The sequence below is a fragment of the Streptomyces sp. NPDC022910 genome (assembly GCF_055561075.1).
Genome location: NZ_JBVHHL010000021.1, coordinates 1 through 54740, shown reverse-complemented (window position 1 = coordinate 54740; position 54740 = coordinate 1). Strand labels below are relative to the sequence as shown.

The 54740-nt window shown below is 71.1% G+C and carries 56 protein-coding genes, 1 tRNA gene and 2 pseudogenes (1 of these 59 running past the window's edge); 31 read left to right on the top strand and 28 right to left on the bottom strand.

Annotated features, from left to right (window positions below; translation table 11 throughout):
* From ACZ3TS_RS21120 to ACZ3TS_RS21105, 4 genes and pseudogenes are all read left to right on the top strand, one after another.
* Positions 1–18, top strand: partial view of a nucleoside phosphorylase gene (locus ACZ3TS_RS21120; protein WP_467619988.1) — the end only. 744 nt of this gene lie to the left of the window's left edge; the window shows 18 of its 762 coding nt (coding positions 745–762); its start codon lies off the left edge, out of view; it ends in the stop codon at positions 16–18.
* A pseudogene (locus ACZ3TS_RS21115) lies at positions 15–787 on the top strand (amidohydrolase family protein); the annotation flags it as partial. The gene ACZ3TS_RS21120 and the pseudogene ACZ3TS_RS21115, both read left to right, overlap by 4 nt.
* 157 nt (positions 788–944) lie before the next feature.
* Positions 945–1616 carry a FadR/GntR family transcriptional regulator gene (locus tag ACZ3TS_RS21110; protein ID WP_467619986.1) on the top strand — a complete coding sequence of 224 codons (672 nt, stop codon included), beginning with the start codon at positions 945–947 and terminating at the stop codon, positions 1614–1616.
* A 180-nt stretch (positions 1617–1796) separates the two neighbouring features.
* A complete protein-coding gene (locus ACZ3TS_RS21105) occupies positions 1797–2768 on the top strand; it encodes a PAC2 family protein (protein WP_467619984.1) in 972 nt (323 codons plus the stop codon).
* A 301-nt stretch (positions 2769–3069) separates the two neighbouring features.
* Here the strand turns inward: ACZ3TS_RS21105 and mshC are convergent, their stop codons facing one another.
* The 5 genes from mshC to ACZ3TS_RS21080 form a co-directional block, all read right to left on the bottom strand.
* Entirely contained in the window at positions 3070–4299 is a 1230-nt protein-coding gene (mshC, locus tag ACZ3TS_RS21100; RefSeq protein WP_467619982.1) for a cysteine--1-D-myo-inosityl 2-amino-2-deoxy-alpha-D-glucopyranoside ligase, read from the bottom strand.
* A 120-nt stretch (positions 4300–4419) separates the two neighbouring features.
* The gene (locus tag ACZ3TS_RS21095) at positions 4420–5238 is read right to left on the bottom strand and encodes an SCO1664 family protein (protein WP_467619980.1); all 819 of its coding nucleotides are present in this window, start codon (positions 5236–5238) and stop codon (positions 4420–4422) included.
* Positions 5202–5792: a DUF3090 domain-containing protein gene (locus ACZ3TS_RS21090; RefSeq protein ID WP_467619978.1), complete on the bottom strand. Its 591-nt coding sequence runs from the start codon at positions 5790–5792 to the stop codon at positions 5202–5204. Before ACZ3TS_RS21090 ends, ACZ3TS_RS21095 begins: the two co-directional genes overlap by 37 nt.
* 109 nt (positions 5793–5901) lie before the next feature.
* Positions 5902–6588 (bottom strand): histidine phosphatase family protein, encoded by a 687-nt coding sequence (locus ACZ3TS_RS21085; RefSeq protein WP_467619976.1) that lies wholly within the window; start codon positions 6586–6588, stop codon positions 5902–5904.
* 23 nt (positions 6589–6611) lie between these two features.
* Complete coding sequence (locus tag ACZ3TS_RS21080) at positions 6612–6737, bottom strand: hypothetical protein (RefSeq protein WP_467619975.1); 126 nt, start codon at positions 6735–6737, stop codon at positions 6612–6614.
* 24 nt (positions 6738–6761) lie between these two features.
* On the opposite strand from ACZ3TS_RS21080, the gene corA reads away from it, so the two are divergent.
* On the top strand, positions 6762–7760 hold the full coding sequence (corA, locus tag ACZ3TS_RS21075; protein ID WP_467619973.1) for a magnesium/cobalt transporter CorA: 999 nt from the start codon (positions 6762–6764) through the stop codon (positions 7758–7760).
* Positions 7761–7803: 43 nt separating this feature from the next.
* Here corA and ACZ3TS_RS21070 read toward each other — a convergent pair whose 3' ends face one another.
* Together ACZ3TS_RS21070 and ACZ3TS_RS21065 are read right to left on the bottom strand one after the other, a co-directional pair.
* Entirely contained in the window at positions 7804–8592 is a 789-nt protein-coding gene (locus ACZ3TS_RS21070; protein WP_467619971.1) for a ferritin-like domain-containing protein, read from the bottom strand.
* A 217-nt stretch (positions 8593–8809) separates the two neighbouring features.
* Positions 8810–9865, bottom strand: a complete 1056-nt coding sequence (locus tag ACZ3TS_RS21065; RefSeq protein ID WP_467619970.1) for an LLM class F420-dependent oxidoreductase — start codon at positions 9863–9865, stop codon at positions 8810–8812.
* A 157-nt stretch (positions 9866–10022) separates the two neighbouring features.
* Between ACZ3TS_RS21065 and ACZ3TS_RS21060 the strand changes: the two genes are divergently transcribed.
* Positions 10023–11006, top strand: a complete 984-nt coding sequence (locus ACZ3TS_RS21060) for an aldo/keto reductase (protein ID WP_467619968.1) — start codon at positions 10023–10025, stop codon at positions 11004–11006.
* Positions 10991–13186 (top strand): helix-hairpin-helix domain-containing protein, encoded by a 2196-nt coding sequence (locus tag ACZ3TS_RS21055; protein ID WP_467620097.1) that lies wholly within the window; start codon positions 10991–10993, stop codon positions 13184–13186. The genes ACZ3TS_RS21060 and ACZ3TS_RS21055 overlap by 16 nt, the downstream gene beginning before the upstream one ends.
* Before the next feature lie 149 nt (positions 13187–13335).
* Here ACZ3TS_RS21055 and ACZ3TS_RS21050 read toward each other — a convergent pair whose 3' ends face one another.
* Positions 13336–14028, bottom strand: a complete 693-nt coding sequence (locus tag ACZ3TS_RS21050) for a hypothetical protein (protein ID WP_467619965.1) — start codon at positions 14026–14028, stop codon at positions 13336–13338.
* A gap of 47 nt (positions 14029–14075) precedes the next feature.
* On the opposite strand from ACZ3TS_RS21050, the gene ACZ3TS_RS21045 reads away from it, so the two are divergent.
* Positions 14076–14264, top strand: a complete 189-nt coding sequence (locus ACZ3TS_RS21045; RefSeq protein WP_005485166.1) for a DUF5703 family protein — start codon at positions 14076–14078, stop codon at positions 14262–14264.
* A gap of 133 nt (positions 14265–14397) precedes the next feature.
* Here ACZ3TS_RS21045 and ACZ3TS_RS21040 read toward each other — a convergent pair whose 3' ends face one another.
* From ACZ3TS_RS21040 to ACZ3TS_RS21030, 3 genes are all read right to left on the bottom strand, one after another.
* Positions 14398–15198, bottom strand: coding sequence for a chaplin (locus ACZ3TS_RS21040; protein ID WP_467619963.1), 801 nt, complete (start codon positions 15196–15198; stop codon positions 14398–14400).
* A gap of 157 nt (positions 15199–15355) precedes the next feature.
* Complete coding sequence (gene chpH, locus ACZ3TS_RS21035) at positions 15356–15589, bottom strand: chaplin ChpH (RefSeq protein ID WP_329508865.1); 234 nt, start codon at positions 15587–15589, stop codon at positions 15356–15358.
* A gap of 188 nt (positions 15590–15777) precedes the next feature.
* On the bottom strand, positions 15778–17103 hold the full coding sequence (locus tag ACZ3TS_RS21030) for a M20/M25/M40 family metallo-hydrolase (RefSeq protein WP_467619960.1): 1326 nt from the start codon (positions 17101–17103) through the stop codon (positions 15778–15780).
* 186 nt (positions 17104–17289) lie between these two features.
* Between ACZ3TS_RS21030 and ACZ3TS_RS21025 the strand changes: the two genes are divergently transcribed.
* The 3 genes from ACZ3TS_RS21025 (at position 17290) to ACZ3TS_RS21015 (ending at position 19495) form a co-directional block, all read left to right on the top strand.
* Positions 17290–17374: transfer RNA gene (locus tag ACZ3TS_RS21025), tRNA-Leu, on the top strand.
* Positions 17375–17457: 83 nt separating this feature from the next.
* The gene (gene polX, locus ACZ3TS_RS21020) at positions 17458–19185 is read left to right on the top strand and encodes a DNA polymerase/3'-5' exonuclease PolX (RefSeq protein ID WP_467619958.1); all 1728 of its coding nucleotides are present in this window, start codon (positions 17458–17460) and stop codon (positions 19183–19185) included.
* A gap of 136 nt (positions 19186–19321) precedes the next feature.
* A complete protein-coding gene (locus ACZ3TS_RS21015; RefSeq protein WP_467619956.1) occupies positions 19322–19495 on the top strand; it encodes a hypothetical protein in 174 nt (57 codons plus the stop codon).
* 12 nt (positions 19496–19507) lie between these two features.
* Here ACZ3TS_RS21015 and ACZ3TS_RS21010 read toward each other — a convergent pair whose 3' ends face one another.
* The 3 genes from ACZ3TS_RS21010 to ACZ3TS_RS21000 are packed head-to-tail and all read right to left on the bottom strand — an operon-like array spanning position 19508 to position 22327.
* On the bottom strand, positions 19508–20638 hold the full coding sequence (locus ACZ3TS_RS21010) for a CapA family protein (RefSeq protein ID WP_467619954.1): 1131 nt from the start codon (positions 20636–20638) through the stop codon (positions 19508–19510).
* A 60-nt stretch (positions 20639–20698) separates the two neighbouring features.
* Positions 20699–22003, bottom strand: a complete 1305-nt coding sequence (locus ACZ3TS_RS21005; RefSeq protein ID WP_467619951.1) for a phosphoribosyltransferase family protein — start codon at positions 22001–22003, stop codon at positions 20699–20701.
* Positions 22004–22015: 12 nt separating this feature from the next.
* The gene (locus tag ACZ3TS_RS21000; RefSeq protein WP_467619949.1) at positions 22016–22327 is read right to left on the bottom strand and encodes a dsRBD fold-containing protein; all 312 of its coding nucleotides are present in this window, start codon (positions 22325–22327) and stop codon (positions 22016–22018) included.
* Between the two features lie 123 nt (positions 22328–22450).
* Here ACZ3TS_RS21000 and ACZ3TS_RS20995 point away from each other — a divergent pair, with 123 nt between their 5' ends.
* Complete coding sequence (locus ACZ3TS_RS20995) at positions 22451–22834, top strand: YchJ family protein (RefSeq protein ID WP_467620095.1); 384 nt, start codon at positions 22451–22453, stop codon at positions 22832–22834.
* Between the two features lie 40 nt (positions 22835–22874).
* Here ACZ3TS_RS20995 and ACZ3TS_RS20990 read toward each other — a convergent pair whose 3' ends face one another.
* Entirely contained in the window at positions 22875–23576 is a 702-nt protein-coding gene (locus ACZ3TS_RS20990) for a FadR/GntR family transcriptional regulator (RefSeq protein ID WP_467619946.1), read from the bottom strand.
* Between the two features lie 127 nt (positions 23577–23703).
* Between ACZ3TS_RS20990 and ACZ3TS_RS20985 the strand changes: the two genes are divergently transcribed.
* From ACZ3TS_RS20985 to ACZ3TS_RS20965, 5 genes are all read left to right on the top strand, one after another.
* On the top strand, positions 23704–24228 hold the full coding sequence (locus ACZ3TS_RS20985; protein ID WP_467619944.1) for a gluconokinase: 525 nt from the start codon (positions 23704–23706) through the stop codon (positions 24226–24228).
* A 121-nt stretch (positions 24229–24349) separates the two neighbouring features.
* On the top strand, positions 24350–25747 hold the full coding sequence (locus ACZ3TS_RS20980) for a GntP family permease (protein ID WP_467619943.1): 1398 nt from the start codon (positions 24350–24352) through the stop codon (positions 25745–25747).
* A gap of 10 nt (positions 25748–25757) precedes the next feature.
* Positions 25758–26519, top strand: a complete 762-nt coding sequence (locus ACZ3TS_RS20975) for an SDR family oxidoreductase (RefSeq protein WP_467619941.1) — start codon at positions 25758–25760, stop codon at positions 26517–26519.
* A 14-nt stretch (positions 26520–26533) separates the two neighbouring features.
* Positions 26534–27559, top strand: coding sequence for an L-idonate 5-dehydrogenase (locus tag ACZ3TS_RS20970; RefSeq protein ID WP_467619940.1), 1026 nt, complete (start codon positions 26534–26536; stop codon positions 27557–27559).
* Positions 27560–27643: 84 nt separating this feature from the next.
* A complete protein-coding gene (locus ACZ3TS_RS20965) occupies positions 27644–27838 on the top strand; it encodes an imine reductase family protein (RefSeq protein ID WP_467619937.1) in 195 nt (64 codons plus the stop codon).
* Here the strand turns inward: ACZ3TS_RS20965 and ACZ3TS_RS20960 are convergent.
* The 5 genes from ACZ3TS_RS20960 to ACZ3TS_RS20940 all read right to left on the bottom strand — a co-directional run bounded on the left by ACZ3TS_RS20960 (position 27792) and on the right by ACZ3TS_RS20940 (position 34143).
* Positions 27792–28415 (bottom strand): cytochrome b/b6 domain-containing protein, encoded by a 624-nt coding sequence (locus ACZ3TS_RS20960; protein ID WP_467619935.1) that lies wholly within the window; start codon positions 28413–28415, stop codon positions 27792–27794. The two genes, ACZ3TS_RS20965 and ACZ3TS_RS20960, sit on opposite strands and share 47 nt — an antisense overlap.
* Positions 28399–29172, bottom strand: coding sequence for a molybdopterin-dependent oxidoreductase (locus ACZ3TS_RS20955; protein WP_467619933.1), 774 nt, complete (start codon positions 29170–29172; stop codon positions 28399–28401). The genes ACZ3TS_RS20960 and ACZ3TS_RS20955 overlap by 17 nt, the downstream gene beginning before the upstream one ends.
* Positions 29173–29286: 114 nt before the next feature.
* Positions 29287–30837, bottom strand: a complete 1551-nt coding sequence (locus tag ACZ3TS_RS20950) for an APC family permease (protein ID WP_467619931.1) — start codon at positions 30835–30837, stop codon at positions 29287–29289.
* Positions 30838–30914: 77 nt separating this feature from the next.
* Positions 30915–31868: a hypothetical protein gene (locus ACZ3TS_RS20945; RefSeq protein ID WP_467619930.1), complete on the bottom strand. Its 954-nt coding sequence runs from the start codon at positions 31866–31868 to the stop codon at positions 30915–30917.
* A 619-nt stretch (positions 31869–32487) separates the two neighbouring features.
* Positions 32488–34143, bottom strand: a complete 1656-nt coding sequence (locus tag ACZ3TS_RS20940; RefSeq protein ID WP_467619927.1) for an FAD-binding dehydrogenase — start codon at positions 34141–34143, stop codon at positions 32488–32490.
* A 238-nt stretch (positions 34144–34381) separates the two neighbouring features.
* Here ACZ3TS_RS20940 and ACZ3TS_RS20935 point away from each other — a divergent pair, with 238 nt between their 5' ends.
* From ACZ3TS_RS20935 to ACZ3TS_RS20905, 7 genes are all read left to right on the top strand, one after another.
* Positions 34382–35275, top strand: a complete 894-nt coding sequence (locus ACZ3TS_RS20935) for a DMT family transporter (protein ID WP_467619925.1) — start codon at positions 34382–34384, stop codon at positions 35273–35275.
* Positions 35276–35348: 73 nt separating this feature from the next.
* Positions 35349–35867 carry an NUDIX hydrolase gene (locus ACZ3TS_RS20930; RefSeq protein WP_467619922.1) on the top strand — a complete coding sequence of 173 codons (519 nt, stop codon included), beginning with the start codon at positions 35349–35351 and terminating at the stop codon, positions 35865–35867.
* A 68-nt stretch (positions 35868–35935) separates the two neighbouring features.
* Positions 35936–36328, top strand: coding sequence for a YidH family protein (locus tag ACZ3TS_RS20925; protein WP_467619921.1), 393 nt, complete (start codon positions 35936–35938; stop codon positions 36326–36328).
* Positions 36325–36648 (top strand): DUF202 domain-containing protein, encoded by a 324-nt coding sequence (locus ACZ3TS_RS20920; protein WP_467619919.1) that lies wholly within the window; start codon positions 36325–36327, stop codon positions 36646–36648. The genes ACZ3TS_RS20925 and ACZ3TS_RS20920 overlap by 4 nt, the downstream gene beginning before the upstream one ends.
* A 107-nt stretch (positions 36649–36755) precedes the next feature.
* Positions 36756–37055: a hypothetical protein gene (locus tag ACZ3TS_RS20915; RefSeq protein ID WP_467619916.1), complete on the top strand. Its 300-nt coding sequence runs from the start codon at positions 36756–36758 to the stop codon at positions 37053–37055.
* 202 nt (positions 37056–37257) lie between these two features.
* A complete protein-coding gene (locus ACZ3TS_RS20910) occupies positions 37258–38280 on the top strand; it encodes a phosphotransferase family protein (protein ID WP_467619914.1) in 1023 nt (340 codons plus the stop codon).
* A gap of 6 nt (positions 38281–38286) precedes the next feature.
* Positions 38287–39501, top strand: coding sequence for an acyl-CoA dehydrogenase family protein (locus ACZ3TS_RS20905; protein ID WP_467619912.1), 1215 nt, complete (start codon positions 38287–38289; stop codon positions 39499–39501).
* A 58-nt stretch (positions 39502–39559) separates the two neighbouring features.
* Here the strand turns inward: ACZ3TS_RS20905 and ACZ3TS_RS20900 are convergent, their stop codons facing one another.
* From ACZ3TS_RS20900 to ACZ3TS_RS20890, 3 genes are read right to left on the bottom strand one after another with little or no spacing between them, the layout of a single operon-like run.
* The gene (locus ACZ3TS_RS20900; protein WP_451660532.1) at positions 39560–40153 is read right to left on the bottom strand and encodes a TetR/AcrR family transcriptional regulator; all 594 of its coding nucleotides are present in this window, start codon (positions 40151–40153) and stop codon (positions 39560–39562) included.
* A 38-nt stretch (positions 40154–40191) separates the two neighbouring features.
* Entirely contained in the window at positions 40192–41838 is a 1647-nt protein-coding gene (locus tag ACZ3TS_RS20895; RefSeq protein ID WP_467619910.1) for a class I adenylate-forming enzyme family protein, read from the bottom strand.
* On the bottom strand, positions 41835–42599 hold the full coding sequence (locus ACZ3TS_RS20890) for an SDR family oxidoreductase (RefSeq protein WP_467619907.1): 765 nt from the start codon (positions 42597–42599) through the stop codon (positions 41835–41837). The genes ACZ3TS_RS20895 and ACZ3TS_RS20890 overlap by 4 nt, the downstream gene beginning before the upstream one ends.
* A 198-nt stretch (positions 42600–42797) precedes the next feature.
* Between ACZ3TS_RS20890 and ACZ3TS_RS20885 the strand changes: the two genes are divergently transcribed.
* On the top strand, positions 42798–44069 hold the full coding sequence (locus ACZ3TS_RS20885) for an exo-beta-N-acetylmuramidase NamZ family protein (RefSeq protein ID WP_467619905.1): 1272 nt from the start codon (positions 42798–42800) through the stop codon (positions 44067–44069).
* An 80-nt stretch (positions 44070–44149) separates the two neighbouring features.
* Positions 44150–45529 carry a serine-threonine protein kinase gene (locus ACZ3TS_RS20880; protein WP_467619903.1) on the top strand — a complete coding sequence of 460 codons (1380 nt, stop codon included), beginning with the start codon at positions 44150–44152 and terminating at the stop codon, positions 45527–45529.
* Positions 45530–45532: 3 nt separating this feature from the next.
* Here the strand turns inward: ACZ3TS_RS20880 and ACZ3TS_RS20875 are convergent, their stop codons facing one another.
* Complete coding sequence (locus ACZ3TS_RS20875; RefSeq protein WP_467619902.1) at positions 45533–48316, bottom strand: penicillin acylase family protein; 2784 nt, start codon at positions 48314–48316, stop codon at positions 45533–45535.
* A gap of 263 nt (positions 48317–48579) precedes the next feature.
* Between ACZ3TS_RS20875 and ACZ3TS_RS20870 the strand changes: the two genes are divergently transcribed.
* Positions 48580–49182 (top strand): hypothetical protein, encoded by a 603-nt coding sequence (locus ACZ3TS_RS20870; RefSeq protein ID WP_467619900.1) that lies wholly within the window; start codon positions 48580–48582, stop codon positions 49180–49182.
* A gap of 203 nt (positions 49183–49385) precedes the next feature.
* Here ACZ3TS_RS20870 and soxR read toward each other — a convergent pair whose 3' ends face one another.
* Positions 49386–49889 carry a redox-sensitive transcriptional activator SoxR gene (gene soxR, locus ACZ3TS_RS20865; RefSeq protein ID WP_467619898.1) on the bottom strand — a complete coding sequence of 168 codons (504 nt, stop codon included), beginning with the start codon at positions 49887–49889 and terminating at the stop codon, positions 49386–49388.
* Between the two features lie 117 nt (positions 49890–50006).
* Between soxR and ACZ3TS_RS20860 the strand changes: the two genes are divergently transcribed.
* Entirely contained in the window at positions 50007–50468 is a 462-nt protein-coding gene (locus ACZ3TS_RS20860) for a MaoC family dehydratase (protein ID WP_467619895.1), read from the top strand.
* A gap of 11 nt (positions 50469–50479) precedes the next feature.
* On the opposite strand, the gene ACZ3TS_RS20855 is transcribed toward ACZ3TS_RS20860, so the two are convergent.
* The 3 genes from ACZ3TS_RS20855 to ACZ3TS_RS20845 form a co-directional block, all read right to left on the bottom strand.
* Complete coding sequence (locus ACZ3TS_RS20855) at positions 50480–51106, bottom strand: TetR/AcrR family transcriptional regulator (protein WP_467619893.1); 627 nt, start codon at positions 51104–51106, stop codon at positions 50480–50482.
* A 91-nt stretch (positions 51107–51197) separates the two neighbouring features.
* A complete protein-coding gene (locus tag ACZ3TS_RS20850; protein ID WP_467619892.1) occupies positions 51198–51443 on the bottom strand; it encodes a YiaA/YiaB family inner membrane protein in 246 nt (81 codons plus the stop codon).
* Positions 51444–51502: 59 nt separating this feature from the next.
* A complete protein-coding gene (locus ACZ3TS_RS20845) occupies positions 51503–52654 on the bottom strand; it encodes an acyl-CoA dehydrogenase family protein (protein ID WP_467619889.1) in 1152 nt (383 codons plus the stop codon).
* 96 nt (positions 52655–52750) lie between these two features.
* On the opposite strand from ACZ3TS_RS20845, the gene ACZ3TS_RS20840 reads away from it, so the two are divergent.
* The 3 genes and pseudogenes from ACZ3TS_RS20840 (at position 52751) to ACZ3TS_RS20830 (ending at position 54603) form a co-directional block, all read left to right on the top strand.
* Complete coding sequence (locus ACZ3TS_RS20840; protein WP_467619887.1) at positions 52751–53392, top strand: TetR/AcrR family transcriptional regulator; 642 nt, start codon at positions 52751–52753, stop codon at positions 53390–53392.
* Positions 53393–53437: 45 nt separating this feature from the next.
* Positions 53438–53626, top strand: a pseudogene (locus tag ACZ3TS_RS20835) (winged helix-turn-helix domain-containing protein); the annotation flags it as partial.
* A gap of 47 nt (positions 53627–53673) precedes the next feature.
* A complete protein-coding gene (locus tag ACZ3TS_RS20830; RefSeq protein ID WP_467620093.1) occupies positions 53674–54603 on the top strand; it encodes a DMT family transporter in 930 nt (309 codons plus the stop codon).
* Positions 54604–54740 lie beyond the last annotated feature (137 nt).

The window sequence follows — 54740 nt, the reverse complement described above, 5'->3', positions numbered from 1 at the left end:
GAGGAGTTCCCGGCATGAGCGAGCGCATCGATCTGCTGATGCACGGCGGCGACGTCCTGACGGTCGACGATGCCGGAACCGTCGTGCGCGACGGGGCCGTCGCCGTCAGCGGGGGCAGCATCGTCGCCGTGGGCGGGGCCGAGGAGCTGCGGGCGCGGTACACGGCCGAGGAGGACATCGACGCGGCGCGCTGTCTCGTCCTGCCGGGTCTTCTCAACACCCATACGCACTTGGCGATGACGTTCCTGCGCGGCCGCGCCGACGACGTCTCGCTCCAGGGTTTCCTGGAACCCCCGACGGCAGGGCGTACGAGGAGCGCCTGGAGTGGGCGCGCCGGGACCTGACCGCGCGCACGCCTTCCGCGCCCGGCGTGCGGCGGGTGCTGTTCGCGCACTCGGTCTACACGCTCGGCCCCGGCCGGCTCACCGAGATCGGCGCGCTGGCGCGGGAGTTCGGGGCGCTGCTGCACATCCACGCCGGGGAGAACGCGACCGAGGTCGCCACCGTCGAGGAGCGCTACGGCAAGCGTCCGGTGGAGCTGCTCGACTCGCTGGGCCTGCTCGGCCCCGACCTGCTGCTCGCGCACGCCGTCGAACTGACCGACCCGGGGATCGCGGCGCTGGCCCGTACGGGCACCTCGGTGGCGCACTGTCCGGTGTCCAACCTGAAGCTGGGCTGCGGGATCGCTCCCGTGCCGCGGCTGCTGAGCGCGGGGGTGACCGTCGGCCTCGGCACGGACGGCGCGGTCAGCTCCAACACGCTCGACGAGGCGGCCGCGCTGGCGGAGCCGGAGGCGCTGGTCTGAGCCGGCCCGGAGGTGTCGTGGAGCCGGTGTGTGGCGACGGTTTCCCGAGGTGACCTAGGGATTCCCCTCCCCGTTCAGCCCACTGAACCCCCATAATGACCTGAGACATCGGATGTCTGAGCGAACAGGGAGGCCCGCCATGGCAGTCACCGATGAGGCGATCGAGAAGATCAAGGGAATGATCGTCTCCGGCGCGCTGCGGCCCGGCGACCGCCTGCCCAAGGAGAGCGAGCTCGCCGCCGACCTCGGACTGTCCCGCAACTCCCTGCGCGAGGCCGTGCGCGCCCTGTCGCTGATCCGGATCCTCGATGTGCGGCAGGGCGACGGCACGTATGTGACGAGCCTCGATCCCCAGCTCCTGCTGGAGGCACTGAGCTTCGTCGTCGACTTCCACCGCGACGACACCGTGCTGGAGTTCCTCGCGGTGCGCCGCATCCTGGAGCCGGCCGCCACGGCCATGGCGGCCGCGCGCATCAGCGAGCAGCAACTGGACGCACTCACGGCCCAGTTGGACAAGCTGGGGCCTGAACCTTCGGTGGACGAGCTGGTCGCCAGCGACCTGGAGTTCCACCGGGGCATCGTGCAGAGCTCCGGCAACTCGGTGCTCTGTTCGCTGCTCGACGGCCTGTCCGGACCCACCACCCGGGCCCGGATCTGGCGCGGCCTGACGCAGGAGGACGCGGTCAGCCGCACCCTGCACGAGCACCGCGCGATCCTCGGTGCGCTGCGGGACCGTGACGCGGAAGCGGCCCGTTCCTGGGCAACCGTGCACATCGCCTCCGTCGAGCAGTGGCTGCGCTCGACGCTTTGACCCCTCGGAGGTATGGACCACCTGAGGGGGCGGGTGGCCCGGGGTGGCGATCATGGGTGTCCGACGGCCTCGGACGGGGCAGTCATCCGTTCACTCCCCCGTGCAAGGGGGCTGCGGGCGCCCCCGCCGAACGCCGTAAGGTTGGGACGTACGCGAGGGCACGTCGGAAGGAGGCACTGGGTGATCGAGCTCGAGGGGGTTCCCGAGCTGATCGACCCGGTCATGGTGGCCGCGTTCGAGGGCTGGAACGATGCCGGCGACGCCGCCTCCACCGCGGTCGCGCATCTGGACAAGGAGTGGAAGGGCGAGGTGTTCGCGGCGCTGGACGCCGAGGACTACTACGACTTCCAGGTGAACCGCCCCACCGTGTTCATGGAGGCCGGCGTCCGTAAGATCACCTGGCCCACGACCCGGCTCTCGGTGGTCCGCGTCGGCGGCGAGAAGCCCCGCGACCTGGTACTGGTCCGCGGAATCGAACCGTCGATGCGCTGGCGCTCGTTCTGCAACGAGCTGCTGGGCTTCGCCCACGAGCTGGGAGTGGAGCTGGTGGTGATCCTCGGAGCCCTGCTCGGAGACACCCCGCACACGCGTCCGGTCCCGATCAGCGGAACCACGTCCGACGCGGACCTGGCCCGCCGGATGGACCTGGAGGAGACCAAGTACGAGGGGCCCACGGGCATCGTGGGCGTTCTGCAGGAGGCGTGCACGCACGCGGGCGTCCCGGCGGTCTCCCTGTGGGCGGCAGTACCGCACTATGTGTCGCAGCCGCCGAACCCGAAGGCCACGCTGGCCCTGCTCAACCGCCTGGAGGACCTGCTCGACCTGCGCATTCCGCTCGGTGAACTGCCGGAGGACGCGCGCGCCTGGCAGCTCGGGGTGGACCAGCTGGCCGCCGAGGACAGCGAGGTCGCCGAGTACGTCCAGACGCTCGAGGAGGCGCGGGACACCGCCGAGCTGCCCGAGGCGTCGGGCGAGGCGATCGCCCGCGAGTTCGAGCGGTATCTGCGCCGACGGGACGGCAACCCGCCCGGCGGGCACGCCACGGCGGACGGCGACACCGGCCCGTTCCGGCGGGACAACCCCGGCGGTCGTACGCGGCCTCCGAAGCCGCCGCGGCCGGGCGGCGAGGACGAGGACTCGTCGGAGGACTGACAGGGCGGTGCGCACCGGCGCACCGCGCTCGCTCGATGCGCATCACCCGTCCACGGGCTTCCCACGCGTCGACGGCTGTCACGGCGTACGTCATGTCGGGTGTCGCGGTCGTCGTGAACCGCGCGTTGGGCAGGTACAGCCGGTCGCGGTGGGCGGCCCCGTGGTCGGGACGACGAGGGTCGGGTCGGTGACACGGCGCCGGAAGACGCCGCTTCGCCCGTCGGGCGCGAGCGCGGACCGGCGGCGAGCGGCGCCGGGCGTCCCCGCCCGGCGCCGCTCTCCTGTGGTTCGGAAGGCAGGCTCAGAGAGCCACGCCGAGCAGCGCGTCCACAGCACGCGAGACCACGCCGGGCGCCCCCGTGTCCGTGCCGCCGCTCTGCTGCTGGAGCTCCACCCAGCGGTCGACCGCTGCGAGCGCGGACGGTGCGTCCAGGTCGTGCGCGAGGGCCTCGCGGATCTCCTCGACGAGCGCCTCCGCGGGCGGGCCGTCGGGCCGGGAGACGGCGGAGCGCCAGCGCTCGAGCCGCGCCTCGGCGTCCCGCAGGACCTGGTCGGTCCACTCCCAGTCGGACCGGTAGTGGTGGGCGAGCAACGCGAGCCGGATCGCGGCCGGGTCGACGCCGTCGCGCCGGAGCCGGGACACGAAGACCAGGTTGCCCTTGGACTTCGACATCTTCTCGCCGTCCAGCGCCACCATGCCGGCGTGGACGTAGGCCTTGGCCATCGGGTACTCGCCGGTCAGCACCTGCGCGTGCGAGGCACCCATCTCGTGGTGCGGGAAGGCGAGGTCGGAGCCGCCGCCCTGCACGTCGAAGCCCATGCCCAGGTGGTCGAGGGCGATGGCGACACACTCGATGTGCCAGCCGGGCCGGCCGCGGCCCAGTGAGCCGCCGTCCCAGCTGGGCTCGCCCTCACGTGCGGCCATCCAGAGCATCGGGTCGAGCGGGTTCTTCTTGCCCGGGCGGTCCGGGTCGCCGCCGCGTTCCGCGGACAGCAGGCGCATGGCGGCGGCGTCCAGGTTGGACACCTTTCCGAAGTTCGGGTCGGACTCCACCGAGAAGTAGGTGTCGCCCTCGAGTTCGTACGCCGCTCCGGCGTCCCTGAGGCGCTCGACGAGCGGCACGATACCGGGTATCGCCTCCACGGCGCCTATGTAGTGCTTCGGGGGGAGCATCCGCAGGGCGGTCATGTCCTCGCGGAAGAGCGCCGTCTCCTTCTCGGCGAGGGCGACCCAGTCGATGTCGTCGCGCCGCGCCCGCTCGAGAAGCGGATCGTCGACGTCGGTCACGTTCTGGACGTAGTGCACCTGCCGCTTGTTGTCGAGCCACACGCGCTGAACGAGGTCGAACGCGTTGTAGGTCGCCGCGTGACCCATGTGGGTCGCGTCGTACGGGGTGATGCCGCAGACGTAGATACGGGCGACGGGACCGGGTTCGAGGGTGACGAGGCCGCCGGTCGCGGTGTCGTGGATCCTCAGGTCGCGGCCCTGACCAGGCAGGGCGGGGACCTCGGAAGCGGGCCAGGCATGCATGTCATGAGCCTAACCGGCCGGAAGTTCCGCATACGAACCGGACCGGTCCGGATGGCCGGGAAGGCGTTGTTGTGCGTTGCCTCCCGGTGTGCATGCCGGTGCGCCGGCACCGGCCGCGTCTCACACCGGCGGCCACGGAATGGCCGGCCACTCCCCGGTGGGCTCCGGGTGCCTGCCCGACTCCAGCAGGGCCTCCACCCGTACCCGCGTGGCCCGCACCTCGGCCGCGGTCAGCAGCTCGGCCAGCCGCAGGGCAAGGGCCGAGTCCTCCTGCAGGAGCTCCTTCAGCCCCTTGAGCACCTCGACCGCCTCCCCCGTCAGTGGCTCCCCGGCCCACCCCCACAGCAGCGTGCGCAGCTTGTTCTCGCTGTTGAAGGTGACCCCGTGGTCGATGCCGTACAGGCGGCCCTCGCCGGCGGGCAGCAGATGGCCGCCCTTGCGGTCGGCGTTGTTGATGACCGCGTCGAGCACGGCCAGACGCCGCAGCCGCTCGTCGTCGGCATGCACGAGCAGGGCCGTCTTCCCCTCACCGACGTCGGCGAGGCCGATGGCCTTCCAGCCGTCCTCCGGTTCCTCGCCGTCCACCAGGGCGAGCAGCTCGGCCTCGGGCTGCGCCTCGATCCACAACTGGCACATGCCCTGGCCGTACGGGCCGTCGCGCAGCACCGTGGGCGGCACGAGGCCCCAGCCGGTCGCCTCGGACACCTCGTAGGCGGCGACCTCACGCTGTGCCAGTGTGCCGTCGGGGAAGTCCCACAGGGGCCGCTCGCCGGCGACGGGCTTGTAGATGCAGGCGGCCTCCTGGCCGTCGGAGGAGACCGTGCAGTACAGCGCCGCGTTGGACGCGTCGCGGATGCGTCCGACCACGGCCAGCTCGCCCTCGGCGAGCAGTTCGGCCGTGGTCACGCTCCGCGGCGGTATCCGTTCTGGCGCGGACATACGTGTCCTTCCGGGTCGAGCGGGAGGCTGCACAGCGGGCAGGGCGGCCGGCCTGCGTTGACGACGTCGAGGGCGCGCTTGGCGAAGGCCCTGGCCTGCGCGCCGGTGAGCCGGACCCGCAGCATCGGCGGACCGTTCTCCTCGTCCTGCAAGAGCCGCTCCTCGGCCTCGGCGAGGTCCTCCTCGGAATCGGCATCCAACTCGACGAGGGCCTGAGCCTCGACGATCATGCGCTGCTCCTCGCCGTCCCAGGCCAGAGCCATGGTGCCGACGCGGAACTCCTCCTCGACGGGGGTCTCGAGAGGAGCCGTGTCGCTGATCTCCGTGGGGGCCATGGCGGGGACGGCCGCGCTGCCGCCACTGCGGCGCACGACCTCGTCGAGAAGCTCGTCCATGCGCTCGGCGAGCGCCGCGACCTGGGTCTTCTCGAGGGCCACGCTGGTCACCCGGGGTCCGGCCGAGGCCTGCAGGAAGAAGGTACGGCGCCCGGGCAGCCCGACCGTGCCGGCCACGAAGCGGTCCGGGGGGTCGTAGAGATACACCTGACGGGACACGTCCTGTCTCCATTGGATCGGGATCGGGACAGGCTGACCGCGCCGTCCCGCTTCCTTTGCTGACAACTACTGCGCTGGTGCGATCGCTTCACCCTACTGCGGCCGACGATCACGGTGCGCCCGCACCGCCCCCGACCGTGGCGTCCGAACCGGAGGGTTCCTCACGTGGCACGAGGGAGGTGAAATCGCCGGTGTCCCCGAGACGAACGAGAAATGGCCTCAGGCGTGTGTAACGGATCGCGGTGATGGAACACGGTTCGACGGAGATCCGCTGGAAGAGGTCGAGATGAAGTCCGAGTGCGTCCGCGACAAGCGACTTGATGATGTCACCGTGCGAGCACATGAGGTACACGGCGTCGGCCCCGTGGTCGCGCTCCACTCGCTCGTTCCACTCCCGTACCGCCTCCGCGGCCCGGCTCTGCATGGCGCGCATCGACTCGCCGCCGGGGAACGCGGCCGCCGAGGGATGCGCCTGCACGACCTCCATCAGCGGCTCGTCCTTCAGCTCGGCGAGCTTGCGGCCGGACCAGTCGCCGTAGTGGCACTCGCCGATCCGCTCGTCGGTGTGCGCGCGCAGTGCGGGACGGGCGTCGAGCAACGGCTGGACGGTCTCCTGACAGCGTTGCAGGGGGCTCGTGACGACCTCGGCGATCGGCAGGTCGGCGAGCCTTCCGGGAAGGGCCGCGGCCTGTTCGGCGCCGCGCTCGTCGAGGGCGACGCCGGGCGTCCAGCCGGCGAGGAGTCCCGAGGTGTTGGCGGTGGAGCGTCCGTGCCGGACGAGGATCAACGTGGGCATGACGCCCAGCCTAAAGGGAGGCCTCACCAGCCGGGCCCGCCGTGCGGGCGGCGTCCGGCGGGGGTGACGGAGGAGCGCCGCAGGGTCACCGCACCGGCGGCGGGGCTCGGGAGGCGGGCGAGCGAGCGGTGCTCGGCATGCGGCGGCACCCAGCGGACGGGAGACTACGCTCCGTGATCATCGACTGCGCCATCTACCGCGCCGGACAGCGGACCGAGGGCCCCCAGGATCTCTCCGACTCCCTGGACGAGGCGCGAGCCTCATCGGACGCCTTCTTGTGGATCGGTCTGCACGAACCGACGGAGAACGAGTTCGACCTGGTCACCAAGGAGTTCGGGCTCCATTCGCTGGCCGTCGAGGACGCGCTGAAGGCGCACCAGCGGCCCAAGCTGGAGGTGTACGACGACTCGCTGTTCATAGTGCTGAAGCCCGTGTCGTACGAACCGCACAGCGACACCGTCTCCACCGGCGAGCTGATGATCTTCCTCGGTGACTCCTTCGTGGTCACCGTGCGCCATGGTGAGCACATGCCGCTCGGGGTCGTCCGGCGTCATCTGGAGGAGCAGCCGCAGATGCTGCGGCACGGGCCGACGGGGGTGCTGTACTCGATCGCGGACTCGATCGTCGACCACTACCTGGACGTCGCGACCGAGCTGCAGACCGACCTGGAGGAGCTGGAGGCCGAGGTCTTCTCGCCCTCGGGCGGCGGATCGCGGCACACGGCCTCGCGGATCTACACGTTCAAGCGGCAGATCCTGGAGTTCCGGCGGGCGACGGTCCCCCTGGCGCCGCCGCTGTCCCGGCTGGCGGGACAGGGGGCCTACGGAGCGACGGTGCCGTTCGTCCAGGAGAAGTCACGGCCCTTCTTCCGTGACGTCTACGACCACTTGATGCGGGTGAACGAGTCGGTGGAGGCCCTGGACCGGCTGGTCTCCGACGTCCTCTCCGCGCATCTGGCGCAGATGAGCGTCCGGCAGAACGACGACATGCGGAAGATCTCGGCGTGGGCGGCGATGGCCGCGGTCCCGACCATGATCGCGGGGATCTACGGGATGAACTTCGCCCATATGCCGGAGCTGCACTGGATCTGGTCGTACCCGGCGGTGATCCTGGTGATGGCGGCCCTCGAGGTCCTGCTGTACCGGCTGTTCAAGCGGCGGGGCTGGATGTGACGGAATTCCGCCGCCCGTGGCCCACCGGCAGGGGGCGGGTGGCTCAGGCCGCCCCGGGAGCCGGGGTGGCGGGCCCGCCGAGCGCGTTGCGCCGCTCCGGCATGCTCAGGGTCACCATCCGCCGCCAGCCCGCCAGCCGCTCGTAGGCGTACACCGCGCGGATACCGGCCGCGAGGACTGCCGACTTGGCCCTCGACCAGCCGAGGATGCGCCCCATGTGGGTCATGACCGCGAGGCTGACGTCCCGGTGGATGCGTATCTCGGCGAGCGCGCACTCGCGCAGCGTGCGCTGGATGAACCGGCCGTGTCCGGCGGCCGCGAAGCGCAGCAGTTCCTCGTGGGAGTACGCCAGGTGGTTGTCCTCGTCACTGGAGATCACGCGGACGGCCCTGCCGACGTCCGGATGGTCCGCGAAGTACGTGCGCAGCAGCGCCATCTGCTCGGCGGCGCGCTGTTCGGTGACCCTGCTGTGCGCCAGGTAGGTGACGACGTCCTGCACCGTGAGCGGCTGGTCGGCCTTGAGCTTCGTGTGCGCGAGACCGATGCCGTGCCGCTCCAGAAGCATCGTGTAGTCGGTCTCCGGGGGCACCGGAACGGGTTCCAGACCGCGCTTCTTCATCAGCGCGTTGAAGATCCGCCCGTGCTTGTCCTCGTCCGCACCATGGCGGGTGATCTTGGGGGCGAGCCCCCGCTCGCTCGCCGGGACGAGTGCGGCGATCCGCCCGTTCTCCCAGCCCCCCTGCGACTCCCCACTGGCCGCGATGGAGCAGAACAGCCGGAAGGAGTCGTCGTTGTCGAGGATCTCCTGGAACAGACTCTTGGCCGAAAGCATGATGGGCACCTCTCTGCCGGACTCCGCAAAGAAAAAGTCAAATGCGGCCGCGGAGGTGCTGCAACATCTGTGCGGGGAGGCTGCGCCGAACGGAGGACCACCCGGCTCGTACCCGGCGCCGTAACCGCACGGGTCCCGGCGCGTTGTTCCCGATGACGGCCGTGGCGGGGAAGACCCCCCGAGCCCCCACCACGGCCGTGGAGACCATCCGCTCCGGTCAGGCGAGTCCGGCCCGCTCCAGGGCCTCGGACCCGGCCCGGAGCGAGGCGAGGCGCTCATCCAGGGTGAAGCCCGCGGGCGCCAGCGTGAGCGTGGTGACGCCGGCCGCGGCGTAGGCCTTCATGCGGTCGGCGATGCGGTCGACGGAGCCCAGCAGGGTGGTCCGGTCGATCAGCTCGTGCGGGACGGCGGCCGCGGCGCCCTGCTTGTCGCCGGACAGGTACGTGTCCTGGATCTCGGTGGCCGCCTTCTCGTACCCCATGCGCCGGGCGAGCTGGTTGTAGAAGTTCTGCTTGCGGCTGCCCATGCCGCCGACGTAGAGGGCGGTGTAGGGGCGGAAGGCGTCGGCGAGCGCGGCCACGTCCTTGTCGTCGCCGACCGCGAGCGGGAGCGTGGGGCAGACGTCGAAGCCGTCGAGCGTCTTGCCCGCCTTCTCGCGCCCGGCGCGCAGGTACTTGATCGCGGTGTCCTCGAGGTGCTCGGCCGAGGGGAAGATGAGCAGGGCCCCGTCGGCGATCTCGCCGGTCTGTTCCAGGTTCTTGGGGCCGATCGCGGCGATGTAGAGCGGGATGTGCTCGCGCTGGGGGTGCACGGTCAGCTTGATCGGCTTGCCGGGGCCGCCGGGCAGCGGGAGGGTCCAGTGCTCACCCTCGTACGACAGCCGCTCGCGCGTCATCGCCTTGCGTACGATCTCCACGTACTCCCGGGTGCGGGCCAGCGGCTTGTCGAACTTGACGCCGTACCAACCCTCGGAGACCTGCGGCCCGGAGACGCCGAGACCGAGGCGGAAACGCCCGCCGGAGAGCGAGTCCAGGGTGGCGGCGGTCATCGCGGTCATCGCGGGCTGGCGGGCCGGGATCTGGAAGATGGCCGAGCCGACGTCGATGCGTTCGGTCCGGGCGGCGACCCAGGTGAGTACGGTGGCCGCGTCGGAGCCGTACGCCTCGGCGGCCCAGCACACCGCGTATCCGAGCCGGTCGGCCTCCTGGGCCACGGCGAGGTTGTCCGCGTCCATTCCGGCGCCCCAGTAGCCGAGGTTGATCCCGAGCTGCATGGCCGATTCCCCTTACCGATCAGTAACGTCCCTTGTGGGCAGACCTTAGCGCGGGGTGCGTCCGGATGGGAGGGCGGTCGTCACCCCCCGGCGGTGCGGGAAATCGGTTATCCACAGGTCCCCCACGAGGCAAGTTGAGGCCGTAATCTCGGCGTTCATGGAGCAGAGGCATCTCGGCCGTACCGGCCTTCGTGTGTCCCGGATCGGACTCGGCACCCTGACGTGGGGGCGCGACACGGACGAGCACGACGCCGCGGACCAGTTGAAGGTCTTCTGGGAGGCGGGCGGAACCCTCGTCGACACGGCGGATGTGTACGGGGACGGGGAGGCCGAGTATCTGCTCGGACAGCTCATGGACGGGCTCGTGCCACGCCGCGACCTGGTCATCTCCACGAAGGCGGGCAGCGTACCCGACCCCGACCGCCGCTTCGACGGCTCGCGGGGCCATCTGCTCGCCGCGCTGGACGCCTCGCTCGCCCGCCTCGGCACGGACTACGTCGACCTGTGGCACATCCACGCCTTCGACCCCCACACCCCGCTGGAGGAGACCCTGCAGACACTCGACCTGGCGGTCACCAGCGGCCGGGCGCGGTACGCGGGCGTGTCCAACTTCTGCGGCTGGCAGCTCGCGAAGGCGGCGACATGGCAGCTCGCCGCGCCGGGCATACGGACCCGCATCGCCAGTACGCAGATGGAGTACTCGCTGCTGCAGCGCGGCGTGGAGCGCGAGGTGCTGCCGGCGGCACTGGACCTCGGGGTCGGACTGCTGCCCTCCTCCCCGCTGGGCCGGGGCGTGCTGACCGGCAAGTACCGGCAGGCGACGCCGGCCGACTCACGCGGGGGCTCGGAGCACATGGCCCCGTTCGTCGCGCCCTACCTGGACGACACCGCCAGCAGCATCGTCGACGCGGTGCAGACGGCCGCCGACGGGCTCTCCGCGACGCCGCTCCAGGTGGCGCTGGCATGGGTCCGCGACCGGCCGGGCGTGGCCGCCCCGATCGTCGGCGCCCGCAACGCACAGCAGCTCACGGCGGCGTTGTCAGTGGAGGCGCTTAGTCTTCCTGACGAGATCTGCCGGGCGCTGGACGACGTGTCGGCCCCGGTGCACCGCTATCCCGATCACGACTGGAGCACGCTGTGACCACGGACCCGGAGAGCACGGAGACGGCCCCCCGGCCGGAAGACGGGGCCCGGGCCGGCGCGGACGGTGCCGCGGAATCGGCAACGCCCGGCGGCGAGGGCTCGGCGGCCTCGCCCTCCGGCGCCGAGGGCGACACCGCCGCCCCTCAGGTGTCCGAGGCCGAGGCCGAGCTGGCCGCCCAGCGGATCGAGCGGGAGCGGATCGAGCGGCGCAAGGCCGAGAAGAAGGAACCGGTCGAGGCCGGCGGAAAGCTCAGCGGGAAGGCCGCCGACCTGCTCGCGGCCGTGCGGGCCGTGGAGAGCGGCGAAAAGCCGGTGTCGAGCGCCTTCAGCGAGTCGGCTCCCGCTCCGCGCCGCCCCGCCCCCGAGCCCCTGCCGCGCACGCCGTCCGTCCCGGTGCCGGTGACCACGGCGGCCCCCGACGCGGAGGTCCTCGCGGCCGTGCGCGCCGTCCTGACCGAGGGGGGCGCCCCCGACACGCTCGCGCCCCAGATCGCCGCGGCCCTCGGCGAGGGAGCGGACGCGCGCCTGCGTGCGGACCCCTGGCAGTTGCTGCGGGTCGCCGGGGTGCGACCCGAGCAGGCCGACGGCTTCGCCCGGGCGCTGCTCGGCGCCGAGTGCCGGCCGGACGACGAGCGACGGGCCCGCGCGGTCACGGTCTGGCTGCTGGAGCAGGCGGCCCTGGCCGGGCACACCGCACTGGAGGTCCCGGCCCTCGAGGCCGCGCTCGCCCAGCGTTCGGTGCCGGACCCCGACGCGGCTGTGCAGAGCACGATCAGCGAGGGCGAGGTCCTGGTCTTCCAGGACGCGCTGGAGACGTCCGCACCGGGCGAGGAAGAAGGCGAGGGCGAGGGCGAGGACCGCCCGGTCCGCGTCCTCATCGGCCTGGAGCGGTACGCGCTCGCGGAGGAGAGCCTCGCCGACGGGCTGGCCCGGCTGATCAACTCCGTGCCGAAGGAGGACCGTTCGGCCCAGGAATGGGAGCGGGCGGCCCGGTCGGCGCACGGCTCCGCCGGGGAGCTGATCCGCGCGGCAGCGGGCCACGGCCTGGTGCTCCACACCGGCGGGGAGGCCTCGCACATCGAGCCGGCGACGCTGCTGCATGCGGCGCGCGGACTCGGGTTGCGCGCCTGGGCCGCCACGCACAGCCCGGTCGGCCGTGACCTGTTCGCCGCGCTGTCGGCGCGGCTCGACCTCCCGGACACTGCCGCGGAGTGGACACCCCCGGCGCCGGCCACGGTGGCGGGTCTGCTGTCCGGTGCCGAGGGGCCGGGCCGGGACGCGGACGGTGCGCTGGACCTGGACCTGCTCATCGTCCTGGACGCACCCCAGCTCGACGTCGAGACGGCGGCGCTGCTCACCGAGTCGCTGCCCGACGGCGCCCGCCTGGTGCTCAGCGGCGACCCGGGAGTGCTGTGGTCGGCCGGTCCCGGGCGGGTGTTCGCCGATCTGCTCGCCGCCCGCGCCTGCCCGCAGATCGCCTCGCGGACCCCCGATGCGGGCCCGATCGGCGAGCTGGTCTCCGCGATCGGTATCGGTGAGCTCCCGCAGGTCGACGCGCCCGGTAAGGAGGTCGTGATCGTGCCGGTGCGGGACGCCGGCGAGGCGGTGCACCGGACCGTGCAGCTGGTCGCGGACTCCGTGCCGCGGGCGATCGGCATCCCGTCCCAGGAGACACAGGTGATCACGCCGGGCCACGGCGGCGCGGCCGGGACCCGTGCGCTCAACTCGGCGCTCAAGGAGCGGCTCAATCCCGGCCCCGGCCGCTTCGGGGGCTTCGACCCCGGTGACCGGATCGCCTACTCTCCGGCACCGGGCCGTACGCTGGCGGGCCATGTCGTCAAGGCGGACGCCGAGGGTCTGCACCTGGAGTGCGGGGGTGCCCCCGTCGTCGTACCGAAGGAGCGCGTGGAGCAGTCCGTGCGGCACGGCTGGGCGCTGACCGCGCACCAGGCTGTGGGGCAGCGGTGGCCCGCGGTGGTCGTGGTGCTGCCCGGTGACGCCGCGCAGGCGCTCAGTCGGCCCTGGGTGTACACGGCCTTCGGCCGGGCGGGCCGCCATCTGTCCGTCGTGCACGGGGTGGAGCAGGCGCTGCCACGAGCGGTGGCCGAGATCCCGGCCAAGCCCCGGACCACCCGCCTGCCCCCGCTGCTGCGGGCCCAGGTCCCGGCCTCCGGCTGAGGGCGGCAGGTTCTTTCTCCGCCGGGGCAGCGATCCACCACGACAGTGGATCTTGGCGGTGCCGAACCGGCCTCGGGCCGTTCGGCACCGTCACCCGGCAGCGGCTCGCAACGGGCGGCAACACCGGGGAGCCTCCCGCCGGGCACGCGCTAGCGCTCGGCGTCCAGCGGCTCCAGGTCCTCGTCCTCGTCCAGCTCCGGATCGGGCCCGAGGTCCTCCTCCAGATCGTCGTCGTCCGACTCGTCGTCGAAGACCGCGCTGACGTCGAAGCGGCAGACGACCCGTTGCGGATCGATCTGCTCGAACGGCGTCTCCAGCCATTCGCCCGGCTCCGCCGGTTCGTCCGCAGCCGTCACCCACAGCGTGGAGTCGCCCTCCTCGAGACCGAACTCCTTGTGCCGGGAGGCGATCTCGTCCGGTTCGAACTCCCCGAACAGGAGCCCGAGCGCGCCGTGGACGGTGCCGGCCGACGACTGCAGCACACCCTCCTCATCCGCGGCATCGACGCGCTGTGCCTGCGCCAGCAGCCGCTGCGGCTCCACCACCGAGTAGTCCCGGCGGATCAGCACGCTCAGCGCGTTCGGTTCCTCGGGGCCCGTGTACGGCGGCAGCGCCTCCTCCGCGCCGGGGATCTCGAAGGGCGTGACCTCGTCGTAGCGGTCATACAGCAGTTCGTCGTACTCCTCGGCCGCCGCGGCCAGCTCGTTGAACGCCTCGTAGACGGCCGGGTCGTCCTCACCCGTCCTGCGCTCGACCGCGGCCAGGTGGCGATCGAGCGCGGTCTTGACCGCCTCGGCGGCGGCGCGTACCTCGGCAGCTGTGGGCTGCGCAGCATCAGACATAGTGCAGACGCTATCCGTACCGGGCCCCAGCCCGCACAATAGATGCGATGCCGGAATACGAATTTGTCGACGTGTACGTACCGCGCGGGGTCTCCCGCAAGGACGCCACACGTCTGCTGACGGACCATGCCGAGTACGGACACTGGGAGTTGGACCGCCTGAGCCTGCTGCGTGACGGCAGCCGCAGGGTGCGGTTGCGCCGACGGATCATCCGCCAGGTGCGCGCGACGTGGTGAGCGAAAGCGGCTGAATCGGATCGGGCCCCGCGTGTGCGGGGCCCGATCCGTTTCACAGACCACTGGGGAAGATTGTGGCGCGGTGGTCTGTTATGTGCCGCTTCGGCGGACCGTGCGCCTCGGACCGTCGGTGTCACATGCTCGCGCGCGCCCGGCGGTAGAGCAGCGCGCCGCCGAGCAGCGCGCCCGCACCCGCCGGCACCAGCAGGCCGAGCGGGAGCTGGCTACCGGTGTGGGCGAGCTGTGCCGTGCCCGCGGTCCCGGTGAGGGACTGCGTACCGGGATGGTTGACGTGCCGGGAGCCACCCCCCGGCTGCTGCGGGGTGCCGGGCTGAGCCGGCTGCCCCGGCTGTGTGGGCGTGCCGGGCGGGGTGGTGCCACCCCCGCCACCAGGAGGTGTGGTGCCGCCACCGCCGCCGGGAGGCGTCGTGCCGCCACCGCCGCCCGGAGGGGGGGTGCCGTGCCCGCCGCCGGGCGGGGTCGTCGTGTGACCGCCGCCCGAGGTGTTGGCGCAGTCGTTGCCGGTTGCCGCGTTGCCGAGCCCGCCCACGTTCACGGTGTTGCCGCATACGTTCACGGGAACGTCCACCGGCACCTGCACCTTGTTGCCGGAACCGACGCCGGGCGAGCCGCTGGTGCGCCCGCCCGCGTGGGAGCCGCCGGTGTGGCTGCCCCCGGTGTGGGCGCCACCCCCCTTGTTGACGCACGTGTTGCCCGCTGCCGGGTTGAGCAGCCCGATCACGTTCACGGTGTTGCCGCAGACGTTCACCGGGATGTGCACGGGCGCCTGCACCAAGTTGCCCGACAGCACACCGGGCGAGTCGGTGGCCGATCCGTACGCACCCGAGTCGGCGTGCGCGTAGCCGCCGGTGACGGCGAGGACGCCGGTCGCCGCCGCCACCGTCATCAGGCCCTTGCGGGTGACCTGTCGCATTGCTGATTCCCTGTCTTCGTCGTGGACCTTCTGGAACGCGGCCGCGCGCTGCGTGCGCGAACGCGGAGGAACCGATCGACCCCGGAGCGCAATGCACGCACTCCGGGGCCAACGGACTCAGACCCTCATGGGGCCCCTCATGGGGTGAGGCACAACGTCACTTGTTGATGCAGGTGTTGCCGAAGGCGGGGTTCAGCAGCCCGATCACCGAGATCGTGTTGCCGCAGACGTTCACCGGGACGTGCACCGGCACCTGGACGACATTGCCGGACACGACACCCGGGGAGTGCACGGCGGCACCCTGGGCACCCGAGTCGGCGACGGCCAGACCCGCACCCGCGAGAACCAGACCACCGGTGGCAGCCGCAGCAGCGACGACCTTCTTGATCATTATTCCTCCTTGTTGGCAAAAGCGATCCAAGCCTCGGACCGCACCCCATGTAACGAGGAGGGAGTAATGGAGCTACGAGCTTATGGTCGCATTCACCCGTCCCGGTCGACGCCCGTACGCGCTGGCGAATAGTGCAGTCTCGTTTCAGCGCGCAAACCGGGACGGAACAAGGGGAGTTCGCCGGCTGCTCAGGACGCGTCGATGAACCGGTCGAGGACCCGCACGCCGAACTTCAGCGCGTCCACCGGGACCCGCTCGTCGACACCGTGGAACATGCCCGCGAAGTCCAGCTCCGGCGGCAGCTTCAGCGGAGCGAAGCCGAAGCCCCGAATGCCCAGGTCGTCGAAGGACTTGGCGTCCGTCCCACCGGAGAGCATGTACGGGATCGCCTTCGCCCCCGGGTCCTCTGCCTGCAGCGCGGACTGCATCGCCTCCACCAGCGCGCCGTCGAAGGTGGTCTCGACGGCCTTGTCGGAGTGCACGTCCTCGCGCTTCACATGAGGCCCGAGAATCCGGTCGAGATCCGCGAGGAACTCCTCCTCGAAGCCGGGCAGGAAACGCCCGTCGACGTGCGCGGTGGCCTCTCCCGGGATCACGTTCACCTTGTAACCGGCGTTCAGCTGCGTGGGGTTGGCCGTGTTGCTCAGGGTGGCGCCGATGAGCTTGGCGATGCCCCCGAGCCTGGCCAGGGTCCCCTCCATGTCCTCCGGGTCGAGGTCGGTGCCGAGCGCGTCGCCGAGCTCGTCGAGGAAGGCCCGCGTGGTCTTGGTGACCCGCACCGGGAACCTGTGCCTCCCGAGCCGCGCGACGGCCTCGGACAGCTCGGTGATCGCGTTGTCGCGGTGGATCATCGACCCGTGCCCCGCCGTGCCGGCGACGGTCAGCTTCATCCAGTGCATGCCCTTCTCGGCCGTCTGGATCAGATAGAGCCGCCGCTGCTCGTTCACGGTGAACGAGAACCCGCCCACCTCGCTGATCGCCTCCGTGACCCCCTCGAAGAGGCCGGGGTGTTTGTCGACGAGGTACCGGGCGCCGTAGGTCCCACCGGCCTCCTCGTCCGCGAGGAACGCCAGGACGATGTCGCGCGGCGGCCTGCGCCCGCTGCGCAGCCGGTCGCGGACGACCGCCAGGGTCATGGCGTCCATGTCCTTCATGTCGACCGCGCCGCGCCCCCACACACACCCGTCGGCGATCTCGCCGGAGAACGGGTCGTGCGTCCAGTCCTGTGCGTTGGCCGGTACCACGTCGGTGTGCCCGTGGATGAGCAGCGCGGGCCGCGTGGGGTCCTCGCCCTCGATCCGGGCCACCGTGGAGGCACGGCCCGGGTGCGACTCGAAGATCTGCGGTTCGAGCCCCACCTCGGCGAGCTTCTCGGCGACGTACTCGGCGGCCCGGCGCTCGCCGGGGCCGGAGTGGTCGCCGTAGTTGCTGGTGTCGATCCGGATCAGCTCACGGCAGAGGTCCACGACCTCGTCCTCGCCGGTGACGCTGCTGGCCGTGCCCTTCTCGGTCACGCTGCTTCCTTCCGCTGTCACTGCTGGTGGTCCCCCTCATCCTCCCTCCCATCCCCGCCCCGCCCCAAGGCGGTGCCCGGCCCGTCACACACCGTTCACGCCGGAACGGGGCGTGATCGAACGCCCCCGAAAGCCTGGTAATGTTTCCTTCGTCGCCGCGGGGAAACCCTGCACGGCAGACACCTTGTCCGGGTGGCGGAATGGCAGACGCGCTAGCTTGAGGTGCTAGTGCCCTTTATCGGGCGTGGGGGTTCAAGTCCCCCCTCGGACACGCACCACGAACGGTGTCGACCGGCTCCCGGTCGGCACCGTTCGCGTTTGGCCGGGCCGTCGGGCTGTTCCTAGACTCGGAGTGTGGCCCGGCCCAACGAGGAGGTCGAGGCGCTCCTTCAGGAGTACGCGGACCTCATCGCGATCACGGGAGGCGACGCCTTCAAGGTGCGCGCCTACGAGAAGGCCGCGCGCGCGATCGGAGGCCATCCCGCCGACATCTCCCGTCTCGACGCCGAGGGACTGCGGGACATCCCGAACGTGGGCAGGTCGATCGCCGAGAAGGTGATCGAGTACCTGCGCACCGGCACCGTCACGGCGGTCGAGGAACGCCGGGCGAAGATCCCCGCCGGGGTACGGGAGCTCATCACCATCCCCACGCTGGGTCCGAAGAAGGCGATGAGGCTCTACGAGGACCTGCACATCTCGTCGGTGAGCGAACTGGCCGCCGCCATCGAGGCGGACGCGCTGCACGATCTGAAGGGCTTCGGTGAGAAGACGCAGGAGAACATCCTGCACGGCATCACTCTGATGCAGCAGGCAGGCGGCCGCATCCCGCTGCATCTGGCCCTCGACACCGCCGAGGAAATCGTCTCCGAGCTGTCCGGGGTGACCGGCTGCGAGCGCTGCGCCTACGCCGGATCCCTGCGCCGTATGAAGGAGACCATCGGCGACATCGACGTCCTCGTCGCCGCGAAGCGGTCCGCCCCCTTCATGGACGCGCTCGCCGAGCTGCCGTCCACCGCCGAGGTGATCGCCCACGGCACGAAGAAGACGTCGATCCGTACCACCAAGGGCGTCCAGGTCGACCTGCGGGTGCTGCCGCCGGACTCGTGGGGCGCCGGACTCCAGTACTTCACGGGGTCCAAGGCGCACAACATCCGCACCCGCACCATCGCCGTCCGCCAGGGGCTGAAGCTCTCCGAATACGGCCTGTTCGATGTGGACAGCGGGCAGTCGCTCGCCTCCCGCTCCGAGGAGGACGTGTACGCCCGACTCGGCCTGCCCTGGATTCCGCCGACGCTACGCGAGGACCGTGGGGAGGTCGAGGCCGCCCTGCAGGGTGAGCTGCCGGACATCGTGACCGAGCGGAGCATCCGCGGCGATCTGCACACCCACACGGACCTCACCGACGGTCTCGCCCCGCTGGAGGAGATGGTGGCGGCCGCCGCCGAACGCGGCTACGCGTACTACGCGGTCACCGACCACGCGCCCAACCTGTACATGCAGCGCATGACCGACGAGAAGATCCTCGCCCAGCGGGATCGGCTACGGGCGCTGGAAGGCACCCGGCCCGGGATGCGGCTGCTGCACGGTACCGAGCTCAACATCGGGCCCGAGGGGGACGTGGACTGGCCCGACGAGTTTCTTGCCGGCTTCGACATCTGTGTGGCCTCCCTGCACTCGCACTTCGACCTGGGCCGCAAGGAGATGACCAGGCGGCTCGTGCGGGCCTGCGAGAACCCGCACGTCAACGTCCTCGGTCACCCGACCACGCGGCTGATCGGCAAACGGGCGGGGGTCGACGCCGACTGGGACGAGGTGTTCGCCGTCTGCGCCCGTGCCGGCACGGCTTTGGAGATCAACGCCCAGCCCGACCGGCTCGACCTGTGCGACGAGGACATCCTGCGCGCCAAGGAGCACGGCGCGAAGTTCGCCGTGAACACCGACGCCCACTCCGTCCTCCACCTCGCCCACCTGCGCTACGGCGTCGGAACCGCGCAGCGCGGCTGGCTCACCCCCGACGACGTGATCAACACCTGGCCGCTGCGCAGCCTGCGCCGGTTCCTGCGCAAGGGCAGGACCAACTGACGGCAGGGCCATGTGACGACCGCCGGGGCCGGAGGTGCCGCCGTGCGTTTGCCCGACGGCAGACCGGAGACCCGACAGGTGTCGCGGTCGCGTGGGACGCAGTACGTGAAGCGGTGCGCAAGTGACGGAGGACAGCATGGGTGACGAGGTGGTGCGGGGCAGGACCGCCAACGGGCGGCCGGAGGGCGAGACGCTGGACGAGGTGCTGGCCCGGGAAGTGCCCCATGCTCCGGGTCAGGAGGGCGAAGGGATCCGGGACATGGTCGACGGCGCGGCGGAACGGGGGGACGAGGAGGAAGCCCGGCGGTAGCGCGTCGCCGGGTCACGTGGGCGGCTCTGCGCGCAGGGGACGGAGCGTCAGCGTACCGTCGTTCCCGCGGTCGACGCGGGTGCCGAAGTCCCGGCTGTACCTGTCGAGTTCGGCGCACAGCCACTTGCCGTCCTCGGGCGAGGCGTGCTCCAGCCGCATTCTGCGCGCCTGGAGGGGCACCATCCGGACACCGGTCAGCCGGCCGGTGTCCCGCTCCACCGACACCAGGTACAGCAGCCGCAGGTCGTCGCGGTACCGCTCGTATCCGCCGATGCCCTCGTAGTCGTCGACCAGGTCGCCGCATCCGTACAGCACGAGCCGGCCCCGGTAGGCCTCCAGCGGGCGCGGGTGGTGCGAGGAGTGCCCGTGCACGATGTCCACGCCCTCGTCGACGAGCGCGTGGGCGAAGCGGACCTCGGTGCGGGAGACCTCGTAGCCCCAGTTGGGGCCCCAGTGGACCGAGGCGACCGCGATGTCGCCCGGGCGCTTCAACTGCCGAAGACGGTCGGTGAAGCCGGCCGCGGCGCCCACCGAAGGCCCCGCGACGTAGTCCACGCCGGCCCGTTCCTCGGTGGCGGCCCATTCCTCCGGGATCCCGCTCGACGCCATCCCGAAGGAGAACACCAGCACCCGTCCGCCCGCATCCAGGGGGACGACCGCCGGCCGCCGAGCCGCGATCGCGTCCCGGCCCGCCCCCGCCGTCCGCAGTCCCGCCCCCGCGAGGGAGTCGAGCGTCTCGTCGAGGCCGCGCCGGCCGAAGTCGAGCACGTGGTTGTTGGCCAGGACGCAGACGTCCGGTCGGGCCACGGCCAGGCACGGCAGGTTGGCCGGGTTCATCCGGTAGTGGACGCCCTTCCCGGGCGCGAACTCCCCGTCCTGGGTGACGGAGGTCTCCAGGTTGATCACCCGCACGTCGGGCGCGGCGGACTCCAGAACCGGCAGCGCCTCGCCCCAGGGCCAGCGGAAGGTGACCGGCCGTGGAATCGGCCCGTTCGCCGCCTCGGCCAGGCCGACGTAGGCCCGGGCGTCGCCGATGTACCCCTCCCGCAGCGCCGGGTCTCCGGGGTGCGGAAGGATCTGGTCGACGCCCCGGCCGAGCATCACGTCACCGGCGAGGAACAGGGTGACCACGCCCTCGTGCACCCTTTCAAGTTAAGGCGGTCGCGGGCGTGGTGCGAGGGACCGGCGTCGGGGCCCTCGCCGCTACACGTGGGCGGGGGCCATGTGGTCGGTGAACCAGTCGCGGGCCAGGTCGGTCACCGCTTCCAGCGCGCCGGGCTCCTCGAACAGGTGCGTGGCGCCGGGGACGATCGCGAGCCGGTTCTCGCAACGCAGCTGGGCCTGGGCCTGCCGGTTGAGGTCGAGCACGATCGGGTCGGCGCCGCCGACGATGAGCAGCGTGGGGGCCGTCACCTGGGGCAGCCGCGGCCCGGCGAGGTCCGGTCTGCCGCCGCGGGAGACGGCGGCGGCGATGCGCGTCTGCGGTTCGGCTGCGGCCCACAGGGCGGCAGCCGCGCCGGTGCTGGCGCCGAAGTACCCGATGGCGAGCCCTTCGGTCTCGGGCTGTCCCCGCAGCCAGCGGGTGGTGTCGGCCAACCGTCCCGCCAGCAGGCCGGTGTCGAACACGTTGGCCCGGTCGCGCTCCTCTTCCTCGGTGAGCAGATCGAACAGCAGGGTGCCGAGTCCCGCTCGGTTCAGTCCGGCCGCGACGAACTGGTTGCGCGGGCTGTGACGGCTGCTGCCGCTGCCGTGTGCGAAGACCACGATCCCAGCCGCGCCCTCGGGTACGGTCAGCCGGCCGCGCAACCGGACGGCACCGGCCGTCACCTCCACCTCCCGCTCGAAGGGCCCGGCGTCGGCGGATGCGCGGGAGGGGCCCGTGGTGCGTGCCAGACAGACGGCGACCTCCTCGTCGTCGACCTGGGCGAAGTCGATGTAGAACTGGCCGACCGCGAAGAAGTCCCGCGGGGTCTCCAGGGCGACCAACTCGTCGGCCTCCCCGCCCAGCCGCTCGGTCCAGTCCCGTGGCGCCACGGGCACCGCCAGCACGACCCGCGCCGCTCCGCGGGCGCGGGCGATCCGGCAGGCGGCCCGCGCGGTCGACCCGGTGGCCACGCCGTCGTCGATCACCACGACCGTCCGCCCCTCGATGCCGACCGGTGGGCGACCGCCCCGGTAGCGACCGCCCCGTCGCTCCAGTTCTTCGCGCTCGTCCTCCTCGACCCGCGCCAGTTCCTCCGGTGTGACGCGTGCCTCCCGCACCACCGCGTCGTTGATCACCCGCACGCCGTCCTCGCCGATCGCCCCCATCCCCAGCTCCGGCTGGAAGGGCACGCCCAGCTTCCGGACCAGACAGACGTCCAGCGGCGCGCCGAGCGCCTCGGCGACCTCGGCGGCGACCGGCACTCCTCCCCTGGGCAGTCCCAGCACCACGACGTCCTCGCCCCTGAGGTGCTGGAGGCGCCGGCCCAGCTGCCGACCGGCTTCGAGACGGTCCATGAAGACCACGATGCAGCCTCCTCACTCCTGGGGGCTCCAGAGCGGAGCCGGCGATGCCTCTTCCGGAGCCCCGGCCGCCGTGATGTCGCCCGCGGCGGTGCGCAACAACTTCCGGCCCAGCGCGATCAGCGCGCGACCGGCGGCGAGTTCGTCGCCGATCTCGGGCACCGCCGTGTCGTACGGGTTCCGGTGGGCCTCGGCACAGCTCTCCAGCACGTTGTCACCGGTGTCCAGGACGGCCCGTGCCGTGGTGGCCGGATCGTGTTCGGACAGGTACAGGAACAGCCTCCACTCCTTGCCGGACGGAGGCCGGATGTCGGCGGCTGGAGTCATCTTCCGTCCTCCTCACGCCGGTGCGAGGCGACGCTGCACCGGGGTGCGTGGCTTTCTTCCACTGTGACTCCGATGGGCGCGTACCGCATGGTGCCCGCGGGGCGCCTCGCCGGAGCGGGCAGAATGGTGATCGTGACCACGCGTTCCTGCCCGTGCGGGCTGCCCGAGGCGTACGAGAAGTGCTGTGGCCGTTTCCACACGGGTGCCGCCGCGGCGCCCACCGCCGAGGCGCTCATGCGGTCGCGGTACAGCGCGTTCGTGAAGCGGGACGCGGGGTATCTGCTGCGGACCTGGCATCCGCGTACCCGGCCCGCGCGGCTCGACCTCGATCCGGGCATGCGCTGGACGGGCCTCGAGATCCTGGAGACGACGGACGGATCCGCCTTCCACTCCATGGGGACGGTGACGTTCCGGGCTTCGCACCGGGGAGGCACCCTGCACGAGCGCAGCCGGTTCGAACGGGTCGACGGAGCCTGGGTGTACGTCGACGGGACCTTCCTCGACTGACGGGGCCGAGCGCCGGCCTGCGCCGGGCGAGGACCGGCCGCTACGGCGCCAGGATGTCCAGTTCGTGGAGCGCGCCGACCGTGATCTCGCGGGTCAGCTGCTCCGCGCGGGCCGCGTCGCCCTCCCGTACCGCCTCCGCGACCTGGACGTGCAGGGTCACCGCGGCCGGGTCGGGGTCCTCGAACATGACGTCGTGATGGGTGCGGCCGGACAGGACCTCGGCGACGACATCGCCCAGGCGGGCGAACATCTCGTTGCCCGACGCGTCCAGGATCACCCGGTGGAAGGCCACGTCGTGGGCCAGATAGGCCTCCAGCTTGTGGCCGCGTGAGTTGGCGACCATTCCCAGTGCGCACTCGGTGAGTTCGGCGCACTGCTCGGCTGTGGCGTTGCGCGCGGCCAGTCCCGCGGCTGCCGGTTCGATCGCCGAGCGCAGGACTGTCAGCGAGCGCAGCTGGTGCGGGCGGTCGGCGCCGGCCAGCCGCCACCGGATGACCTGGGGGTCGTAGACGTTCCACTCGGACTTGGGCCGGACCGTCACGCCCACCCGACGGCGGGACTCCACCAGGTGCATCGACTCCAGAACGCGCACCGCCTCCCGCATCACGGAACGCGAGACCTCGAAGTACTGGGCGAGTTCGTCCGTACGCAGAACGCTGCCCGGCGGGTACTCGCCCGCGGTGATCGCTGGGCCGAGGGTGTCCAGTACACGGCCGTGCAGCCCCCGGCCCGGTGTGCTCATGCACTCAGAGTACGAGGCGGGTCACGCGAAGAAAAAGTCAGACTTATATGTCACAGACTCTTGAATTCGTCGTACCTAATCGGTTTCAGTGACGTCGACACAAGTCGACGAAGACAGCGAGGAAGCGATGAGTACCCCCCACGTCGTCGTGGTCATGGGCGTCGCGGGCACGGGAAAGACCACGATCGGTCCCCTGCTCGCGGCCCGGCTCGGCGTTCCGTACGCCGAGGGCGACGACTTCCACCCTCCGGCCAACATCGCCAAGATGTCGGCCGGAATCCCGCTCGACGACCAGGACCGCTGGCCCTGGCTGGACGCCATCGGTGCCTGGGCGCACGAGCGGGCGGGGCTCGGCGGGGTGGTCAGCAGCTCGGCGCTGAAGCGGGCGTACCGCGACCGGTTGCGGGCCGCGGCTCCCGGCGTCGTCTTCGTGCACCTCACGGGCGACCGCTCGCTCATCGAGGACCGGATGGCGCACCGGCAGGGGCACTTCATGCCCACCGCACTGCTGGACTCCCAGCTCGCCACGCTCCAGCCCCTGGAGCCGGACGAGCCGGGGGTCGCGGTGGACGTCTCGGGCAGCCCCGAGGAGATCACCGCCCGCGCCCTGAACGCCCTGCGGGACTTCGAGCGGTCCTCCGCCGCGCAGTAGATCCCAGCCCTCGCAGTACCCCTCGGCCCTTGTGGCCGGCCCCACTCCCCCGGGGCCGCCGTGCCGAGGGCTCTCCTCACCCGAAACCGAGAGTTCCTCTCCTCACCCAAGGGAACCCCCCGTGACCAGACTCAGCGTCGAGATGCTGGCAGCGGACACCGTCGAGCCGATCACGTCGGCGGGCCATGCTCAGCTGGGCATCGCGGTACTGGCGGGCATCGCCGTCATCGTGCTGCTCATCACCAAGTTCAAGCTCCACGCCTTCCTGGCCCTGACCATCGGCTCGCTCGCGCTGGGCGCGTTCGCAGGGGCGCCGTTGGACAAGGCGATCGTCAGTTTCACCACCGGTCTCGGCACGACCGTCGCCGGTGTGGGCGTCCTCATCGCCCTGGGCGCCGTCCTCGGCAAGCTGCTCGCCGACTCGGGCGGCGCGGACCAGATCGTCGACACGATCCTCGCCAAGGCGAAGGGCCGTGCGATGCCGTGGGCGATGGTCCTGATCGCCTCGGTGATCGGTCTGCCGCTGTTCTTCGAGGTCGGCATCGTGCTGCTGATCCCGGTCGTGCTGATGGTCGCCAAGCGCGGCAACTACTCGCTGATGCGCATCGGCATCCCGGCACTCGCGGGTCTGTCGGTGATGCACGGTCTGATTCCGCCGCACCCCGGCCCGTTGGTGGCCATCGACGCCGTCAAGGCCAACCTCGGCGTGACGCTGGCGCTCGGCGTCCTGGTCGCCATCCCCACCGTGATCATCGCCGGTCCGCTGTTCTCGAAGGTCGCCGCCCGATGGGTGGACGTCCCGGTCCCCGAGCGCATGATCCAGCCGCGTCCTTCCGAGGAGCTGGAGAAGCGCCCCGGCTTCGGAGCCACGCTCGCCACCGTTCTCCTGCCGGTCGTCCTGATGCTGTCCAAGGCGCTCGTCGACATCGTCGTGGACGACCCGGCGAAGATGGTGCAGCGCGTCTTCGACGTGATCGGCTCGCCGCTGATCGCCCTGCTCGCGGCGGTGATCGTCGGCATCTTCACCCTGGGCCGCCCCGCCGGTTTCACCAAGGAACGCATCTCGCAGACCGTCGAGAAGGGACTCGCGCCCATCGCCGGCATCCTGCTCATCGTCGGCGCAGGCGGCGGCTTCAAGCAGACGCTGATCGACTCCGGCGTGGGCCAGATGATTCTGGACATCTCCAAGGACTGGTCGATACCCGCGCTGCTGCTGGCCTGGCTGATCGCGGTGGCGATCCGGCTGGCGACGGGTTCGGCGACCGTGGCGACCGTGTCGGCCGCAGGTCTGGTCGCGCCGCTCGCGGCCGACATGTCGACCACCCACGCGGCCCTGCTGGTCCTGGCGATCGGCGCCGGCTCCCTCTTCTTCAGCCATGTCAACGATGCCGGTTTCTGGCTGGTGAAGGAGTACTTCGGGCTGAGCGTCGGACAGACCCTCAAGACGTGGTCGGTCATGGAGACAATCATCTCGGTGGTCGCCGGCGCACTGGTCCTGCTGTTGTCCCTCTTGATCTAGGAGTACGGCGATGACGGCTCACCCTCTCTTCGACATCGGCGGCCGTACGGCGCTGGTGACCGGTTCCAGCCGGGGTATCGGGCTCGCGCTCGCCCGCGGTCTGCTCGAGGCCGGCTGCACCGTGGTCCTCAACGGACGCGACGCCGACCGGCTCACGAAGGCGGCGGCGGAACTCTCGGGGGACGTGCACACGGCCGCCTTCGACGTGACCGACGGTTCCTCGGTCGCCGCCGGCATCGCGGATGTCGAAGAGCGGGTGGGCCCACTGGACATCCTGGTCAACAACGCGGGCATGCAACTGCGCGCCCCGCTCCTGGAGTTCACCGACGCCGACTGGCACCGGATCCTGGACACCAACCTCACCAGCGCGTTCCTGGTCGGCCGTGAGGCGGCCCGGCGGATGACGGAACGCGGCCACGGGAAGATCATCAACATCTGCTCGCTGCAGAGCGAGGTGGTCCGTCCCGGCATCGCGCCGTACGCGGCGACCAAAGGCGCGCTGAAGATGCTCACCAAGGGCATGTGCGCGGACTGGGGCCCACACGGTGTGCAGGTCAACGGGCTCGGCCCCGGCTATGTCGAGACCGAGCTGACCCGGCCGCTCGTCGAGGACGAGGAGTTCAGCGCATGGGTGCGGCGGCGCACCCCGGCCGGGCGCTGGGGTCGTACGGACGACCTGGTGGGCGGGGTGCTGTTCCTCGCCTCCCCGGCGGCCGACTTCGTCAGCGGGCAGGTGCTCTACGTCGACGGCGGCATGACGAGCGTGCTGTGAAGGAAGGCCCGGAGATGCTCGGTTGTGTGATCCATGGTCAGGGCGACCTCCGCGTGGACGAGTTGCCGGCCCCCCAGGCCGCGCCCGGGCAGGCGCTGGTCGCCGTACGCTACGGCGGGGTCTGCGGCTCGGACCTGCACTACTGGCGGCACGGTGGGGTCGGGGACTTCCGGCTCGAGGAGCCGATGGTGCTCGGTCACGAGGTGGTGGGGACGGTCGTCTCCTACGGGGACGGCGCGTCCGGTCCCGTCGCCGGTACGGCCGTCGCAGTGCACCCGGCCACTGCGTGCGGGGTGTGCCCGGAGTGCGTGGACGGACGGCGGAACGTGTGCCGGGACACCCGCTACCTGGGCAGTGCGGCCCGCTTTCCGCACGTCCCGGGCGGTTTCGCGGCCCAGCTGGCTGTACCCGCCGCCCAGTTGAGGGCCGTTCCGGCGGGTCTGGAACTGCGCCGGGCGGTACTCGCCGAACCACTGGCGGTGGCGATGCACGCGGTGCGGCGGGCCGGGCCGATGGCCGGGCACCAGGTACTGGTGACAGGCGCCGGACCGATCGGCTGTCTCGTGGTCGCGGCCGCGAAGGCGGCGGGCGCGGCCATGGTCACGGTCACCGACCTCCTGCCCCGGGCACTGCGGTTCGCCGCGGCGGCGGGCGCCGACACGCTCGTACGGGCGGACGACCCGGACGACGCCGGATGGCCCACGGAGGTCGACGTGGCCATCGAGGCGTCCGGGGTCGCCGCCGGGCTCGACACCTGCCTGCGGCTGGTGCGGCGGGGCGGTGTCGTGGTCCAGCTCGGCATGCTGCCACCGGGGCAGAGCCCCTTCGCGGGGAACCTGGTGGTGAGCCGGGAGATCGAGCTGCGCGGGGCGTTCCGCTTCGACACGGAGTTCGACGAGGCGCTCGACCTGCTCGCGTCCGAGTCGGCCTTCGACTCGCTGGTCAGCGCGGTGGTGCCGGTCACCGAGGCGGAGTCGGCGTTCGCCCTGGCGGCGGACCGAAGCCGCTCCTGCAAGGTGTTGCTGGACTTCGGGGCCTGACTACAGCGGGCGCCCCACCAACGAGTCGAGGATGTCACGGGCGGCGACCGGTCGCTTCCCCGGGGAACGCTCCGCCATCGCCTCGTGGCGACGCTCACGTGCCGCGTGAAGAGCGCCGCCGCGCACGGCCTTGACGTCGGGGCGCCGGCCGCGGCCGAGCGGGCCGCCGACCGGGCGGTCGCCGCGGGGCACGGCCACGAGGGGCTCGCCCGGCTCTCCACGGCCGTGACGGCTACGGACGCCACAGTGGATGCTCCCGGTCGGCCCACTCCCGGCTGACCAGCCCCGTCCGCAGGCCCCGGCGCGCTTCCGGGTCGCCGAGGGCCATGCCGATGTGGCCGGCCAGGACGACGCCGATGGTCAGGGCCAGCCAGTCGTGGACGAAGGTCGCCGAAGTGCGCCACATCAACGGTGTGAGGTGGGTGAACCACATCAGCAGTCCCGTACCAAGCATCACCAGCGTGGCGCCCGCGATCCAGGCCGCGTACGTCTTCTGGCCCGCGTTGAACTTGCCCGCGGGACGCGACGCTCTGCGGTCGTCGCGGCGCAGGGCCGCGCGCAGCCAGACCCGGTCGTGCGGCCCCCAGCGGTTGAGGTGGCCGAGATCCGCGCGGAAGGCTCGGGTGGCGAGGCCCCCCAGGACCGGGACCGGGAGCAGGAGGCCCGCCCATTCGTGGATCCTGACCACCAGTTCGCGGCGGCCCACCAGTTCTGCGAAGGCAGGGATGTAGAGGCAGGCCGCGGTGGCCACGCACAGGCCCATCAGCGCGGCCGTGACGCGGTGCACCCACTTCTCTCCCCGGCTGAAGCGGCGTACGTGCGTGGACCGGGCCGGGGCCTCAACTGGTGGGTGCATCGTCTCGTCCGTTCGACTTGCCGACCCAGGCGTCCACGTCGTACCCGCGCTCCTCCCAGTACCCGGGGCGGACGCCCTGGGTGACGGTGATGCCGGAGAGCCACTTGGCGGACTTGTAGAAGTACATGGGAGCGACATAGAGGCGCACGGGGCCACCGTGGTCGTGGCTCACCGGCTTGTCCTGCATCTTCAGGGCGACCAGGACGTCGCTGCGGCGCGCCTGGTCGAGCGTGAGGCTCTCGGTGTAGGCCCCGTCGAAGCAGGTGAAGCGGACCGCGCCGGCGGACGAGCGGACGCCCGCGGCGTCCAGCAGCGTCGAGAGTCGTACCCCCTCGAACGGCGTCTTCGGCACCCGCCAGCCCGTGACGCACTGGACGTCGTGCACGAGCCGGGTCTGCGGCAGCGCGCGCAGGTCGGCGAGCGTGTACGTCTTCGGGCGGTCGACCAGACCGTTCACCGTGAGGCGGTAGGTCGTCTCGGTCAGGCGGGGGACGGACGCCGTCACCGAGTAGTAGCGGAAGCCGCCGCCGTTGGGCAGCAGTCCGGTCAGACCCGTCGGGTCCTTGCCGGAGACGCTGCCGAGGAATGCCTCGAGGCCGCGCTGGAGCGTGGGCGCGGCGACGACGCCGAGCGCCCCCAGCCCCAGGGTGCCCAGTAGGACCCGGCGGCCGATCGGGGTGCCGATCGCGGTGGGGTCCGGCGTCTCCCGGTCCGCGGGCTGCGGTGCGTCCCGCTCTTCGGGTCGTTCAGGGTTCACACCACGATTCGAGCACCCGCCACCCCTTCGGGGCCAGGGGCGACGGGTGCCCGTCAGGATTCCGTAACCACTTCTCACCCGGTTCTCAGGAAGTGGATCTCCGCTCTCGGCCGGTCACGACGCCGACTCCGCCGCCTTCTCCAGCTGGAACGCCTCGTTGCCCAGGCCGATCCGGGCGTGTGCCTGTGGTCTGCGGGAGCGCAGCAGCAGGCCCTGGACCAGGCCGAGCAGCAGGGCCACGCCGATGATCGCCGGAAGCAGCCGGCCGAGCGCGGAGTCCGGGCCCGTGCCGACCAGGACGTCGAAGTCCTTGACCGTGTAGCCGGCGATCACCAGCAGCGCGATACCGGACACCGCGGAGGTGGCGAGCCGCCAGGCCTGTGCGCGGGCGGAGCCGCGACGGGCGAAGAAAACGATCACCGAGGCACAGGCCGCCACCATCAGCAGGGTGACCCCGAGCGCGCCGACGCTGCCGAACCAGGTGAACAGGTGCAGCACGGGCGCGGTCGGGTCGCCGTTCGGCTTGTCGTCGGCCACCGCGAAGGCGATCACGACCACCGCGGACACCGCGCTCTGCAGCAGCGAGCCCGTGCCGGGGGCGCCGTTCGCACCCGTCGTACGGCCGAAGGCGGCCGGCAGAAGTCCCTCGCGGCCCATGGCGAAGGCGTACCGAGCGACGACGTTGTGGAAGCTGAGCAGCGCGGCGAACATGCCGGTCACGAACAGCACGTGCAGCACGTCGGTGAAGGTGTGGCCGAGAAGGGACTCCGTGAGCCAGAACAGCAGGCCCGCGCTCTGTTTCTGGGCGGCCGGGACGATTGCGGAGGGCCCTGCGGCGATCGTCAGCGCCCAGGAGCTGACGGCGAAGAAGACGGAGACGAAGCCGATCGCGAGGAACATCACGCGGGGCACCAGGACGTGCGGGCGGCTCGTCTCCTCGGCGTAGACGGGCGCCTGTTCGAAGCCGGTGAAGGCGGCGACGCAGAAGCACAGCGCGGTGCCGACGCCCGCCCCGGTGAGCGTGTCCGGGTTGAAGGCGTGCAGCGACAGGCCTTCTTTGGCGGGGTCACTCACGGCTGCCACGTCGAAGATGACCACGAGCGCGACCTCGATCAGCAGAAGCACGCCGAGCACGCGCGCGTTGACGTCGATCTTCAGCCAGCCGAGCACGCCGACGACGGCCACGGCGGTCAGCGCGGGTATCCACCAGGCGACCTGGAGGTCCAGGTAGATGGCGCACAGGTTGGAGACCTCGAAGCCGAAGATGCCGTAGATCCCGAACTGCAGCGCGCTGTATGCGACGAGGGCGACCGCCGCTGCGGCCGCGCCGGCCGTGCCGCCGAGGCCGCGGGAGATATAGGCGTAGAACGCGCCCGCATTGTGGACGTGGCGGCTCATCTCCGCATAGCCGAAGGAGAACAGGGCGAGCACCACACCGAGGAGCACGAAGAGCAGCGGCTCGCCGACGATGCCCATCACCCCGAATGTGGTGGGCATGACACCAGCGACCACCATGAGGGGGGCGGTCGCGGCCAGCACGGACAGCAGCAGTCCCGCCGTGCCGAGGCGGTCGGCACGCAGGGCGCGCCCTTGTCCCTTGAAGGTGCTGATACCGCCGCCGTCGTCGGCGGCCGGTCTGCTCGTGCTCGAACTGCCGGTCGTCATCGCGCGGTTGTCCTTTCGGATCTGATGGACGGGGACTTTCTCGTGGACGGGACTTTCGGATCTTTCCGGCGGAGCCCTCACGCCGTGCCCAGCGCCCTTTCGCGCGCGGCACGGAAGGCCTGGTAGGGGTCGCGGTCCGGGTACGACCACGGCGCCGGGGTCGCGTACGGGCCGATGCGGTGGAACAGGGCGGCGGCCTCGGCGCCCCGGCCCTCGCAGTACTTGGCATGGGCGAGGTAGTTGAGGTCGACAAGGCGGCGCGGATGGTCGTCGTGCTGCCATTCCAGCCACCAGTCGAACGCGGCCTTCATCACCTGGCGGGCCCGCCGTCCCACCCAGTGCCCGGAGGCGACGGGGTCGGCGGACTCGGTGCCGGCTGCGGCCAGCACCCGGTACCGCTCGGCGTGCGCGACGACCGGGAGGATGGCGAGCGGCAAGTTCGCGGGGGCCTGTTCGGCGGCCCAGTTGGCGAAGTCGTAGACCTCGTGCAGCGGGTCCTGCCCGGCGTCGGCGCGGCGCTCGGCGAGCCGGGCGATCACCAGGTGGTGCGCGTGGTGGTGGTCCGGGTAGCGGGCGCGGACCTCGTCGAAGAGGTGGACCACCTCCTCCTCGGTGCCGAGCGAGCGCTCGAGGATCAGCAGGCCGAGCCACGGTGTCGGATCCTCGGGGGCGAGCGCGACTGCCGCCCGGCAGGCTTCACGGGCCGCATCCGGGCGCTCCTTGCCCTGCAGCGCACGGTGGACGGTGGCGTGGGCTACCAGGACGGAGGCGGACGGGGAGTCCGGTTCGGCGACTTGCCAGTCGCGCGCCCAGGCGAGGGCGGAGGGCTCCTGCGCGAGGACGGTCACGCGGTGCCCGCGGCGATCCCAGTCGTCGCCGGTCGCGGCGAGCAGGGCACGGACGTCGACCCACCGCCCCCGGGCCAGCGAAGACCGTGCGGTGACGAGTTCCGCGTCCTCGAGCGCGGCGTCGAAGACCTCGGCCGCACGCTTGCGGCCGCGGCCGAACGACGGCGGGGGTGGGGGTGGCACCGCGGGGTTTCCTTACAGAACGCGGCTCGTCAGGGTTCGCTCACGCACAGCAAACCCCGCGCCAACAGTTTGCGTCAAGGGCGGACCGGCACCGCGACACTGTCAACTCCCCGCGACGGTAGGAGCGTTGACGCCACAACCGGCTCGCGGGCGACGCCCGCACCGGGCGTGACTCCGCATCCGGCTCGCGGGGCGACGGCCCCACCACGAGTCACTCCGCATCCGGCTCGCGGGGCGACCGTCCCAACACCAACGACCCCACAACCGGCTCGCGAGACACCGCCCACCACCAGCGACCCCACAACCCGCCCACAGGGCCACCGCCCCACCCCAAGGGACTCCACAACCCCCGCGCAGCTCCGTACCGCAGTTGACTCCACAGCGGGCTCGCAGGGCCAATCCGTACCGAAGTTGACTCCGCAACCGGCTCACAGCGCCTCACCCGTACCGAAGTTGACTCCGCAACCGGCGCGCCGGACCCGCCCGTACAGGAGTTGACGCCTCCCCCGCTCGCGGGGCGCCCGCTGTACCGGATTTCGAGTCGGCTCCCGGGATGGCGCCGTGCGGGGCGCCGCGGCGCCGCCCTTGCCTTCCCGCCGGACCGGCCGACCTCCGCCGGTTATCCGACCGCCTTCGCCGCCGCCCGCCCCGCGACACGCCCCGAGAACAGGCAGCCGCCGAGGAACGTGCCTTCAAGGGAGCGGTAGCCGTGCACCCCGCCGCCGCCGAAACCCGCCGCCTCCCCGGCCGCGTACACACCGGCCAGCGGGTCGCCGCCCTCGGTCAGCACCCGCGAGGAGAGGTCGGTCTCCAGACCGCCGAGCGTCTTGCGGGTGAGGATGTTCAGGCGCACCGCGATCAGCGGGCCGGCTTTGGGGTCGAGGATGCGGTGCGGAGGGGCGGTGCGGATCAGCCGGTCGCCCAGGAACCTGCGCGCGCCGCGGATCGCCGTCACCTGGAGGTCCTTGGTGAAGGGGTTCAGGATCTCCCGGTCGCGCGCCACGATCTCGCGGCGCAGCGCGGCCTCGTCGATGAGCGGCTCCTTGGTGAGCGCGTTCATGCCGCGCACCAGCGCCCCCAGGTCCTTCTCGACGACGAAGTCGACGCCGTTGTCCATGAACGCCTTGACCGGTCCCGGCACGTCCGCGCGTGCCCGCCCGATCACGTCCCTGACGGACTTGCCGGTGAGGTCCGGGTTCTGCTCGGAGCCCGAGAGCGCGAACTCCTTGCCGATGATCTTCTGGTCGAGCACGAACCACGTGTAGTCGTACCCGGTCTTCATGATGTGCTCGAGCGTGCCGAGGGTGTCGAAGCCGGGGAAGAGCGGGACAGGCAGCCGCCGGCCACGGGCGTCGAACCAGAGGGAAGAGGGCCCCGGCAGGATGCGGATGCCGTGGTTGTCCCAGATGGGGTTCCAGTTGTGCAGGCCCTCGGTGTAGTGCCACATGCGGTCGCGGTTGATCAGCCGGGCGCCCGCCTCCTCGGCGAGGCCGAGCATCTTGCCGTCGACGTGCGCCGGCACGCCGGAGACCATGCGCTCGGGCGGGTTGCCGAGGCGCTTCGGCCAGTTGGCGCGCACCAGGTCGTGGTTGCCGCCGATGCCGCCGCTGGTGACGATCAACGCCTGGGCCCTCAACTCGAAGGCGCCGGTGACGGTGCGGCTGCTGGCCCTGCCCCGCTGCACGTCCGAGGGGGCAAGGATCTCGCCGTTCACGGTGTCCACGTCGCCCGCGCTGCGCGAAAGGCCGGTGACGCGGTGGCGGAACTTCAACTGGACGAGACCGCGCGCGACCCCGGCCCGCACGCGCCGCACGAACGGTGCGATCACTCCGGGGCCGGTCCCCCAGGTGATGTGGAAACGGGGAACGGAGTTGCCGTGCCCGGTGGCGTCGTAGCCGCCGCGCTCGGCCCAGCCGACCACCGGGAAGAAGCGGACGCCCTGCCCGTGCAGCCAGGCCCGCTTCTCGCCGGCCGCGAAGTCGACGTACGCCTCCGCCCACTTGCGCGGCCAGTGGTCCTCGGGGCGGTCGAAGGCGGCCGTGCCCATCCAGTCCTGGAGGGCGAGGGCGTGACTGTCCCTGATCCGCAGTCGGCGCTGCTCCGGAGAGTCGACGAAGAACAGACCGCCGAAGGACCAGAACGCCTGGCCGCCCATCGACTGCTCCGGCTCCTGGTCGAGGAGGATCACCTTCCGGCCGGCGTCCACCAGTTCCGCGGTGGCCGTGAGTCCGGCGAGGCCTGCCCCGATCACGATGACATCAGCGTCGTAGGCCATGCGCCCGTCCTCTCGCGGTGACTACCGGTCCGTACCTTGTTACTGACGGGTCAGATCCTTCGGCAGAAGAGTGACCGAGTCAACCGCCTCTCAACGGGTACTCGCCTCTGCGGGCACCCGGCCGCTCGGCGGCCGGGGCCTTGCCGAGAAGCGGTCAAGCACGGGCGGGGCACAGCGGGGAGCGCTACAGTCAGCGTGATACGCATCCCGTGACTCCGCTGAATCATCGAGGTACAGCGTGTCGGTACTGGTTCTGGCTCTCGCCGTGAGCGCGGCCTTCTGTCTGGGCACCGGGTTCGTGCTGCAGCAGAACGCCGCCCAGCAGGCACCGCTGAGCGACTTCCTCTCCCCGCGGCTGCTGCTGGACCTGGTGAAGATGCCGCGCTGGCTCGGCGGCCTCGGTCTGATGGTGGCCGGAATGATCCTCAGCGCGATCGCACTGGCCCACGGGGAGATCTCCCTGGTCGAGCCACTGGTCGCCACGAACCTGCTGTTCGCGATGGCCGAGTCCCGCCGACAGACCAAGCAGCCTCTCGGCCGCCAGGGCTGGTCCGGGCTGCTGCTGCTCGCCGGCGGCGTCACTGCGTTCATCGTGGCGGGCCGGCCCGAGGGGGGAAACGCGGTCACCGATCCCGTACGGCACTGGCTCATCATCGGCGTGGTGGTCGGCCTGGCGCTGCTCCTGACGACGTATGCGAAGAAGTCGCGGCTGATCATCGGGCCGGTGCTGCTGGGGCTGGCGGCGGGTCTGCTGTACGGCGTGCAGGACGCGCTCACCCGGGTCAGCGGGCAGCGGATCACGGAGGGCGGCTGGACGGAGTTCATAACGGGCTGGCAGCCGTACGGCGTCCTGGTGCTCGGGGTGACGGGACTGGTCCTGGTACAGAGCGCGTTCGAGACGGCGCCACTGCGGATGTCCCTGCCGGCGCTCACCGCGGCGCAGCCGCTGGCCGGGATCCTGTGCGGCGTGGGCTTCCTCGGCGACCGGCTGCGCACCGACACGGGCGCGCTGGCCTGGGAGGCGGCGGGGCTGGCGGCGATCGTCTTCGGCATCGTGCTGCTCGGGCTGCACCCGGCGATGCCGCGGGGACTGGGAGAGCCCGAGCGGGAGAAGGATCTGCAGCCGCGGTGACCGAACCGGGCGCGGGTTCGGCGATACCGGAGCCACCGGTGGCCCAAGGGCACGGAACTGCTTGGATGGCCCCATGAGTGCCGCCGACGAGCTCCTCGACATCGTGGACGAGAACGACCGGGTCATCGGGCAGTCGCCCCGCGGTGAGGCATACGCGCGCGGGTTGCGCCACCGGTGCGTGTTCATCCAGGCGCGGGACGCCGAAGGCCGTGTCTTCGTGCACCGCCGCACGCCCACCAAACTGGTCTTCCCGTCCCTGTACGACATGTTCGTGGGAGGGGTCGTCGGCGCGGGAGAGACCTACGACGACGCAGCGCTGCGCGAGGCCGAGGAGGAACTCGGCGTGAGCGGACTCCCCCGTCCCGAGCCGCTCTTCAAGTTCCTGTACGACGGCGGCGCCGGCCGGACCTGGTGGTCCTCCGTCTACCAGGTCCGCTGCGACCTGCCCGTCAGCCCTCAGGTCGAGGAGGTCGCCTGGCACGACTTCCTGCCGGAGGACGAGGTGGAACGCCGGCTGTCCGCCTGGGAGTGGGTCCCGGACGGGCTCGCCGCCTACGAGCGGCTCAGGGCGCACCGCCGCTCCACGGGCTGACCCGCAGCCGCACCTGTGCCCCGGGCGCCCGGCACAGGCTCCACGCGGGGCCCGGTAGGGTCCTGAACGTGATCGAATTCGTACGGAACGTCCGGCTGTGGTTCGCGCCCAAGGAGGTCCGGGAGGAAGGCCGTACGCCCGACTATCGCTTCTCCCTGGCCAACGAGCGCACCTTTCTGGCCTGGCTGCGTACGGCACTGGCACTGATCGGCGGCGGCTTCGCCGTGGACCAGTTCCTGCCGGACCTGCGCTGGGCCTGGCGCGTGGGGCTGGCCCTCGCCCTGCTCGGGGCCGGGGTCCTGTGCTCGCTGCGCGCCATCAACCACTGGGTGCGCTGCGAGCGGGCGATGCGGCGCGGCGAGGACCTGCCCGCGTCCCGCTTCCCGGCGCTGCTGAGCATCGTCATCGCCGTGGTGGCCGTGGCCATGGTCGTGGTCGTTCTCACCGGCTGGGAAGGATGAGCACCCCGGCCCCGGAGCGCGACCCGGGACTCCAGCCGGAGCGCACCCGGCTCGCCTGGCGGCGTACGACGCTGTCCGGCACCGTGGCCGCCGTGCTCGCGGCGAAGGCGGCGCTGCACACCGGGACGGCCGCCGGATTCGCCGCCCTCGCCCTGTGCTGTCTGCTCTGGCTCGGCATCCTGGCCCTCGCGCACCTGCGTATTCGCGCCCTGGCCACGGCGGCCCCAGGCCGGCCGCCGCACCTCACGGCCGGCCACGCCGTCGGCGCGACCCTCTGCACGGTGGCCCTCGCCGTGTGCGCGGTAGCGCTGGTGCTCTGACACGCTCAGGGCAGCAGGACGGCACACCTACCGGATGAACCGGAAATGCCCCACTTCGTCCGGTTAGCCTGAGTCGTCACTGCCCGACATCTCCGAAGGTGAGCGCCATGAGCACCGTCCACCAGGAACACATCGCGCACGACCACAGCCACGGCCCGTCCTGCGGCCATGACGCGGTACCCCACAGGGACCACGTCGACTACGCGCACGACGGCCATCTGCACCGCGAGCACGGCGACCACTGGGACGAGTGCGAGCCCACCGGGCACGTCACCCACGAGGGCGGCCACGAACACCGGCACGGCGACGGCTGCGGGCACCGCCCGATCCGGCACGGCGACCACGTCGACTACCTGCACGACGGCCACCGGCACGCCGCCCACGAGGGGCACTGGGACGACCACTGACGAACACGGCGACGGCCACATCGGGATCCCTTGATTCCGGCCACGCTCGAGCGCACGGCGGCGTGATGCCGCCGTGACAGCCCGGACCGTCGGCGCCACCATGGCATCGTGGCGCCGATCACGTTCGCTCCGCGCACTGGACTGCATACCGACCGGTCGGCATCATGATGCAGGTCCTGTTTCCGTGCGTGTAGGAGCAACGATGAGCCCAGACCACCCGCCGGGTCTCGATCTCGACCGGCTGCGCGGCCTGCTCGACACCGAGCGGCCCGGCCTGGTCACCGGCCCCCTGACCGGTCGGCTGATCGAGGGCGGGCGGTCGAACCTCACGTACGCCGTCTCGGACGGCACCGCCAGATGGGTCGTACGGCGTCCCCCGCTCGGCCATGTCCTGGCCACGGCACACGACATGAAGCGCGAGCACCGGGTGATCCGCGCGCTCCACCCGACGGCCGTTCCGGTGCCGCGTCCGGTCCTGCTGTGCGAGGACGAGTCGGTCCTGGGCGCCCCCTTCTACGTGATGGACTTCGTCGAGGGCACCCCCTACCGCACCGCCGAGCAGCTGGCCCCGCTCGGCCCGCAGCGCACGCGCGACGCGATCCTCGGCCTGGTGGACACGCTGGTCGAGCTGCACGCCGTGGACCCCGTCGAGGTGGGCCTCGCGGACTTCGGCCGTCCCGAGGGCTTCCTGGACCGTCAGCTGCGCCGCTGGGGCAAGCAGCTGGACGCCTCCCGCAACCGTGAGCTGCCCGGCATAGACGAGCTGCACGCGGCCCTCGGCCGCGAACTGCCCGCCTCGCCCGCGCCGACCGTGATCCACGGCGACTACCGCCTGGACAACGTGCTGCTCGGCGACGACGACCGGATCACCGCCATCCTGGACTGGGAGATGTCCACGCTCGGCGACCCGCTCACCGACGTGGGTCTGCTGGTGATGTACAGCGTGCCGCTCGGTACGCCCGACTCCCCCGTCTCCACGACCGCCGAGGCCCCGGGCCACCCGGACCCGACGGAGCTGATCGAGCGGTACGCCGCACGCTCGGGGCGGGACCTGACCGCCGTCTCCTGGTACACGGCGTTCGCCTGGTTCAAGCTCGCCGTGATCCTCGAGGGCATCCACTACCGCTACACGCTCGGCCAGACGGTCGGGCAGGGCTTCGACCGCATCGGCGAGCTGGTGCCCGTCTTCATCGAGCACGGCCTGACCACTCTTCAGGAAGGCTGATCCGCCATGGACTTCGCGTTCGACGCGCGCACCGAGGAACTGCGCGCCAAACTGCTCGCCTTCATGGACGAGTACGTCTACCCGGCGGAGGCCGTCGCCCATGAGCAGCGCGAGCGGCTGGTCTCGCCGTGGGACACCCCCGTGATCGTGGAGGAGTTGAAGGCGGAGGCCCGCCGGCAGGGCCTGTGGAACCTGTTCCTGCCGGACTCCGAGTACGGCGCCGGGCTCACCAACCTCCAGTACGCCCCGCTCGCCGAGATCACCGGCCGCTCCCCGCAGCTGGCGCCCACCGCTCTGAACTGCGCGGCCCCCGACACGGGCAACATGGAGGTGCTCGCGCAGTTCGGCGACGAGCAGCAGAAGAAGCAGTGGCTCGAGCCGCTGCTCGCCGGGGAGATCCGCTCGGCGTTCGCGATGACCGAGCCCGAGGTGGCGTCCTCGGACGCCACCAACATCACCACGCTCATCGAGCGGGAGGGCGACGAGTATGTCGTCACCGGCCGCAAGTGGTACATCTCCGGAGCGATGAACCCCGACTGCAAGATCTTCATCGTGATGGGCAAGACGGACCCGGAGGGGCCCGACATCCGCCGTCAGCAGTCCATGGTGCTGGTCCCGCGCGACACCCCCGGCGTCCACGTCAAGCGCGCGATGCAGGTGTACGGCTACGAGGACCACTACCACGGCGGTCACGCCGAGGTGGTCTTCGACCGCGCGCGCGTGCCGGTGTCGAACCTGATCGGCGAGGAGGGCGGCGGATTCGCCATCGCCCAGGCCCGGCTCGGTCCCGGCCGGATCCACCACTGCATGCGGCTGATCGGTATGGCCGAACGGGCGATCGAGCTGATGTGCAGGCGGGCAGTGGCACGGACGGCGTTCGGCAAGCCGCTGGCCCAGCAGGGCGTGGTCCACGAGTGGATCGCCGACGCGCGCGTGGCCGTCGAGCAGCTGCGGCTGCTGGTCCTCAAGACGGCCTGGATGATGGACACGGTCGGCAACAGGGGCGCCCACACCGAGATCCAGGCGATCAAGATCGCCACCCCGCGGACGGTGGTCGACATCATTGACAAAGCGGTCCAGCTGCACGGCGCGGGCGGCGTGAGCCAGGACTTCCCGCTGGCGGAACTCTGGGCGGCGGCACGGACGCTCAGGATCGCGGACGGTCCGGACGAGGTGCACCAGCGGTCGTTGGCGCGGCGGGAGCTGAAGAAGTATCTGTGAGACACGGGTGAGGGGCGGACGCCGCAGCGTCCGCCCCTCACCCGTGTACACCGCTCTGCTAGGGCCGCAGCGCCCGCAGCAGCAGGTCCGCCAGATGGTCGGCGACCTGCTGGGGGCTGAGCGGACCGTCCGGCCGGTACCACGTCGAGAGGTGGTGCACCGAGCCGAAGTGGTAGTCCACGACGAGGTCGGCGGGCGTGGCGGTGGAGAAAACGCCTTCCTTCTGACCCTCCTCGATCAGGGCGCGGAACCGCTCGTGGTAGCGGCGCCGCTCGGCGCGCACCTGCTTGTTCTTCTCCGGGCTCAGATGGTGCATGGACCGGAAGAAGATCATCGCGTCGTCGAGGTTCTCGATCGTGGTGACGACGACGTCCGCGGCAGCGGCCCGAAGGCGCTTCTCCACCGGTTCGTCGGCGTCCGCGAAGGCGTCGAGGCGCTCCTGCTGGACGCGCAGCACGCGCGCGTACACCTCGTGCAGCAGGTCGTCCTTGGACCCGAAGTAGTGGTAGAGCGCCCCCTTGGTGACGCCGGCCGCCTCGACGATCTCCTGCACGGACGTGCGGTCGTATCCCTGGTCGGCGAAGAGCCGGGTGGCGGCGGCCAGCAGCCGCTGCGGGACGGGCGTACCGTCCCCGTCCGTCGTTCTGGGCACTGCCGCCACCTGCCTTTCCTTGATGTCCACCGGACCGTCTACGGCCGGGAACGCAGTTCCCGACGGAGGATCTTCCCACTCGCCGTCTTCGGCAACTCGGGCAGGATCTCCACCTGACGCGGGTATTTGTAAGCGGCCAGTCTCTCCTTGCAGTACGCCGCGAGCGCATCGGGGTCCGTCTCGGCGCCCGGCCGCAGGCTGATGTACGCCTTGACGGTCTCCCCGCGGTACCCGTCCGGCACCCCGACGACGGCCGCCTCGCGCACCGCCGGATGCGTGTACAGGACATCCTCGACCTCGCGCGGCCACACCTTGAAGCCGGACGCGTTGATCATGTCCTTCTTGCGGTCGACGACGTACAGCCAGCCCTGCTCGTCCATGAAGCCGATGTCGCCGGTGCGCAGTTCGCCGCCCGGGAAGGTCTCGGCGGTGGCCTCGGTGCGCCGCCAGTAACCCGGCACGACCTGCGGGCCCCGTACGACGATCTCGCCCTGCTCGCCGAAGGGCACCTCCTGACCCCGGTCGTCGACGATGCGCACGACCGTGTCGGGGCCCGGCACGCCTACGGCCAGTGTCCCGGAGACCGGGTCCACCGGAGCCTCCAGGCCGGGCGGAACGGAGGCGCAGGGGGCCGTGCACTCGGTGAGGCCGTATCCGTTGCGGATGTAGGGCCCGAATCCGGCCCGGAACTTCTCGACCAGGGCGGGCGGCAGCGGAGCTCCGCCGGAGGAGATGACCCGGAACGAGGAGAAGTGGTCGGGCGTGACGGCCGGGTGCGCCGCCAGCGCCATGAAGGCGGTCGACGGACCGACGGTGTAGTGGGGCCGGTGCTCGGCGAACGCGTCGAGGACGACGCCCGCCTCGAAGCGGTAGGCGAGCACGAGCGTGCCGCCGCTGGTGAGGCAGGCCACCAGTTCGCACACCATGCCGGTGATGTGGAACAGGGGCGCCATCGCGAAGTAGACCGGCGCCTCGGGCAGGCCGAGACCCGTCCGCTGCCGCTCGGCGTTGTACATGATGTTGCCGTGCGTGTTGGTGGCGCCCTTGGGGGTGCCACTGGTGCCCGAGGTGTAGCTGATCAGCGCGATGTCGGACGGGCCCGGGTCGCGGCCCTCGGGCGCCTGGTGGCCCTGCCTCGCGAGGGTGACGAGATCGTCGGCGTCGGCGGCCTGCTCCAGACGTTCGAAGGTGAGCACGCGCGCGTCGTCGCGGGTCTGGAGGTCCAGCTCGCAGGCGGTGAGCACGATGCGGACGGGTGAGCCGGCGGCCGTCTCGCGCAGATACGTCTCCCAGGCGCGGTCGGAGCACACCAGGGCGGTCACCTCCGCGTCCTTCAGGACGTGGGTGACCTCACCCGACTTGTACATCGGGTTGACGGGCACGACGGTCGCGCCCGCCTTCCAGGCGCCGAGCAGGGCGAGGACGAAGTGCGGGGAGTTCTGCAGCAGGATCGCGACCCGGTCGCCGGGCGCCAGGCCGCGCGCGGCGAGGTGGCCGGCCACGGAGTCGGTCAGCTCGTCCAGTTCGGCGTAGGAGATCCGCCCGTCGAAGTACGCGAGAGCGGTACCGTCCGCGGGCGCCTTGCGCAGGACGGACACCAGGGAGTCGGCGGGGCTGACCGGAGCACGCTGGGCCTCGTCGAGCAGGTTCAGCCAGGGCTTGGCTGCGTAACGGGAAGCGCTCACCGGGCGGCCTCCCACTTCCGCTGGATGTGGTTCATGCTCGTCAGCCAGCGGTCCGGCTCGGCGGCGCGCGCCTGGTAGTACGCGGCGACCTCGGGGTGCGGCAGGATCAGGAACCGGTCCTCCTCGATGCCCTTGAACAGCGCGTCGGCGACGTCGTCGGGATCGATCGCGGTCGGCGCGAGCACCAGTTCGCCGGCGCTGCCGGAGGCGGTCAGCATGTCGGTGCGCACCCCCTGGGGGCAGATCGCGTGGACCTTGAGGCCGCGGTGCCGGTACGTCAGCGAGAGCCACTCTGCGAAGGCGTACGCCCCGTGCTTGGTGACGCTGTACGGCGCGGCGCCGATCATCGTGAGCAGTCCGGCGGCCGAAACGGTGGAGACGAACCGGCCCTCGCCGCGCTCCAGCCAGGCGGGCAGGAGGGCGCGGGCGGCACGGACGTGCGCCATGACGTTCACGTCCCAGGCCTGCGCCCAGACCTCCTCGTCGGCGGCCTCCGTGCCGCCGGAGCCGAGGCCCGCGTTGGCGCAGTAGACGTCGACCGTGCCGCCGAGGGCGTCCCGCGCCTCGGTCACGACCGCGGAGGCGTCGCCCGGGACCGCGATGCCGCCGATCTCGTCGGCCACGGCCTTCACCCGCTCGGCGTCCAGGTCGTTGACGACGACCCGGGCACCCCCGGCGGCGAAGCGGCGGGCCAGCGCCGCCCCGATGCCGCCCCCCGCTCCGGTGACGACCACTCCCGCATCCTGCACGGCTTCCACCATCGGTCTCCTTCGACGCGACGCGAATCGGCTCCTGCGGGCGTGAGACTAACCAGTCGGTATGTAACCAGGGAAGGCTGCCTCCCTATGGGACCGGTCACGGGATCGGCCGGTACGGTTCCTTCCAACAACCCCTGGTGCCGCACTAGCGTGCATGACCATGACAGTTCCGTCGGTTCCGTCGATCAGGGAGGTCATCGTATGAGGCTGTCCAGACGAGGGCTGCTGGCCGCGACCACGGCGGCCGTGACGCTCCCCGTGCCCGCCGCGTCCGCCGCCGCAGGCGGACGGCGGGTGCGTACCGGCTTCGAACGGCTGGCGGCGGACGGTTATGCGCTGCTGGCCGGCCGGCGGGTCGGCGTCGTCACCAATCCCACAGGTGTGACCAGTGGGGGTACCTCCCGCTCGAGCGAAGCCGAGAGTGGGGGCGTACGCCACATCGTCGACGTGATGCACGCCGACCCACGGGTGAACCTGATCGCGGTCTTCGGCCCCGAGCACGGTTTCCGCGGCACCGCCCAGGCAGGCGGTTCGGAGGGCCGCTACGACGACCCGGCGACCGGACTGCCCGTCTACGACACCTACCTCAAGAGCGGGCAGCCGCTGGCGGACGTCTTCACGGCGTCCGGCGTCGACACGGTCGTCTTCGACATCCAGGACGTGGGCGCCCGCTTCTACACCTATATCTGGACGCTGTACGACTGCATGGAGGCCGCACAGCTCGCCGGCAAGCGGTTCGTGGTGCTCGACCGGCCGAACCCGGTGACCGGGCGGTCCGCCCAAGGACCGGTGCTGCACAAGGAGTTCGCGACCTTCGTGGGACGGCAGCCGATCTCCCAGGCACACGGAATGACGGTGGCGGAGCTGGCGCGGCTGTTCAACGGGGAGTTCCTGAGCGCGCCGGCCGCCCTGGAGACCGTCCTGATGACGGGCTGGAAGCGGTCGGACTTCTACGACTCCACCGGCCTGCCCTGGGTGCCGCCGAGCCCGAACATGCCGACGCCCGACACCGCCCTGGTCTACTCGGGGACCTGCCTCTTCGAAGGCACGAACTTGTCGGAGGGACGCGGCACCACCCGTCCCTTCGAACTCCTTGGCGCGGAGGGGATCGACGGGCGGTGGGCCGCCGAAGCGGAGCGACTGGGGCTGCCGGGCGTGCATTTCAGGGAGGCGTACTTCGCACCCACCTTCTCCAAGTTCCAGGGGAAGACCGTGGGCGGTGTGCAGATCCATGTGCACGACCGAGCCGCGTACGACCCCGTACGCACCGGGATCGCGCTGCTCGTGACCGCCAGGAGGGTGTGGAGCGGCTTCGCCTGGCGGTCCGACAACTGGATCGACAAGCTCACGGGATCCACGCGGGTGCGCACGATGATCGACGCGGGAGCGACGGCCGACGAGGTGGTCGCCGCATGGCAGGACGAACTGGCCGCGTTCCGGCGGGTCCGCAGAGAGTACCTCGTGTACGGATGAGTCGTGGCGTATGGCCAACCCTCCCCACCGGCAGGACGATGCGCCCAGTCGCACTCGACCTCGGGGCAAGGGGGCCCGTCATGGCGGTACCGGCAATGAGCGTGAGTCCCTACTGGGAGCTGACCTTCGACGCGGACGGGGACGCGGACGGGCCGGAGAGGGACCGGCTGCTCGCGGAGGTGAACCGGCAGGGGGTGCGGGACCTGCTGGTCTTCGCGCACGGCTGGAACAACGAGCGCTCCGGCGCGACCCGTCTCTACGGCCGCTTCTTCGCGCCGGTGCCTTCACTGGCGCCGACGGCACGCCTCGGGTACGTGGGCGTGATCTGGCCGTCGATGATGTTCGCGGACGAACCGATCCCGGACTTCCCGCCGTCGGCCGCGGCCGGCGCGGCGGCGCCCGCGCGGCCCCAGCTGGACAAGAACAGCCGCCATGCGCTCCTGGAGGTGTTCCCCGGCCGTGCGACCGTGGTGGAGCAGATCGCCCGGCTGCTGGAGCAACACCCGGACGACGGCCCCTCGATCGAGGAGTTCGGGCGCCTCGTACGGCTGCTGGTCGAGATACGGCCGCAGGGACCGCAGGCAGCGTGCGCCGCGGACCTGCTCGCGGAGCGGGCGTCCGGCACCGACCCACAGATGCTGACCGGGAACACGGTGCAGGTGTGCCGGGACTTCGCACGGGCCCTGGAGCGGGTGGAGTCCGGGGAGGACGGGGATGCCTCGGGCGCTGAGGCGTTCTCGTTCACGCCGAAGGGGATGTGGGACGGGGCACACGAGTTGCTGCGGCAGGCCACGTACTACGCGATGAAGCGGCGTGCGGGCACGGTCGGGGAGCACGGACTGGGGCCGGTGATCGGACGGCTGGCGCAGGCCGCGCCGAACGTGCGTGTCCATCTGGTCGGGCACAGCTTCGGCGGGCGGCTGGTGTCGTTCGCGTTGCGCGGACTGCCCGAGGGCGCGCGCACGGTGAAGTCGGTGACGCTGCTCCAGGGCGCCTTCTCGCACTACGCCTTCGCCGGCCGCCTGCCCGACGACCCGCACGCGAGCGGCGCTCTGAACGGGCAGCAGCACCGCATCGACGGTCCCCTGGTGTGCTGCTACTCCCGCTTCGACTCGGCGCTCGGCACGATGTATCCGCTGGCCTCCCGCATGGCCGGGGACGCGCGGTCGGCGGCCGGCGAGGTTCCGGCCCTCACGGAGGGCTTCGACATCGGCCGCTTTCTGGGGCCTGAGTGGGGGGCGATGGGGCACGACGGGGTGCAGGCGGTGGACGGCACACAGGGTTTCACGCTCGCCGACGCGCTCGAACGGAAGCTGCCGACGTCGGGCTGTGTGAACATCGACGCCTCGGCGGTGGTCCGCCACGGCGGCCCTCCGTCCGGCGCCCACAGCGACATCGTCCACCGGGAACTGGCCCAGGTGGTGCTGGCGGCGGGCCGGGTGGGCCGACCCGCCGCCTGAGGCCTACCGGTGCGACGTGTACTCCACCACCTGCTGGTACGTCGGCCGGTTCTGCCAGCTGATCTTGCCGTGCTTGATGCCGCCGAGGGTGCGCTGGACGATCGAGTCGGCGCACCACTGGTCCCCCGCCGAGCACTGGTCGTCTCCCGGGTACACCTGGGACGCGGTCATGCCGGCGGCCTGCTTGAGCGTGCTGACCAGGACGTCCCGGCAGGAGCTCAGGCTGCCGCCGCCGCAGTACTTCTGCGCCAGCGGGCCCTGCACCGACTCGCCCAGCACCGCACGGATGTCCTTGTCGACATAGCTCCACCAGCCGTACTGGAAGGAGCTTCCCGCATGCGACCCGGTGGGTCCGTGCGCGGCCGAAGGGGACTCGTCGACCGGCAGGTTGTTGCTGAAGGCGGTGTACAGGTCGCTGCCGAGGCCGGGTTCGAACTCGGCCTTCACCAGCAACGGCCACCAGGCGTCCAGGATGCGGATGGCGTCGGCGTCGGCGTACGTCTTCGAGCCGGCCGAGGTCTCCGTGCGCTTGGCACCCGCCGAGACCCATGTCTGCAGCTTGCTCACCGCCGCCGCGGCCGTGGAGTCGGTCACCGTGGAGCTGTTCACGACCTTCAGCAGCTTCGGCAGCACGTCCTCGGCGCGCAGATCGGTGAGCGCCGCGTCCGCCATCGCCTTCACCAGCGACGACCTCGTCACTCCGCCGGCCGCCACCAGCTTCTTCACCCGGTCCTCCAGCAGGTTGCCGCGGTGGACCGAGCCGTCGCCCCAGGGCGCGGTCGTGTAGTCCTTGGCCTGCTTGTTGTTCCAGGAGATGTAGTAGTCCTGGTCGATGGAGTTCGGGTGCTGGGACGCCGGGGTGTAGTCGGCCGTGTTCGTCGTCGGGTTCCAGTTCTTCCACTCGTACGCCGCCTGCGCCCACACCGGGAACTCGGCGTCGACACCGCTCGCGCGCACCGGGTTGTCACCGCTGTTGTAGTACGCGGTGTGCTGAGAGTCGGCGTAGAACCAGTTGAAGGTGTAGTTGATGTGCTGGACCGCGCTCTGGAAGTTCTGCGGGCCCCTGACGTAGTCGGGGTCGTTCAGCATCTGGAAGCCGATGATCGAGTCGGCCTCGTGCAGATAGGACGAGCGCAGGGTGGTGTAGGCGACCTTCTTGCCGCCGACCGTGGCGCGGTACTCCACGGGGCCGTACTTCGTTCGCCAGACCCGCATCGTGTACGAGCCGGCCGCGGTTCCGTCGGCGACGGTCGGGGACCAGGAGTTCTTCTGCTCGACCTTGTCCATGGCGGTGCAGGTGCCGTGGTAGAGGTAGTGGTAGTCGTCCTGGCACAGCTCGACGGCGTAGGTGTCGATGATGTCCTGGCCGGAGGTGGTGGCGCTCCACGAGTAGTCCTGCCCGCGGCCCAGTTCGACGTACATGCTCAGGCCCGCGAAGGAGGCGCCGCGTGCGCTGATGCCCGGGCCCTGGATCTCCTGGAGCATGAGCAGCTGGGGCGCGAAGTAGCCGGTCTGCGGTCCGAAGACGGCGATCGGATGGCCGCCGGCGGTGTACTTGCCGCTCACCACCAGGGCGTTGGACATGCCGCGCTTGGCGGAGCTCAGGGCGGTGGTGGCGGCGGTGATGGAAGCGCTGGTCGCGTCGGCCGTGGCCGCGCTGCCGGTGCGGTCGTAGACGAGCGGCTCCTGGGTCACCGAGGAGGCGTCCGGCAGCGCCTCGCCCTGCGGGCTGTCGGGCTTCGACGCGTACGGGAAGCTCTCGCCGTTGTGGACGGTGAGCACGGCCTCGGGGTCGTTGCGCTCGCGGAAGGACTCCCAGACCTTGGTGCCCTCTTCCACGCCGTACTTGGACTGCGCGGCGAGCAGGGAGATCGCGTTGTTGACCTCACCGCCGCCGCCGGAGCCGAAGAGCGCGCCGATGACGGAGGCGAGCGCGACCAGGTCGGTGACCTTGAAGTGGTCGATGGTGCCGGCGTTGGTGATGGAGTCCTTGTGACCGGTCAGGACGTACTCACCGGGGAAGTAGCGGCCGCTGTCGGAGGCGTCGATGTAAGCGTTGACGCCGGCGAGGTAGGCGTTGACGTCCGCGAGGGCCTGCTTGCCGCGGTCGCCTGCGGCGGCCACCGCGTTGTCGATCTGGGCCTGGAGATCGGCCTCGGTGTAGGGCGCATTGCGCCAGAACTCCTGCTCGAGGCCCTGGTTGGAGGCCGCGCCGCCCGCGAAGGAGGTCAGCTGGCCGCGCCCGACATGCCGGAAGACGTCCATCAGCCACAGCCGGTCCTCAGCGGCGGCATAGCCGGCGCCGAACTCGGTGCCGTATCGAGTGGTACCGGTGATGTGCGGGACGCCCGTCTTCTTGTCGCGGACGATCGTCACGTCGCCGCGGCCCGCGGGTTTCTCGGTGGAGGCGACTTGATCGGAAGGAACGCCGAACGACGCGTCGTTGAAGAAGGAGTTGATCTTCGAGTCGGTGAGCGTGGAGTAGCCGGTGGCCAGGTTGGCGTAGGGGCCGAGCTGGTCCTCGGCGTGGTCGGGCTGGGTGCCGAAGGCCTGGTTGAGGAGGATCTGGGCGAGGGTGGCGTTGCCGTTCTCACCCGGCGGGAGGATGTCCGAACACCGGCCGCCGCAGTAGTCGTTGGCCGCAGCCGTGTCGGCGGCGGCCGCCTGGGAGACCGGCGAGAAAAGACCACCCACGAGGATGCATACCGCGGCGGTCTTGAGGAACTTCGGAAAACTGCGGGGAGTTCTCAGTCTGTCGAGGGCGTTGCGTGGGGTGCGCCGTGGCATGGCAGCTCCTCCCGACGATGGGGGTCCCCCTGCTCGAGCGGATCCGAGAGCTTGGGGGAGGGAACGGGCGGACGTTACCGCCGGTATCCCCGCGATTGAAGGTGAACATGCGTCACTTTTCAATTGGTCGGCAGACGTCATCTGGAGGACATCGGAAAACGGATGGAGCCGAATCGCTTGTCGATACGTCTATTCGACGACGTCCGTACGACGACGCCGAAGTGACCGAAGTACAGGTGCAGGTGTGACGGAGGTGCAGGGCGATGGCCGGTTTCCGGAGTCTGGCGAGACAGGTGCGCGATCCAAGGTGCGATCTGGCGCTGCGCCGCTACTCGCTGCGCAAGTGCCTTGAGAAGTTCGCCCCCTACGGGCATCGGGCGACCTGGGACCATCTCTGCTCGCGGGCCGGGTTCGGTCCCGAGGACCGCTCCCCCGATCCGGTGCGGCTCGTGGCCGCACTGGTCGAACTGGAGGAGGCCCGCTCCGTCTGGCTCGCCTACGAGGCCGAGTTCACGGAGCGCCGCAAGAGGGAGAAGCACGACGGACTGCGCAGGCCGGGCAGTGTCGACGACTGGCACCGGCTCACCTGGGGCGGTTTCGGGGTCGCCTGGTGCGACAACCCACGTGTCCACCCTCACGAACCGCTGGCCGAGGTGCTGCGTCGGCTCATCGCCGCACTGGAGCGCGAGCCGGGGTCGGTCTGCCCGGTATGCGCCGGTGAAAGCCTCGCCTGGCAGTACGACCTGGCCCACGAGCCGTCGTCGGGCCCGGTCTGCATGCACTGCGGCATCGTCGTTCCCGCACCAGTGCTGACGCCTGAGGCCCTGGCGGAGGCCCGGCGCGCACGGTTGCTGGTGTCGGCGTGACGAGAGGCCCGGGGGCACGGGGGTGCGCCGGGGATGCCGCACCCCCGGTTGTCAGTGGCGTCCGGCACCATCGGTGACGTGGTGCAGTTCTGTCTGAACGGAGCCCGGGCAGCGGCCGACGGCACGGTCGTGCCCTTGTCATCGGGTGACGCGCTGGAGTTGGCCCAGGTGGGCCTGTACCGCGCCGTCGTGGCCAGGGACGGTCAGCAACAGCCCTCCGGCTCCTCCCGCTTCCGTTGCCGCCGTCCGGAACCGCGTTCCACCATCAGGCGCGATCCCGACTGCCGTTCGCCGAAGACGTCGTCCGGGTTGGACAGGACGCAGGTCTCCAGGGACAGACAACCGCAGCCGATGCAGTCCGTGAGGTGGTCGCGGAGCCGGCTCAGCTGGCTGATGCGCTCGTCGAGTTCGGAGCGCCAGGCCTCGGAGAGCCGGGCCCAGTCCTCACGGGTCGGGGTCCGCTCCTCGGGCAGCTCGGCGAGCGCCTCGCGGATGGTCGCCAGCGGGATGCCGACCCGCTGCGCGGCACGTACGAAGGCGACCCGGCGCAGCGCGTCGCGCTGGTAACGGCGCTGGTTGCCCGTTGTGCGACGACTGCTGATCAGGCCCTTGGACTCGTAGAAGTGCAGGGCGGAGACGGCGGCGCCGCTGCGCGCGGACAACTGGCCGACGGTCAGCTCGTGGATCTTCTCGGGGATCTGGGGCACCCCTCAGAGCCTACCGATCGCATCACGCGCCGGGTCCGTTGACAGGGCCCCCGGCCCCGACCATGCTAAGCAGTTGCTTAGATATGGGTTGACTTCGTGACGCGAGAGGCCGGGAACATGGCAGAGCCGAGGACCTTCACGTCCGCCGACGAGCTCAAGGCGGCGGTGGGCGAGCAGCTGGGGTACACCGACTGGCTGGAGATCGACCAGAAGCGGATCGACCTGTTCGCGGACGCCACGGGCGACCACCAGTGGATCCACGTGGACCCGGAGAAGGCGGCCGCGGGCCCCTTCGGTACGACCATCGCGCACGGCTACCTCACGCTGTCGCTGCTCCCGCTCTTCGGGCCGCAGCTGATCAGGGTCGAGGGCGTGAAGATGGGCGTCAACTACGGGACGAACAAGGTCCGTTTCCCGGCCCCCGTCCCGGTCGGTTCCCGGCTGCGCTCCACCGCGACGATCACCGGCGTCGAGGACGTGCCGGGCGGGATCCAGGTGACCGTCGCCTTCACCGTGGAGCGTGAGGGCGGCGACAAGCCGGTGTGCGTGGCCGAGTCGGTGTCGCGCTACTACCTCTGAGCCCGGAGGGTCTACTTCCGCGCCCCCACCATCCGCAGCACGAGGTCGGCGTAGAGGGCGCCGACCTCGTCGGGGGTGCGGGGGCCGTCGGCCTTGAACCAGCGGGCCACGTCGATGCAGAGCGAGAGCACGGCGAGGGTGGTGCCGCGCACGTCGGGTACGTCGAACTCGCCCGCCGCCACGCCGTCCTCGATGATCCCGCGTGTCTCGGCGTCGACCTGACGGCGCAGTGCGACGATCTCGGCGCGCGACTCGGGGCCGAGCGCATCCAGTTCGTACTGCACGACCCGGGCGACGGTGTGCTGTGCCGCGTGCCAGCGGACGAAGGAGCGCACGGCGTCGGCGAGCCGCTCGGCCGCGGTGCCCTCGCCCCGCGCTGCCGTGCGCAGGATGGCGAGCGCCTTCTCGTGACCGATCCTGCTGATGCGGTGGAGCAGCTCTTCTTTGGTCTTGTAGTGGATGTACAGCGCGGCCGGGCTCATGCCGGCCCGGCCCGCGATGTCACGCGTCGTCGTGGCGTGGTAGCCGCGCTCGGCGAAGGCCTCCACGGCGGCGACCAGCAGCCGCCGCGCCGCATCAGGGGTGACCTCGGCCCACGGCTGCATCTCGCCGCCGGCCGTCTCCTCCGCCGTACTCATCGCTCGCCCCTTCCACTGGCAGGACGAACACCATACCTCCGAAGGTGAGCGGGCGCTTAGCGTGCCCGCCCGGCGGCGTACAAATCGCCCCTCAGAGTTTCTCGAAGGGGTTGTACACCGTGCGGGTCGCCTCCTGCCGATCCCGAATCACCTTGGCCGGGGTGAACGCGGAGGTCACCAGATAGAGCACCGCGATGCCGAGGAAGGCCCGGACCCAGGCGTCGGCGTCCAGCTTGAAGATCCCGATGGCGGTCGCGGCCATGGCGACGGAGAACGAGGCCACAGCCCGGCCGTAGAAGGCGGCCGTGTTCTGCTGCTTGACCGGTGTGTCACTCATGCGACCGGGGTCGGCGGATGTGGCCGGTGCCACATCCGCCCGGATACTCAGACAGGTACTCAGAACGCCGAAACACCCGTCAGCGCCCGCCCGATGACCAGTTTCTGGATCTGGCTCGTGCCCTCGTACAGGGTCATCACGCGGGCGTCACGCAGGAGTTTGCCCGCCGGGTACTCGTCGATGTAGCCGTAGCCGCCGAAGACCTGGAGGGCGTTGTTCGCGGCGCGGACGGCCGCCTCGGAGGCGAAGAGCTTGGCCTTGGAGGACTCGACGGCGAAGGGCAGACCGCGGTCGATCAGATCGGCGACCCGCCAGGTCAGCAGCCGCGCCGCGTCGACGTCGACGGCGATGTCGCTGATGAGTTCCTGGACGAGCTGGTGGTGGGCGATGGTCCTGCCGAACTGCTCGCGCTCGGTGGCGTACCGTACGGCCGCGTCCAGTGCGGCCCTGGCTATGCCGACGCAGCCCGCGGCGACCGACATACGGCCCTTGGCGAGCGCGGACATGGCGACCGAAAAGCCCTTGCCCTCGGACCCCAGCATGGCGGAGGCGGGCACGCGGACGTCCTCCAGGACCAGCTCGGCGGTGGGCTGGCCGCGCAGGCCGAGCTTGCCGTGGATGGTGCGGCGGGTCAGCCCCGGGGTGTCGGTCGGAACGAGGAAGGCTGAGACGCCCTGGTGACCGGGGGCGTCCGTGGAACGGGCGAACAGCAGCACCACGTCCGCCCAGGTGCCGTTAGTGATGAACATCTTGGTGCCGTTGATGACGTAGCCGTCGCGGTCAGAGACCGCCTTGGTGGTGAGGTTGCCCGCGTCCGAGCCGGTGCCCGGCTCGGTGAGCCCGAAGCAGCCGACGTACTCGCCGGAGGTGAGCCCCGGCAGCCACCGCCGCTTCTGCTCCTCGCTCCCCCAGGCGGCGACGGTCTTGGCGACGAGCCCGAGCGAGACGGACACGATCCCGCGCACGGACGAGTCGCCGCGGCCCAGCTCCTCGGTCACCAGGCAGTACGCGAGGTGGTCGCCACCCGACCCGCCGTACTCCTCGTCGATGGTGAGCCCGAGGAACCCCACCTCGCCCAGCTTCTTCACGATCGACCGGTCGACCTCCCCGGCCCGGTCCCAGGCGACGACGTGCGGGGCGATCTCGCGGTCCACGAAGTCCTCGGCCAGCCGCCGGACGGCGACCTGCTCCTCGCTGAGCTCCAGGTTCACGACGCGTCACCCCAAGGAAGGTCCGGGAAGGTCTTTGAAATCCGCACATTTAAATTAGCACTGCTAGTTTCCATGTGCAGCCCTACTATGTGCGCCATGGCCCGACCGCACAAGCCCCTCCTCAGCACCGACCGCATCGTCACCACAGCACGGGCGCTGGTGGACGCGGAGGGCCTCGCGGCCGTCTCCACCCGCCGGCTCGCCGCCGAACTCGGGGTCAGCGGGCCTTCCCTCTACAACCACTTCCGCACGAAGGACCAGATCCTGGAGGCGGTGGCGGACTCGGTCAGCGCACAGGTCGACCTGTCGATGTTCGAGGACGGCCGCGGCTGGCGGACCGCGCTGCACGACTGGGCCGTCTCCTACCGGGCGGCACTGCGCGACCACCCCAACATCGTTCCGGTGCTGGCCCGCGGCCCCGGCCGCCGCCCGGCCGCACTGCGCCTCGCGGACGCCGTGTACGGCACGATGGTCGACGCGGGCTGGCCGCCCGCGCAGGCCACCTCCATCGGCGCACTGATGCGCTACTTCGTCATGGGGTCCGCGCTCGGCTCGTTCGCGGGCGGCTTCGTCGACGACGAGACGGCGTACGACCCGGCCGACTACCCCCACCTCGGCCAGGCCCACCTCCTCGCCGAGCAGCAGGAGAAGATCGACGAACGGGCCTTCGAGACCGGGCTCACGGCACTGCTGGACGGGCTGGAGCAGCAGTACGAGCAGGTGAGACGCCCTGCCTAGGGCCGGCCCGGCATTCTTCGGCCGGTGCCGAAGTGTCCGTGCCCCATGCTGGAAGGCATGGCGAGTCGGAAGGACGCGGGAGCAGCGGGCCTTGCCGGGCTCGCCGGACTGATCGCAGACGAGACGCGGGCAGCATGCCTGTTGGCGCTGCTCGACGGACGGGCGTGGACCGCCGGTGAGCTGGCACGGCACGCCGGCGTCGCGGCGTCGACGCTGAGCGAGCATCTGGGCAGAAATCCGCGAGCGCTTCCGCCCCTCCCCCTCCTAGCCTCTGGAGCATGATGAACGCCTCCCCGTCCCGTCCGGCCACGGGCGCGGCCACGGTCACCGTGATGCTGTGGGCCTCCGCCTTCGTCTCGATCCGCAGCGCGGGTGCCGCGTACTCCCCGGGTGCCCTGGCACTCGGGCGGCTGCTCGCCGGGGCGCTCACGCTCGGGGTCCTGTGCGCCGTACGGCGGGAGGGCCTGCCGCCGCGTGCCGCCTGGCGCGGGATCGTGATATCCGGCGTGCTGTGGTTCGGGTTCTACATGGTCGCCCTCAACTGGGGTGAGCAGCAGGTGGATGCCGGCACCGCCGCGCTGGTCGTCAACATCGGGCCGATCCTCATCGCGCTGCTGAGTTCGCGACTTCTCGGCGACTCCATGCCGCCGCGGCTGCTCGCCGGGATGGCGGTCTCGTTCGCGGGCGCCGTGACGGTGGGCCTTTCGATGTCGGAGGACGGTGGGTCCTCGGTGCTCGGGGTGGTGCTGTGTCTGCTCGCCGCGGTGGGGTATGCGGCCGGTGTCGTCTCGCAGAAGCCCGCGCTGGGTTCGGCGAGCGCGCTGCAGGTGACGACGTTCGGGTGTCTCGTCGGTGCGGTGGCCTGTCTGCCGTTCACTGGGCAACTGGTCCAGGACGCGGCCGACGCCCCGGTCTCCGCGACGCTCAACATGGTCTACCTGGGCGTCTTTCCCACCGCGCTCGCCTTCACGACCTGGGCGTACGCCCTGGCCCGTACGACCGCGAGCCGCATGGGCGCGACCACGTACGCCGTGCCCGCGCTGGTGGTCCTGATGTCCTGGCTGTTCCTCGGCGAGGTGCCGGGGCTGCTCACGCTCGGGGGTGGCGCGCTGTGCCTGGCGGGGGTGGCGGTGTCGCGGTCACGCCCCCGAAGGGCCCCGGCCCCGCAACCGCGCACCACGCCCGAGCAGGTGCCGGCCACGGAGTCGTAGGTCCTGTCGTCGAACGCCCCAGGCGGGATCCGAACGGCAGGGCCTAGTACTACAGGGCTAGATCTGCATCATCTGGATGCGCATGCGTCGGCGGAAGTGGTGCCTGCGGGCCTCAACTTGGTGGCGACGGCGGAACG

Coding starts and splice junctions, on each gene's coding strand:
- ACZ3TS_RS21110 (WP_467619986.1), top strand. CDS start 945: ATGGCAGTCACCGATGAGGCGATCGAGAAGATCAAGGGAATGATCGTC.
- mshC (WP_467619982.1), bottom strand. CDS start 4,299: ATGCATGCCTGGCCCGCTTCCGAGGTCCCCGCCCTGCCTGGTCAGGGC.
- ACZ3TS_RS21095 (WP_467619980.1), bottom strand. CDS start 5,238: ATGTCCGCGCCAGAACGGATACCGCCGCGGAGCGTGACCACGGCCGAA.
- ACZ3TS_RS21085 (WP_467619976.1), bottom strand. CDS start 6,588: ATGCCCACGTTGATCCTCGTCCGGCACGGACGCTCCACCGCCAACACC.
- ACZ3TS_RS21070 (WP_467619971.1), bottom strand. CDS start 8,592: ATGCTTTCGGCCAAGAGTCTGTTCCAGGAGATCCTCGACAACGACGAC.
- ACZ3TS_RS21065 (WP_467619970.1), bottom strand. CDS start 9,865: ATGCAGCTCGGGATCAACCTCGGCTACTGGGGCGCCGGAATGGACGCG.
- ACZ3TS_RS21060 (WP_467619968.1), top strand. CDS start 10,023: ATGGAGCAGAGGCATCTCGGCCGTACCGGCCTTCGTGTGTCCCGGATC.
- ACZ3TS_RS21050 (WP_467619965.1), bottom strand. CDS start 14,028: ATGTCTGATGCTGCGCAGCCCACAGCTGCCGAGGTACGCGCCGCCGCC.
- ACZ3TS_RS21045 (WP_005485166.1), top strand. CDS start 14,076: ATGCCGGAATACGAATTTGTCGACGTGTACGTACCGCGCGGGGTCTCC.
- ACZ3TS_RS21040 (WP_467619963.1), bottom strand. CDS start 15,198: ATGCGACAGGTCACCCGCAAGGGCCTGATGACGGTGGCGGCGGCGACC.
- chpH (WP_329508865.1), bottom strand. CDS start 15,589: ATGATCAAGAAGGTCGTCGCTGCTGCGGCTGCCACCGGTGGTCTGGTT.
- ACZ3TS_RS21015 (WP_467619956.1), top strand. CDS start 19,322: ATGGGTGACGAGGTGGTGCGGGGCAGGACCGCCAACGGGCGGCCGGAG.
- ACZ3TS_RS21000 (WP_467619949.1), bottom strand. CDS start 22,327: ATGACTCCAGCCGCCGACATCCGGCCTCCGTCCGGCAAGGAGTGGAGG.
- ACZ3TS_RS20995 (WP_467620095.1), top strand. CDS start 22,451: ATGGTGATCGTGACCACGCGTTCCTGCCCGTGCGGGCTGCCCGAGGCG.
- ACZ3TS_RS20990 (WP_467619946.1), bottom strand. CDS start 23,576: ATGAGCACACCGGGCCGGGGGCTGCACGGCCGTGTACTGGACACCCTC.
- ACZ3TS_RS20985 (WP_467619944.1), top strand. CDS start 23,704: ATGAGTACCCCCCACGTCGTCGTGGTCATGGGCGTCGCGGGCACGGGA.
- ACZ3TS_RS20975 (WP_467619941.1), top strand. CDS start 25,758: ATGACGGCTCACCCTCTCTTCGACATCGGCGGCCGTACGGCGCTGGTG.
- ACZ3TS_RS20970 (WP_467619940.1), top strand. CDS start 26,534: ATGCTCGGTTGTGTGATCCATGGTCAGGGCGACCTCCGCGTGGACGAG.
- ACZ3TS_RS20960 (WP_467619935.1), bottom strand. CDS start 28,415: ATGCACCCACCAGTTGAGGCCCCGGCCCGGTCCACGCACGTACGCCGC.
- ACZ3TS_RS20950 (WP_467619931.1), bottom strand. CDS start 30,837: ATGACGACCGGCAGTTCGAGCACGAGCAGACCGGCCGCCGACGACGGC.
- ACZ3TS_RS20940 (WP_467619927.1), bottom strand. CDS start 34,143: ATGGCCTACGACGCTGATGTCATCGTGATCGGGGCAGGCCTCGCCGGA.
- ACZ3TS_RS20930 (WP_467619922.1), top strand. CDS start 35,349: ATGAGTGCCGCCGACGAGCTCCTCGACATCGTGGACGAGAACGACCGG.
- ACZ3TS_RS20920 (WP_467619919.1), top strand. CDS start 36,325: ATGAGCACCCCGGCCCCGGAGCGCGACCCGGGACTCCAGCCGGAGCGC.
- ACZ3TS_RS20915 (WP_467619916.1), top strand. CDS start 36,756: ATGAGCACCGTCCACCAGGAACACATCGCGCACGACCACAGCCACGGC.
- ACZ3TS_RS20910 (WP_467619914.1), top strand. CDS start 37,258: ATGAGCCCAGACCACCCGCCGGGTCTCGATCTCGACCGGCTGCGCGGC.
- ACZ3TS_RS20905 (WP_467619912.1), top strand. CDS start 38,287: ATGGACTTCGCGTTCGACGCGCGCACCGAGGAACTGCGCGCCAAACTG.
- ACZ3TS_RS20890 (WP_467619907.1), bottom strand. CDS start 42,599: ATGGTGGAAGCCGTGCAGGATGCGGGAGTGGTCGTCACCGGAGCGGGG.
- ACZ3TS_RS20885 (WP_467619905.1), top strand. CDS start 42,798: ATGAGGCTGTCCAGACGAGGGCTGCTGGCCGCGACCACGGCGGCCGTG.
- ACZ3TS_RS20880 (WP_467619903.1), top strand. CDS start 44,150: ATGGCGGTACCGGCAATGAGCGTGAGTCCCTACTGGGAGCTGACCTTC.
- ACZ3TS_RS20875 (WP_467619902.1), bottom strand. CDS start 48,316: ATGCCACGGCGCACCCCACGCAACGCCCTCGACAGACTGAGAACTCCC.
- ACZ3TS_RS20870 (WP_467619900.1), top strand. CDS start 48,580: ATGGCCGGTTTCCGGAGTCTGGCGAGACAGGTGCGCGATCCAAGGTGC.
- ACZ3TS_RS20860 (WP_467619895.1), top strand. CDS start 50,007: ATGGCAGAGCCGAGGACCTTCACGTCCGCCGACGAGCTCAAGGCGGCG.
- ACZ3TS_RS20855 (WP_467619893.1), bottom strand. CDS start 51,106: ATGAGTACGGCGGAGGAGACGGCCGGCGGCGAGATGCAGCCGTGGGCC.
- ACZ3TS_RS20850 (WP_467619892.1), bottom strand. CDS start 51,443: ATGAGTGACACACCGGTCAAGCAGCAGAACACGGCCGCCTTCTACGGC.
- ACZ3TS_RS20840 (WP_467619887.1), top strand. CDS start 52,751: ATGGCCCGACCGCACAAGCCCCTCCTCAGCACCGACCGCATCGTCACC.
- ACZ3TS_RS20830 (WP_467620093.1), top strand. CDS start 53,674: ATGAACGCCTCCCCGTCCCGTCCGGCCACGGGCGCGGCCACGGTCACC.